Annotated in this window: 53 protein-coding genes and 1 riboswitch (1 of these 54 only partly in view); of the genes, 18 read left to right on the top strand and 35 right to left on the bottom strand. The window is 69.6% G+C overall.

Annotated elements, in window-relative coordinates; genetic code table 11:
• The 3 genes from ACIN94_RS21435 to ACIN94_RS21425 all read right to left on the bottom strand — a co-directional run.
• On the bottom strand, positions 1–39 hold the start of the coding sequence (locus ACIN94_RS21435; RefSeq protein ID WP_400708579.1) for an ABC transporter ATP-binding protein. It extends 1,716 nt beyond the left edge of the window; the window shows 39 of its 1,755 coding nt (coding positions 1–39); its start codon is at positions 37–39; its stop codon lies off the left edge, out of view.
• Positions 36–1,736 carry an ABC transporter ATP-binding protein gene (locus tag ACIN94_RS21430; RefSeq protein WP_400708577.1) on the bottom strand — a complete coding sequence of 567 codons (1,701 nt, stop codon included), beginning with the start codon at positions 1,734–1,736 and terminating at the stop codon, positions 36–38. Before ACIN94_RS21430 ends, ACIN94_RS21435 begins: the two co-directional genes overlap by 4 nt.
• A gap of 171 nt (positions 1,737–1,907) precedes the next feature.
• Entirely contained in the window at positions 1,908–2,438 is a 531-nt protein-coding gene (locus ACIN94_RS21425; protein ID WP_400708575.1) for a GNAT family N-acetyltransferase, read from the bottom strand.
• A gap of 502 nt (positions 2,439–2,940) precedes the next feature.
• Here ACIN94_RS21425 and ACIN94_RS21420 point away from each other — a divergent pair.
• The gene (locus ACIN94_RS21420; RefSeq protein ID WP_400708573.1) at positions 2,941–3,591 is read left to right on the top strand and encodes a lysophospholipid acyltransferase family protein; all 651 of its coding nucleotides are present in this window, start codon (positions 2,941–2,943) and stop codon (positions 3,589–3,591) included.
• A 74-nt stretch (positions 3,592–3,665) separates the two neighbouring features.
• Complete coding sequence (locus ACIN94_RS21415) at positions 3,666–5,297, top strand: penicillin-binding transpeptidase domain-containing protein (RefSeq protein ID WP_400708571.1); 1,632 nt, start codon at positions 3,666–3,668, stop codon at positions 5,295–5,297.
• Between the two features lie 62 nt (positions 5,298–5,359).
• Here ACIN94_RS21415 and ACIN94_RS21410 read toward each other — a convergent pair whose 3' ends face one another.
• Positions 5,360–5,638, bottom strand: coding sequence for a DUF3040 domain-containing protein (locus ACIN94_RS21410; protein WP_400708569.1), 279 nt, complete (start codon positions 5,636–5,638; stop codon positions 5,360–5,362).
• Between the two features lie 299 nt (positions 5,639–5,937).
• A complete protein-coding gene (locus tag ACIN94_RS21405; protein WP_400708567.1) occupies positions 5,938–6,885 on the bottom strand; it encodes a helix-turn-helix transcriptional regulator in 948 nt (315 codons plus the stop codon).
• A 77-nt stretch (positions 6,886–6,962) separates the two neighbouring features.
• Here ACIN94_RS21405 and ACIN94_RS21400 point away from each other — a divergent pair, with 77 nt between their 5' ends.
• A complete protein-coding gene (locus ACIN94_RS21400; protein ID WP_400708565.1) occupies positions 6,963–7,709 on the top strand; it encodes an alpha/beta fold hydrolase in 747 nt (248 codons plus the stop codon).
• Positions 7,710–7,747: 38 nt separating this feature from the next.
• Here the strand turns inward: ACIN94_RS21400 and ACIN94_RS21395 are convergent, their stop codons facing one another.
• Positions 7,748–8,617: a GDSL-type esterase/lipase family protein gene (locus ACIN94_RS21395; RefSeq protein ID WP_400708563.1), complete on the bottom strand. Its 870-nt coding sequence runs from the start codon at positions 8,615–8,617 to the stop codon at positions 7,748–7,750.
• A gap of 164 nt (positions 8,618–8,781) precedes the next feature.
• Between ACIN94_RS21395 and ACIN94_RS21390 the strand changes: the two genes are divergently transcribed.
• Positions 8,782–10,011, top strand: a complete 1,230-nt coding sequence (locus ACIN94_RS21390; RefSeq protein ID WP_400708561.1) for an isochorismate synthase MenF — start codon at positions 8,782–8,784, stop codon at positions 10,009–10,011.
• A gap of 111 nt (positions 10,012–10,122) precedes the next feature.
• On the opposite strand, the gene ACIN94_RS21385 is transcribed toward ACIN94_RS21390, so the two are convergent.
• Together ACIN94_RS21385 and ACIN94_RS21380 are read right to left on the bottom strand one after the other, a co-directional pair.
• The gene (locus ACIN94_RS21385) at positions 10,123–10,752 is read right to left on the bottom strand and encodes a YigZ family protein (RefSeq protein ID WP_400708559.1); all 630 of its coding nucleotides are present in this window, start codon (positions 10,750–10,752) and stop codon (positions 10,123–10,125) included.
• A 55-nt stretch (positions 10,753–10,807) separates the two neighbouring features.
• On the bottom strand, positions 10,808–12,130 hold the full coding sequence (locus tag ACIN94_RS21380; protein WP_400708557.1) for a lanthionine synthetase LanC family protein: 1,323 nt from the start codon (positions 12,128–12,130) through the stop codon (positions 10,808–10,810).
• A gap of 346 nt (positions 12,131–12,476) precedes the next feature.
• Between ACIN94_RS21380 and ACIN94_RS21375 the strand changes: the two genes are divergently transcribed.
• Positions 12,477–14,771, top strand: a complete 2,295-nt coding sequence (locus tag ACIN94_RS21375) for an AAA family ATPase (RefSeq protein WP_400708555.1) — start codon at positions 12,477–12,479, stop codon at positions 14,769–14,771.
• On the opposite strand, the gene ACIN94_RS21370 is transcribed toward ACIN94_RS21375, so the two are convergent.
• From ACIN94_RS21370 to menB, 11 genes are all read right to left on the bottom strand, one after another.
• Positions 14,747–16,369 (bottom strand): FAD-dependent oxidoreductase, encoded by a 1,623-nt coding sequence (locus ACIN94_RS21370; RefSeq protein ID WP_400708553.1) that lies wholly within the window; start codon positions 16,367–16,369, stop codon positions 14,747–14,749. The two genes, ACIN94_RS21375 and ACIN94_RS21370, sit on opposite strands and share 25 nt — an antisense overlap.
• 1 nt (position 16,370) lies before the next feature.
• Positions 16,371–16,817 (bottom strand): thioredoxin, encoded by a 447-nt coding sequence (gene trxA, locus ACIN94_RS21365; protein ID WP_400708551.1) that lies wholly within the window; start codon positions 16,815–16,817, stop codon positions 16,371–16,373.
• A gap of 12 nt (positions 16,818–16,829) precedes the next feature.
• On the bottom strand, positions 16,830–19,436 hold the full coding sequence (gene clpB / locus ACIN94_RS21360; protein WP_400708549.1) for an ATP-dependent chaperone ClpB: 2,607 nt from the start codon (positions 19,434–19,436) through the stop codon (positions 16,830–16,832).
• Complete coding sequence (locus ACIN94_RS21355; protein WP_400708547.1) at positions 19,427–19,741, bottom strand: chaperone modulator CbpM; 315 nt, start codon at positions 19,739–19,741, stop codon at positions 19,427–19,429. The genes clpB and ACIN94_RS21355 overlap by 10 nt, the downstream gene beginning before the upstream one ends.
• A 46-nt stretch (positions 19,742–19,787) precedes the next feature.
• Complete coding sequence (locus tag ACIN94_RS21350) at positions 19,788–20,732, bottom strand: DnaJ C-terminal domain-containing protein (RefSeq protein ID WP_400708545.1); 945 nt, start codon at positions 20,730–20,732, stop codon at positions 19,788–19,790.
• Positions 20,732–21,235, bottom strand: coding sequence for a nucleotide exchange factor GrpE (locus ACIN94_RS21345; RefSeq protein ID WP_400708543.1), 504 nt, complete (start codon positions 21,233–21,235; stop codon positions 20,732–20,734). Before ACIN94_RS21345 ends, ACIN94_RS21350 begins: the two co-directional genes overlap by 1 nt.
• Complete coding sequence (gene dnaK / locus ACIN94_RS21340) at positions 21,228–23,132, bottom strand: molecular chaperone DnaK (RefSeq protein ID WP_400708541.1); 1,905 nt, start codon at positions 23,130–23,132, stop codon at positions 21,228–21,230. The genes ACIN94_RS21345 and dnaK overlap by 8 nt, the downstream gene beginning before the upstream one ends.
• 168 nt (positions 23,133–23,300) lie before the next feature.
• A complete protein-coding gene (locus ACIN94_RS21335; protein ID WP_400708539.1) occupies positions 23,301–23,777 on the bottom strand; it encodes a general stress protein in 477 nt (158 codons plus the stop codon).
• Between the two features lie 78 nt (positions 23,778–23,855).
• A complete protein-coding gene (locus tag ACIN94_RS21330) occupies positions 23,856–24,491 on the bottom strand; it encodes a DedA family protein (RefSeq protein WP_400708537.1) in 636 nt (211 codons plus the stop codon).
• 148 nt (positions 24,492–24,639) lie between these two features.
• Positions 24,640–26,295: a 2-succinyl-5-enolpyruvyl-6-hydroxy-3-cyclohexene-1-carboxylic-acid synthase gene (menD, locus tag ACIN94_RS21325; protein WP_400708535.1), complete on the bottom strand. Its 1,656-nt coding sequence runs from the start codon at positions 26,293–26,295 to the stop codon at positions 24,640–24,642.
• Positions 26,296–26,424: 129 nt separating this feature from the next.
• Entirely contained in the window at positions 26,425–27,252 is an 828-nt protein-coding gene (gene menB / locus ACIN94_RS21320) for a 1,4-dihydroxy-2-naphthoyl-CoA synthase (protein WP_400708826.1), read from the bottom strand.
• A 158-nt stretch (positions 27,253–27,410) separates the two neighbouring features.
• On the opposite strand from menB, the gene ACIN94_RS21315 reads away from it, so the two are divergent.
• The 3 genes from ACIN94_RS21315 (at position 27,411) to ACIN94_RS21305 (ending at position 30,518) form a co-directional block, all read left to right on the top strand.
• Positions 27,411–28,586 carry an AMP-binding protein gene (locus ACIN94_RS21315; RefSeq protein WP_400708824.1) on the top strand — a complete coding sequence of 392 codons (1,176 nt, stop codon included), beginning with the start codon at positions 27,411–27,413 and terminating at the stop codon, positions 28,584–28,586.
• 49 nt (positions 28,587–28,635) lie between these two features.
• On the top strand, positions 28,636–28,989 hold the full coding sequence (locus ACIN94_RS21310) for a hypothetical protein (RefSeq protein WP_400708533.1): 354 nt from the start codon (positions 28,636–28,638) through the stop codon (positions 28,987–28,989).
• Positions 28,990–29,174: 185 nt separating this feature from the next.
• On the top strand, positions 29,175–30,518 hold the full coding sequence (locus tag ACIN94_RS21305) for an RNA polymerase sigma factor (protein WP_400708531.1): 1,344 nt from the start codon (positions 29,175–29,177) through the stop codon (positions 30,516–30,518).
• A 171-nt stretch (positions 30,519–30,689) separates the two neighbouring features.
• Here the strand turns inward: ACIN94_RS21305 and ACIN94_RS21300 are convergent, their stop codons facing one another.
• A complete protein-coding gene (locus ACIN94_RS21300) occupies positions 30,690–31,091 on the bottom strand; it encodes a hypothetical protein (protein WP_400708529.1) in 402 nt (133 codons plus the stop codon).
• A 149-nt stretch (positions 31,092–31,240) separates the two neighbouring features.
• Here ACIN94_RS21300 and ACIN94_RS21295 point away from each other — a divergent pair, with 149 nt between their 5' ends.
• The gene (locus ACIN94_RS21295) at positions 31,241–31,828 is read left to right on the top strand and encodes a TetR/AcrR family transcriptional regulator C-terminal domain-containing protein (RefSeq protein ID WP_400708527.1); all 588 of its coding nucleotides are present in this window, start codon (positions 31,241–31,243) and stop codon (positions 31,826–31,828) included.
• Between the two features lie 409 nt (positions 31,829–32,237).
• Positions 32,238–32,429: a DUF5999 family protein gene (locus tag ACIN94_RS21290; protein WP_012890661.1), complete on the top strand. Its 192-nt coding sequence runs from the start codon at positions 32,238–32,240 to the stop codon at positions 32,427–32,429.
• A 3-nt stretch (positions 32,430–32,432) separates the two neighbouring features.
• On the opposite strand, the gene ACIN94_RS21285 is transcribed toward ACIN94_RS21290, so the two are convergent.
• Entirely contained in the window at positions 32,433–33,038 is a 606-nt protein-coding gene (locus ACIN94_RS21285; RefSeq protein ID WP_400708822.1) for an alpha/beta family hydrolase, read from the bottom strand.
• Between the two features lie 112 nt (positions 33,039–33,150).
• Here ACIN94_RS21285 and ACIN94_RS21280 point away from each other — a divergent pair, with 112 nt between their 5' ends.
• Complete coding sequence (locus tag ACIN94_RS21280) at positions 33,151–33,498, top strand: hypothetical protein (protein ID WP_400708524.1); 348 nt, start codon at positions 33,151–33,153, stop codon at positions 33,496–33,498.
• Between the two features lie 16 nt (positions 33,499–33,514).
• On the opposite strand, the gene ACIN94_RS21275 is transcribed toward ACIN94_RS21280, so the two are convergent.
• From ACIN94_RS21275 to ACIN94_RS21240, 8 genes are all read right to left on the bottom strand, one after another.
• A complete protein-coding gene (locus tag ACIN94_RS21275; protein WP_400708522.1) occupies positions 33,515–34,297 on the bottom strand; it encodes a hypothetical protein in 783 nt (260 codons plus the stop codon).
• Positions 34,298–34,440: 143 nt separating this feature from the next.
• Positions 34,441–37,296, bottom strand: coding sequence for an aminomethyl-transferring glycine dehydrogenase (gene gcvP / locus ACIN94_RS21270; protein WP_400708520.1), 2,856 nt, complete (start codon positions 37,294–37,296; stop codon positions 34,441–34,443).
• A 158-nt stretch (positions 37,297–37,454) separates the two neighbouring features.
• Positions 37,455–37,546: riboswitch (glycine riboswitch) on the bottom strand.
• 15 nt (positions 37,547–37,561) lie between these two features.
• Positions 37,562–38,182: a MerR family transcriptional regulator gene (locus tag ACIN94_RS21265; RefSeq protein ID WP_400708518.1), complete on the bottom strand. Its 621-nt coding sequence runs from the start codon at positions 38,180–38,182 to the stop codon at positions 37,562–37,564.
• Between the two features lie 144 nt (positions 38,183–38,326).
• The gene (locus tag ACIN94_RS21260; protein WP_400708516.1) at positions 38,327–38,797 is read right to left on the bottom strand and encodes a bifunctional nuclease family protein; all 471 of its coding nucleotides are present in this window, start codon (positions 38,795–38,797) and stop codon (positions 38,327–38,329) included.
• Between the two features lie 78 nt (positions 38,798–38,875).
• On the bottom strand, positions 38,876–39,526 hold the full coding sequence (locus tag ACIN94_RS21255) for a MerR family transcriptional regulator (RefSeq protein WP_400708514.1): 651 nt from the start codon (positions 39,524–39,526) through the stop codon (positions 38,876–38,878).
• 26 nt (positions 39,527–39,552) lie between these two features.
• Complete coding sequence (locus tag ACIN94_RS21250) at positions 39,553–40,065, bottom strand: FHA domain-containing protein (protein ID WP_400708512.1); 513 nt, start codon at positions 40,063–40,065, stop codon at positions 39,553–39,555.
• A 319-nt stretch (positions 40,066–40,384) separates the two neighbouring features.
• Positions 40,385–42,883 (bottom strand): sugar phosphate nucleotidyltransferase, encoded by a 2,499-nt coding sequence (locus ACIN94_RS21245; RefSeq protein WP_400708510.1) that lies wholly within the window; start codon positions 42,881–42,883, stop codon positions 40,385–40,387.
• Positions 42,884–42,886: 3 nt separating this feature from the next.
• Positions 42,887–43,405 (bottom strand): CDP-alcohol phosphatidyltransferase family protein, encoded by a 519-nt coding sequence (locus ACIN94_RS21240; RefSeq protein ID WP_400708508.1) that lies wholly within the window; start codon positions 43,403–43,405, stop codon positions 42,887–42,889.
• A 465-nt stretch (positions 43,406–43,870) separates the two neighbouring features.
• On the opposite strand from ACIN94_RS21240, the gene ACIN94_RS21235 reads away from it, so the two are divergent.
• The 3 genes from ACIN94_RS21235 to ACIN94_RS21225 all read left to right on the top strand — a co-directional run bounded on the left by ACIN94_RS21235 (position 43,871) and on the right by ACIN94_RS21225 (position 45,340).
• Complete coding sequence (locus ACIN94_RS21235) at positions 43,871–44,080, top strand: helix-turn-helix domain-containing protein (RefSeq protein WP_400708506.1); 210 nt, start codon at positions 43,871–43,873, stop codon at positions 44,078–44,080.
• Positions 44,081–44,219: 139 nt separating this feature from the next.
• Positions 44,220–44,813, top strand: coding sequence for a class I SAM-dependent methyltransferase (locus ACIN94_RS21230; protein ID WP_400708504.1), 594 nt, complete (start codon positions 44,220–44,222; stop codon positions 44,811–44,813).
• A 104-nt stretch (positions 44,814–44,917) separates the two neighbouring features.
• Positions 44,918–45,340 carry an SRPBCC family protein gene (locus ACIN94_RS21225; protein ID WP_400708502.1) on the top strand — a complete coding sequence of 141 codons (423 nt, stop codon included), beginning with the start codon at positions 44,918–44,920 and terminating at the stop codon, positions 45,338–45,340.
• Positions 45,341–45,395: 55 nt separating this feature from the next.
• Here ACIN94_RS21225 and ACIN94_RS21220 read toward each other — a convergent pair whose 3' ends face one another.
• Genes ACIN94_RS21220 through ACIN94_RS21210 form a run of 3 tightly spaced genes read right to left on the bottom strand, consistent with a single transcriptional unit; the run spans position 45,396 to position 47,800 of the window.
• Positions 45,396–46,178 (bottom strand): enoyl-CoA hydratase/isomerase family protein, encoded by a 783-nt coding sequence (locus tag ACIN94_RS21220; RefSeq protein WP_400708500.1) that lies wholly within the window; start codon positions 46,176–46,178, stop codon positions 45,396–45,398.
• Positions 46,175–47,089, bottom strand: a complete 915-nt coding sequence (locus ACIN94_RS21215) for an alpha/beta hydrolase (RefSeq protein ID WP_400708498.1) — start codon at positions 47,087–47,089, stop codon at positions 46,175–46,177. Before ACIN94_RS21215 ends, ACIN94_RS21220 begins: the two co-directional genes overlap by 4 nt.
• 27 nt (positions 47,090–47,116) lie before the next feature.
• Entirely contained in the window at positions 47,117–47,800 is a 684-nt protein-coding gene (locus ACIN94_RS21210) for a gamma-glutamyl-gamma-aminobutyrate hydrolase family protein (RefSeq protein WP_400708496.1), read from the bottom strand.
• Between the two features lie 501 nt (positions 47,801–48,301).
• Between ACIN94_RS21210 and ACIN94_RS21205 the strand changes: the two genes are divergently transcribed.
• Positions 48,302–49,417: a globin domain-containing protein gene (locus tag ACIN94_RS21205; protein WP_400708494.1), complete on the top strand. Its 1,116-nt coding sequence runs from the start codon at positions 48,302–48,304 to the stop codon at positions 49,415–49,417.
• Positions 49,418–49,531: 114 nt separating this feature from the next.
• Here ACIN94_RS21205 and thyX read toward each other — a convergent pair whose 3' ends face one another.
• From thyX to ACIN94_RS21190, 3 genes are all read right to left on the bottom strand, one after another.
• Positions 49,532–50,257: an FAD-dependent thymidylate synthase gene (thyX, locus tag ACIN94_RS21200; RefSeq protein WP_400708492.1), complete on the bottom strand. Its 726-nt coding sequence runs from the start codon at positions 50,255–50,257 to the stop codon at positions 49,532–49,534.
• A gap of 214 nt (positions 50,258–50,471) precedes the next feature.
• A complete protein-coding gene (locus tag ACIN94_RS21195; protein WP_400708490.1) occupies positions 50,472–52,613 on the bottom strand; it encodes an anthranilate synthase component I in 2,142 nt (713 codons plus the stop codon).
• 241 nt (positions 52,614–52,854) lie between these two features.
• A complete protein-coding gene (locus ACIN94_RS21190) occupies positions 52,855–53,436 on the bottom strand; it encodes a gluconokinase (RefSeq protein ID WP_400708488.1) in 582 nt (193 codons plus the stop codon).
• A gap of 202 nt (positions 53,437–53,638) precedes the next feature.
• On the opposite strand from ACIN94_RS21190, the gene ACIN94_RS21185 reads away from it, so the two are divergent.
• From ACIN94_RS21185 to ACIN94_RS21175, 3 genes are all read left to right on the top strand, one after another.
• On the top strand, positions 53,639–53,854 hold the full coding sequence (locus tag ACIN94_RS21185) for a DUF3311 domain-containing protein (protein ID WP_400708486.1): 216 nt from the start codon (positions 53,639–53,641) through the stop codon (positions 53,852–53,854).
• A 4-nt stretch (positions 53,855–53,858) separates the two neighbouring features.
• On the top strand, positions 53,859–55,454 hold the full coding sequence (gene mctP / locus ACIN94_RS21180) for a monocarboxylate uptake permease MctP (RefSeq protein WP_400708484.1): 1,596 nt from the start codon (positions 53,859–53,861) through the stop codon (positions 55,452–55,454).
• A 151-nt stretch (positions 55,455–55,605) separates the two neighbouring features.
• Positions 55,606–56,385: a S1 family peptidase gene (locus ACIN94_RS21175; RefSeq protein WP_400708482.1), complete on the top strand. Its 780-nt coding sequence runs from the start codon at positions 55,606–55,608 to the stop codon at positions 56,383–56,385.
• Positions 56,386–56,550 lie beyond the last annotated feature (165 nt).

The raw sequence follows: 56,550 nt of genomic DNA, 5'->3' as shown, positions 1-56,550 counted from the left end.
GCGGGCCAGCGCGGTGGCCACCGCCATGACGGGCCTCATCGGCGCACCCCCGAAAGCATCCGGGCGAACCGGCTGGCCGGGTCGGCGAGGAGATCCTGCCGTCTGCCGTACTCAATGATCTTGCCGTCGGACACGACGGCGATCTGGTCCACGCGGGACAGTGACGCGAGCCGGTGCGCGATGAGCACGCCGGTCCTTCCGGACAACAGCCGGGTGAGGCTGCGGTCGATACGGCGTTCGGTGGCCGGATCGAGCCGGCTGGAGGCCTCGTCGAGCACCACGAGCCCGGGGTCGGTGAGGAAGGCCCGCGCGAAGGCCAGCAGCTGCGCCTCCCCTGCCGAGACCTTGCCGAGCTGGGCGTCAAGGTCCCAAGCGGTGAGCCCGACTTCGGTAAGGATGGCCCGCAAGCGGTCGTCATCGGCGAAAGGCCGGAACAGGGTGAGATTGTCCCGGACGCTGGCGGCGAACAGCTGCACGTCCTGGGTGACCACGCCGATCCTCCTGCGGACCGACGCGGCGTCGACCTCACGCAGGTCCAGGCCCCCGACCCGGACGACGCCCGCCGTCGGGTCGTACAGGCGCGCCACCAGGCGAGCGATGGTGGTCTTGCCACTGCCGGTGCGGCCCACCAGGCCGAGCGTCTCGCCCGGCGCCAGACTGAGTGTGACGCCCTTGAGCACCGGCCCGTCGTCGTAGGCGAAGTCGACGGTGTCCAGCTCCAGACGGAGCGGTCCGGTCGCGGGCAGGTCCTTAACCATGGAGGACACAGGCAGCGTGCGCCGTTCGGCCAGCAGGTCACCGATGCGCCCCAGTCCGGCAAGGGCCGTCTGGTAATGGCGCAGCTGGTCGATCAGCCGCTCGAACGGCGTGCGGACCATGAGTGTGTACTGGAACAGCAGCACCGCGGTGCCGAGACTGAGCGTGCCCGACAGAGCCAGCATGAGCGCCGTGCCCGTCGCGAACGCCACGCTCGTCCCAGCCAGGATGGCGCTGCCCACCGCGTCCCGGCGCAGATCGGCCCGCCACAGTGCGGCGCTGACCTGGTGGAAGCGGCGGACGGCGTGCTCACCCGCGCCGTTGGCGCGCAGGTCCTCCGCCCCGGCCAGCCGCTCCTCCAGGTAGCCGGACAGGGCTGCGCCGGCCGCCCGCGCACGCGTGGCGGAGGGTACGGCAAGGCGCTGCGCACGGATCATGCCGAAGCCGATCAATACGCAGTAGGCCAGCAGCACCGCGCCGATGCCCGGGTCGATGGTGAACACCACCACGATCACCCCGCACAGCAGCAGCACGCCGGCCACCACGTCCAGCAGGAACGCCACGACGAAGTCGGCGACGGCGACCACGTCACCGTCCACCCGCTCGATCATCTCGCCGGGCGTGTGCCTGCCGTGGAAGGCCATGTCAAGGCCGAGCGTGTGCTCGGCCAGCCGTTCGCGCAGCCGGTTGGTCCCGTCCCAGGCCACCCTGCTGGCCAGCCAGGCGGTGACCATCCGGGCGGCCTGCCCGGCGACGGCCAGGCCGAGGTAGCCCAGCGCGACAAGGGTGAGCCGGTGGACGCCCGCGCCGCCGGCCGCGTCATCGACGAACCGGCGGGTGAACTGCGGCGCCGCGAGCGGCAGGGCCGTCGCGGCCGCGACGGCAAGAGCCAGGAGTACGGCGGGGCCGGGCCCTGGCAGGAGAGAACGGAGAACGCGCCTACCGGAGGCTGCCCTCCCCAAGGTCGACGAGGTCGACAAGCGTCATGTCCTTTGCATAGGTGACTGGGGCGTGCTGGATGGACATGAACGCGTGCCTCATTTCGCCTCCTTGGCTGAGGGGTCTGTTGATCATGAGTAGAACAGGCGCCCTACCCTGCGGGCAACCGGTTATCTGAGGGCCTTCTCCAGGAAGCCGTCCAGGTTGACCGCTCATCGCCAGGCGTCGCGGCTGATGCGGTAGAGCACCGCCGGAGGGTCCCCGGCGGGGACCCGGGGATGGGTGAAGTCATCGGCCGGATCCCTCACCATGCCGAGACGTTCCATCACCGCCCTGGAACGCAGGTTGGCCGCCGCCGTCATGGAGACGATCTCGGCCTGCCCGGCCGGGCCGAACCCGTAATCGAGTGCCGCCCGGGCTGCCTCGCTCGCGTAGCCGTACCCCCAGGCCGAGCGGGCGAGCCGCCAGCCGACCTCCAGCGCCGGGGTGAAGTGCGCCTCGAACGTCTGCCACGCCAGCCCGGTGAATCCGATGAACTCACCTGTGGCGCGTATTTGGAGCGCCCACAGCCCGTACCCGTGCTCGTCGAACGCCGACTCGATCCGGTCCACCATGGCGTCGGACTGCTCACGGGTGAGCTGCGCGGGGAAGTGCTCCATCACCTCCGGGTCGGCGTTCAGTGCCGCGAACGGCTCCCGGTCGGTCTCCTGCCATCTGCGCATGATCAGACGGTCGGTCTCCATCACGATCTCCTCCCCGGCCGGCGGACAACGGCCTGACAGCATAAGGAATCGGACATTCCGCACCTGCCGAGGCGATCCCGCGGCGGTCCACCGAAGTCGCCCCGGAGGAACATGACCTGGGAGATGGCAGAGGTCGCCCAGCCATATCGGACACGCCGGTGACCCCATGTGGAATAACAACAGGCAGACGTCGGTTACAGTAATCGTGCCGATGTGGTTTGTGTCCCCCGGGCCGCAAATTACCGCCTTCACGGAATACCGTTCGGCTGGAGCCGTGTTGTGCCTCTCGCCGAGGAGGCGACCGCCACATCGGCACTAAAACGTTCCGCCCCGCGAGAGTCCAGGCTCCTGCGGGGCGTTTCTTTTTTAGGTTTCATCCTGAAAAAAGGCCACAGCTTTGGAGGATAGCTACAAAGGTGGAGGCCCTGTTTGTTCGAGTGCGCACACGTGCCGGCTACCGGCCACCACCTAATGTGGTGAACCCGTCTCATGAGGAGAGCCCGTGCTCTATCGCCTGACCAAAATCGTCAGCGCCCCCCTTCTTCACCTGCTGTGGCCGACCGAGGTCACCGGGGTTGAGCACGTACCCGGATCGGGCCCGGCCATCCTGGCCTCCAACCATCTGTCCGTTCTCGACTCGACCTTCCTGCCGCTGGTGCTCCCGCGTCAGGTCCGGTTCGTCGCCAAGTCCGAATACTTCACCGGTAACCCCGTCACCGCGGCGTGGATGCGGGCCACCGGCCAGATCAGCATCGACCGGCAGAGTCCCACCGCCGCACAGGACATGCTGGACGCGGCCGCGCAGGTGCTCAGAGACGGCGAGCTGTTCGGCATCTACCCCGAGGGCACCCGCTCTCCCGACGGCCGTCTCTACCGGGGCAAGGTCGGAGTCTCCTGGCTGGCTCTGGCCACCGGGGCACCGGTGATCCCGGTGGCGATGAGCGGCACCGACAAGGTGCTCCCGATCGGCGCCTCGACGCCCAAGCTGGGCCGGGTGGGGGTACGGATCGGCAAGCCACTGACGTTCACCGGTTCGGAGACCAGCGCGCGCGACCGGCGCCAGGTGACCGACGAGATCATGACGGCGATCCAGGAACTGTCGGGGCAGGAGTACGTGCCGAGCTACGCGCCCAAGCGCGTCCAGAGCAAGTAGCCATTTGTCGTTATATGTCGCATTGACCGCGCTAAGCTGCGGCCCTTGGGGTCCGAGAACTAGGGGGTAGTCGGGTGCAGCGTGGTAAGAAGATCGCGATCACGTCGGTGGCCGTCGTGCTGGTGGCGGGGGCCGCCGGGGGCGGAGCGTGGTGGTTCCTGCACACCCGCGGCACCCCGCAGGAGACCGCCCAGCGCTTCACCCAGGCGTGGCAGAGCGGCAACCTGACCGCCATGCGCACCGAACTCGGGATGGCCGACCCCGCGTTCGGCAAGACATACGAGGACATGCGCAAGAATCTCGCGGTCGAGAGCACCACGGTGCGGCTGGACTCGGTGCGCGAGACCGGCGACGGCGTCGGCCAGGCCGCCTACACCACCACGCTGCGGTTGAAGAACGTCGGTGAGTGGAGCTACTCCGGTGTCCTGGACCTGGCGGTCGTCGACCGCAACTGGCGGGTCAAGTGGTCCCCCCAGGCCGTGCACCCCGACATGGCCGCCGGCGACACCTTCGCCCTGAAGACCCGCTGGCCGGAGCGGGCGAAGATCACCGCTGCGGGCGGCGAGCGCATCGACGGCGGCGATGTGGGGGGCTCGGTGCAGCAGCTCGTCGGCTACCTCGACAAGGCCACCGACAAAGACGTCAAGGCACTGGGCTCCTCCTACAAGAAGGGCGACGCGATCGGCCGGGGCGGGCTGCAGCAGACCTTCCAGCAGCGCCTGGCCGGCACGCCCACCACGGAGATACAGCTCCTCGGCGCGGACAAGAAGACCGTCAAGTCCATCGGCAAGCTCGAGGGCAAGAACGGCGAGGCGGTCGAGAGCAGCCTGGATCTGCGGGTTCAGAGGGCCGCCGTCGACGCGGTCCGCGATCTGAAGCAGACCACGTCGCTGGTCGCGATCAAGCCGTCCTCCGGCGAGATCCTCGCCGTGGTGAACAACCAGGGCGGTTTCAACCGGGCCCTGGACGGCAACTACCCGCCCGGCTCGACCTTCAAGGCGATCACCGCCGTCGGTCTGCTGGCCGGGGGAATGACCCCTGGCGAGCAGGTCACCTGCCCCAAGGACGTCAATGTCGGCGGCCTGCCGATCCGCAACTCCCACCACGCCGGATACGGAGCGGTGACCTTCTCCGACTCCTTCGCCTACTCCTGCAACACCACCTTCGCCCCGCTGGCCAAGGAGCGGCTGGGCGCCGACAGGCTACGGAGCACCGCGGAGCTGTTCGGCTTCAACAGACCGCTCAGCATCGGCGTCCCGGCCACCAAGGGCAGCTTCCCCCGGGCCCAGAGTGATGCCGAACTCGCCGCGGAGTCATTCGGCCAGGGCCGGATCACCGCCAGCCCGCTGCTGATGGCCTCGGCCGCCGCCGCGCTGGCCGACGGCACCTGGCGCCCGCCGACCCTGGTCCCCGCCCTCAAGCAGAAGTCCGAACCGCAGGAGCTTCCCGAGGGTGTCATGTCCCAGATCCACCAGATGATGTCCGCGGTGGTCACCAAGGGCACCGCCAAGGACGCGGGCCTGCCGCCGGGCACCCGGGGTAAGACCGGCACCGCCGAGTACGGCCCGCAGGACGCGCTGAAGACCCACGCCTGGTTCATCGGTTTCCGGGGCGACCTGGCTTTCGCGGTCATCGTGGAGGAGGGCTCGGGCGGCGGCGCGGTCGCCGCCCCGGTGGCCGCGCGGTTCCTGCGCGCCCTCGGCTGAGGCCGTACGAGGAGTTCCGGAGCTCGCCGGCGCGCCAACGTGCTCCTGCCCGGCCCGGACGATTAGAAGGGAAGCGCGGCGGCCTCGTGACGGAGGGCCAGGATGAGCAGCGTGGCGATCAGAGTGGCGATCAGCACCCAGCTGACCATGATGATGATCGTCGATCGGCGAGGGCGGCGGGATCTCCGCCTCTTCTTCCCGTCATTTTTGCGCCGGCCGTGCTCCTTGCGCTGGACACGTTCGTTGAACGACTCCAGTCGCGCCGCCAATCGCGGGTCCTCGTCGGTGAGGTGACGCTCGATCTGCAGCAGTAGTCGCTCCTCGTCTTGCGACCAGGCCATGCCGTACCTCCCCGGAACGCAAGGCGTGTGCGGATTTCCTGCCCAATCGTGAAGATCATTATCCATTCCGAGGCCTGCGATTTACCGTTTCTTTCCGCGCCCGCCATCAGCTCCGTTGGCGGTAGGCGTACAGGTCAGGCCAGAAAGGCGCGACGGACGGCCTACGGGGGCGAGCGGGTCTCGGCCCCACTGAAGGCGCGGCACCCCACCCTCGCTGAGAGCCTTGCCGGGGACGAGACACGGCAGGCGGTCGGAGTCGCGCGGCGCACGGCCGGGGCCGCCGTTCCGAACCCGGACATCTAGGCGCCGGCCGCCTCGACGAGCCGGCCGGCCAGCGCCCGGATCTCCCCGCGGAGCTCGTCCGGGGTGATCACGGTGAACGGCCAGCCGAGCCCGGCCAGCATCTGGGCCATCCCGTGCAGGTGTTCGGCCCGGGTCTCCAGCAGGATCCCGCCGGCGGTCTCGGTGAGCGCCGCCGTCGACGCCGGGATCCTCCGGGCCGCCTCCTCCATGGTGGTGGCCAGGAGCACCTTCACCTCGTGCCGGTACGGCACCGCCGACAGCGACCCGAGCACGTGTGCCACCGAGTCGAACTCGACCGGGGCGTCGAAGGTCCGCTCGGTCCGTGCGGCGCTCACCACCCGGTCCACCCGGAAGGTCCGTATCTCCCCGCTACTGTGATCGAACCCGGCGACGTACCAGCGCCCGGAGTGGAAAACGATGCCGTAGGGGTCCAGGTCGCGTTCGGAGGGCTCCCCCCGCCAGGATCGGTAGGCCAGCCGTACCGTGCTCCTGTTCCGGGCGGCGCCGGCGAGCGCGAGCAGCGGCCCGGCCTTCGGAGCGCTCACCGGCACCGGCGCCCCGGTGTGCCCCAGAGTCGCCGACACCGCGGCGACCCGGTCGCGCAGCGCCTGCGGGAGCACCCGCTGGATCTTGGCCAGCGCGCTCTCGGTCGCCGTCTCCCCCACCGCGAGACCGGTCCGCCGCCCGGCGAGCAGTCCCAGGACCACGGCCGTGGCCTCATCCTCGGTGAGCATCAGCGGCGGCAGCTTGTAGCCGGGCAGGAGCCGGTAGCCGCCGTGGCGTCCCCGTTCGGCCTCCACCGGCACCCCGAGCTCGGAGAGCCTCACCGCGTAGCGGCGCACCGTGCGCTCGTCCACCTCCAGCCGGACAGCGAGCTCGGGACCGGTCAGACCGGGGCTGGCCTGCAGCAACTCCAGCAGCGTGAGCACTCTGATGACAGTCATGGAAGTTCCTCAGAAACAGGACCGATTATGTCCGGATTCGATCCTAGGGTGAGCCGCGAAACGAGGAGGAGAGAAAAATGAGCACATACGTTCTGGTCCCCGGCTTCTGGCTCGGTGCGTGGGCCTGGGAGAAGGTCGTTCCGCCGCTGTGCGAGGCAGGCCACGACGTCCACCCGGTCACCCTCACCGGCCTCGGCGACCGGGCGCACCTGGCCGGTCCCAGGGTCAACCTCGAGACCCACATCCAGGACATCGTCAACACCGTCGTCTTCGCGGACCTGCACGACGTGATCCTCGTCGGCCACAGCGGCGCCGGGGCCCCCGTCACCGGCGCGGCCGACCGGATCCCCGAGCGCGTCGCCCGCGTCGTCTACCTCGACAGCGGCCCGCTGGCCGACGGCATGACGCAGCTGGACGCCAACGAGCCCGAGTGGAACGCGTTCATCGAAAAACGGGTCGCCGAGCAAGGCGACGGGGTGGGCTACCCGCTGATCTCCTGGGAGGAGCAGGAGCGGGCCGGAGCGAGCCTGGAGGGGCTGGGCGAGGCCGAGCGCGGATGGTTCGCCTCCCGCGCGACCGCCCAGCCGTACGGCGCCTTGACTCAGCCGCTGACCCTCAAGGGCGGCGCGGACAAGTTGCCCAAGACGCTCATCGCCTGTTCCTTCCCGCTGGAGCGGGTCCACGCGATGATCGCGGCCGGTCACCCGTTCTTCGCGGCGCTCGCCGGACCGGAGTGGAGCTTCGACGCGGTGCCCACCGGCCACTGGCCGATGTTCTCCAAGCCCGCGGAGACGGCGGCCGCGCTCGCCGCACTGGCGAGCTGAGACCCGCCGGGGAGCGCCCCCTCCGCTCCCCTGCGAGGTCAGGGCTGGACCCCCGGATCCCCCACGGGTTCCTTGGCCCAGTCGCGGACCGCCTCGAAGGTCTTCTCGGCGATCAGCTGCTGGCCTGCGGCATTGGGGTGGAAGAAGTCCCACTTACTGAGGTGGTTCAGCGTGAACCGGGTGGTGAACAGGGCGTTGCCGTCGAACCTGCAGGCCGGCCCGTACTCACCGCAGACCCGGGCCAGGGCGGCGTTGTAGGCGACGATCCTGTCACGCACCCGGTCACGGCGCGCCCGGTCGGCTGCGGCGGTCGAGGCGGCCCTGGCCAGCATGGTGGGGCAGATCCGGCCGACCGCCCAGAATCCGCGTGCCACCACGTTGTCCCTGCCGACCCGCCACAGCCGTTTGAGGTCGGGGATGCTCGCCACGAACACTCTGCCGTCGGGGCGTCCGGCCTGGAACAGCTTCAACGCCTCCGCGACCCGGCTCTGGTAGACCGCCACCGGGGTCATCAGCCGCTCCTCGGGCACGCACGCGTCCTGGGCGCCGACCAGGACCGTCACGTAGTCGGCGCGCTGCGCGACGGCGTCGGCCATCTGCCCGGCGAGGGCGGCGCTGGTCGCGCCGGGGACGGCGAGATTCACATTGTGCCCGGTGATGGTCTCGTCCAGGTTCTGGAATCTGAGGTAGTGGCTCAGGACGGCCTGGCTGTCACCCGAGGCCCAGGAACGCGCGGCGCAGGGGACGTACCAGCCGCAGGCGTTGAACCCGGCGCTGATCGAGTCTCCCGTGGCGGCCATCACCGCGGGCCGCCACGGCTCGGTGGCGTTCACGGCCGCCGAAGGGGTCGTCCAGGCGGCCGTGAACGCCACGACCCCTGTGAATGCGGTCACAGTCCTGCGAGCCATGGCACCTCCGGCTGAGAGATCAGGTCCGCTTCGGATGTATCACCGCAGGACAGCCGGGCGCTCTCCGTTGACCGCGTGTCATGGTTTTCTTGACAGAGTGTGGCGGCTGTGCGGACTAGGCAATAGCCGTCGAACACGTTCAGTTTCCCGCATAGAGTATTCCGGTGAGTGTCGCGCTCGGATTAACCCGCCCCCTCGTGGTGAAAACCACACTCGTCGATGACCCCGGCGACCTGCTCACGCGACTTCCCGAGGCCGCCCCCTACGCCTGGATCAGGCATGGTGAGGGTCTGGTGGCCTGGGGGGAGGCCGCGCGGGTGGACGTGCCACCCGGTCCCCTGCGTTTCGAATGGGCCCGTGCTTGGCTGTCGTCCATCTTCAGCGAGGCCCACGTCGACGACGAGGTGGCTGCCCCCGGCTCGGGTCCGGTGGCCTTCGGCTCGTTCACCTTCGATCCGGACGCCCAGGGCTCGGTCCTCATCGTCCCGCAGGTGGTCCTCGCCCGCCGCGACGGCCGCGCCTGGCTGACCACTCTCGGCGAGGAGCGACTCGATCTGATCACCCCGCTCCGCGATCCCGGCAGGATCCGCTACGGCGACGGCAGCCTGACCGCCCCCGAGTGGGAGCACGCCGTGTCGCGCGCCATACAGCGGATCAGGTCGGGCCGCCTGGAGAAGACCGTGCTCGCCCGCGACCTGACCGCCACGGCCGAGCGGGGGATCGACGTCCGCCTGCTGCTGTCGCGTCTGGCCCGTCGCTATCCGGAGTGCTACACCTTCTCCTGCGCCGGCCTGGTCGGCGCCACTCCCGAACTGCTGGTCCGGCACACCGGCGAGACCATCGAGTCTCTGGTGCTGGCCGGAACGGTCTCCAGGGGCACCGACCGGGCGGACGACGAGGCACGCGGTGCCGCCCTGTTCGCTTCGGAGAAGGACCGCTACGAGCACACCTGCGCGGTGGAGTCGGTCCGGGAGTCTCTGGGCCCGCTCTGCTCGGAGCTGAAGGTGCCCGAGGAGCCCGAGCTTCTGGTCCTGTCCAACGTCCAGCACCTGGCCAGTCCGGTGACCGGGCGGCTGTCGGCCGGCGCCTCGGTCCTCGACGTGGTGGCGGCCATGCATCCGACCGCCGCCGTCGGCGGCACTCCCACGGATACCGCACTTGGTGTCATCCGCGAGCTGGAGGGCATGGACCGCGCCGGTTACGCCGGTCCGGTCGGCTGGATCGACGCCCGGGGTGACGGTGAGTGGGGCATCGCGTTGCGCTGCGCCCAGATCGCGGGCCCGCGGGCCCGGCTGTTCGCCGGCTGCGGCATTATGGGCGACTCCGTGCCGGCCGCGGAGCTCGCCGAAGCCCAGGCCAAGTTCCGCGTGATGCAGTACGCCCTGGAGGGCTGAGACACCTTCATACCGTCGCCGGGGCCGGCCTCCGCAAGGGGGCGGCCCCGGATGCGTCGTTCCGCGGAAGACGGTCTTCCTGCCGTGGGTGCGCACCGTGGCAGGCAGCGGTCAGGTCTTCCTGAGATAGACCGTCTCTCCGGTCTCGACCTCCGCCCGGCCCGCCGTCAACGTGCCGATCCAGTCGGGGAAGGCGGCCAGGTCCGCCTCCCGCACCGCGACCCGGAAGCCGACCTCGGCGCCGTAGACGACCTCCCTGACCTCGTACGGCGAGACACGCAGGTCGTTCTCCAGCCGCCCCGCCTGGACGTGGTCCACGGTCACCGACATGACCCTGGCGGGCACCATCCCGACCAGGGGCGCGAGGTCCAGCGTCTTGCCGACCGACGAGCCGTAGGCCCGGACCAGGCCGCCCGCGCCCAGCTTGACCCCGCCGAAGTAGCGCGTGACCACTGCCACCACGTCGCCGAGCCCGCGGCGCAGCAGCGTCTCCAGCATCGGGGTCCCGGCGGTTCCGCCGGGCTCTCCGTCGTCGTCGGCCTTCTGCACCAGCCGATCCCCACCGATCACGTAGGCGGAGCAGTTGTGCGTGGCGTCGCCGTACAGCCGCCTGCGCCCGGCGACGAACTCCCTGGCCGCCTCCTCCGAGACCGCCGGGGCGAGCGCGCAGATGAACCGTGATCGCTTGATCTCGATCTCGTGCTCGATGACGTCTTCCAACGTGAGGTACGGCGCAGCCATCCCGACAGGTTATCGGCGCGCGCGGATCGGCCGGGCGGGGGACGTCCCGCAGCGCTCACGGCCGGCGGAGCGTCGCGGCGGGCAGTGGGATGGCCGGGAACGGGTTATCCGGCGGCAGGATGAGCCGCCGGGCCTCCTGCGGACGGGTGGCGGCGTCCAGGTGGAGCAGCGCCGCCCCGATCCCCGCCGCGCCGACCATGTATCCCGTGTCGGCGGTGACCTCCCAGGGCCGCAGCCGGCGATAGGCCTGGTACCACCGGGAGCCCTGCCCGTCGTGCCGGGTGGCCCGGCCGATCAGGTCCGCCCCCAGCTCGTGGGCGAAATCCAGGTGGTCCTGATGGCCGGTCGCCGCCCAGAGCCCCACGGACAGTTCCACCAGACCGGCTGCGCCGCAGCACTGGCACGCCACGTTCCAGTGACCCGCCGTCCGGCGGCCGGGGGTGCCGCTACGGACGATCCCCCTGGCCAGCCGCTCCACCCAGTCGAGGTCTCCGGCGTCGCCCGCCACCCGGTACAGCTCGTAGAACATGCGCGCCACCCCCGCGGAGCCGGAGCAGAACCCCAGGTAGTGCAGGTCGCGACCCTGCGGGAGGTGGTGGGGGACCATCGCGCATCGCTTGGTCACGACACTGATCGCCCGGACGAAGTCGGCGCCTCTCCTGGCGGCCTTCAGGAAACCGGCCTGTCCGGTCAGGCCGTAGAGGCGGGCGAGCAGGAAGGCCGTGCCCGCCGTACCGGAGAGGAAGCCGGGTGTGACCGCGTCCAGCGGCAGGTCGGCGCAGGCCCCGTCACCGAACCGGTGGCCGGGTACGGCGAGCGAGGCGATGCGCCTGCCCGCCTCGACGGCGATCTCCTGGTAGGCGGGGACGCCGAGGATCCCGGCGGCGTGCAGGAGCCCCAGAATGATCCCGCCGTCGCCGCGTTGGGCGGGATCACCGGTCCAGCCGAGGCCGCCGTCGATGGGGCGGGCGCTCCGCACGATGTGGTCGGCGACAGTCCCGGCTTCGACCTCGAAGGAGCTCTCGCCGGTGGCCCACCCCGCCTCGGCGAGCACGAACGCCACCCCCGCCAGGCCGTGGTGGAGGGAGAGATCGGCCTGCTCCCGCCAGGTGGCTGCCAGATAGCGGGCTCCGGCGACGGCGTCGTCGAGGTAGCCGTCGTCTCCGGTGGCGGCGGCGAGCTCGAGGAAGAACAGGACGATGCCGGCCGCGCCGGAGTACAGCGACAGAGGCTGACCGGGCAGGGCGGACCGGCCCCGCACGTCGGGATTGGCCTGCCAGTGCCGTCCCCGCTCACCGTCCACGGCCGCGGAGCGGATCCAGCGCGCGGCGTTGACCGCGGTGCGCAGCGGGCTCGCGGCCCCCGGTTCCGGGCTCATGGCGGCTCCTTCGTGTGACCCGACCATCAATTTACCCTAATTTCCTACATGTTCAATAGGTAATCTCGGAGCCCCGGTACCGGTGACGACATCCGAGCACCGGCAGATTACTACGCCGGCCGGCCGTCCACCCGGATAGCGGCTCTGGAGTCCGGACCCGCGGGCAGGCGCCATGCCGGGCGCGGGGACGGACCGGCCCTCTTAATCAACCTTTTGAGGATGAAGTTCATAAAAAGGGCATCAACCTGGGTAGTTCTTCCGATGGAGTGTTCCGCCCCCCGGAACGTGGCGTCAGAAATCATCGGACAGAGAGCTGAACCCATGACCCCAGATCCGGGAGAAGACGATGCGCGGCCGGGGGCCTGAGTGGGCGGCGATCCTCCAGTCGCTGGAGACCGTCGCGGACACGACCGGCAACGTGGTGCTCGTGGAGGGCGAGCCGGGAATAGGTAAAAGCCTGCTGCTCGCGGAGGCGGCGGCCATCGCGGCCTCACGGGGGACGGCGGTGGCGACCGGCCGGGCCGACGAGCTGGGACGGCTGATGCCACTGGGGCCGTTACTCGGGGCCCTGGAGGAGTCGCCGGCCGCGCCGACCGTCGTCAGGAGCAACTTCCCCGACGGTCCGGGGCTGCTGATGTGGCTGGCCGAGCAGGTGCGGACCGCACTGGAGAGGCGGGCGGGGGAAGGACCGCTGCTCGTGACCCTGGACGATCTCCAGTGGGCCGACCCCGCCACACTCATGGCCCTGCGGGCGCTGCCGTCGCGGCTGGCGTCCCGGCCGCTGGCCTGGCTCCTGGCCCGCCGCAGCACTTCGGGCCACGGCGGCTGCGACCGGCTGTTCGATCTCCTGGAGGCGGAGGGGGCCACCCGGATCACGCTGCGCCCGCTCGACGACGACGCCGTGGCCGAGGTCGTCGCCGACGCCCTGAACGCGGCCCCCGGAGAGAGGCTGGCGGCGCTGTCCGCCCAGGCAGGCGGCAACCCGTTCCTGCTCCTCGAACTCCTGACCGGGCTGCGGGAGGAGGGCGCCGTACGGATGGGTTCGGGTCTCGCCGAGCTGACCGGGACGGCGCTCCCCCAGCGAGTCCACAGCGCCGTCCGGCGACGCCTCGGCGAGGTGAGCACCAAGACCCGGTACCTGCTGGAGGCGACCGCGGTGCTCGGGCGCTCGTTCTCCCCGGCGTACGCGGCCGAGATGCTCGGCGAGACCCCGGCCGCGCTGCTCCCCGCCCTGGAGGAGGCGCTGGCGGCCGGCGTGCTCATCGCCACACCCGACGAGCTCGCGTTCCGGCACGAGCTGGTGTGGCGGTCGATCGTCGAGACCGTGCCCGCACCGGTACGGCAGGCGCTGCACCATCAGATCGAACGGAACCCGCCCGGCCGGCCGGCTCCCGGGCAGCAGCACGCGGACGGTGCCGCCGCCGATGCGCTCGTGGCCCTGTCCCTGATCGCGTGGGACGAGGGCATGCTCTCACGCGGACTGGACCTGGCCCGCGAGGCCGCGGAACTGCCGGGCAGCGGGCACCACCCGCAGCCGAAGGCGGTCCTGACCACGATGCTGACCGATCTGTGGCTGCTCGACGAGGCGGAGACGATGCTGGCGAGTGCCGAGGAGGAGGCCGCCGGACAGCCCGTCTGGAGCGCCGAGATCCCCGTCCTGCGCGCCCGCCTGGACCTGGCCGCCGGCCGGTTCGGCAGGGCGATCGAGCAGGCCGAGGCCGGGCTGACCGCCGCCGACACCATGGGCGCCCCCGCCCTCGCCTCCTCGGCGCTGTCGGTGCTGGGCACCGCGTCGCTGCGGGCCGGCGACCTGCCCCGGGCGATCAGGTACCTGGAGAAGGATCAGGCCAGGGGGGCGCGGGGCGCACCGCCGTACGCACGGCTGCGGTCGGAGCTGACGGCCGGGCGGATCAGTGAGGCGCGCGGCGGAGCGGCGAGCGGGATGAGCTCGCTCAGCCGCGTCTACGACGCGCTGCCCCGGCACACCGGGGCGCTGACCAGCGAGCCCACGGCCGCGGCGTGGCTGGTGCGGGTGGCGATGGCCGTACGGGACGAGCGCCGGGCCGACGCCGTGGTGGACGCGGCCGAAGGCATCGCCTGGCGCAATCCCCGGCTGCCCAACCTCTCGGTGGCCGCCGCTCACGCCCGCGGCCTGCGCGACCGCGATCCGGAGGCGCTGGGCCTCGCCGTGGCCGAGCACGCCGACCCGTGGGCCCGGGCCTCCGCGGCGGAGGATCTCGGCGTGCTGCTCAGCGCGGACGCCGACGCCCGCGGCCTGGCCGTCGACAGCCTCAACAGCGCGCTCTCCTGCTACGCGTCGGTGGACGCGATCCGCGACGCGGCGCGCGTACGGGGGCGGCTGCGCCTGCTGGGCGAGCGGCGCCGCCACTGGATCCGGACCGAGCATCCCGTATCGGGGTGGGCCAGCCTCACCGGCACCGAGCGCGCCGTCTGCGACCTCGTCGCCCAGGGGCTGACCAACCGGCAGGCCGCAGAGCAGATGTTCATCAGCGAGCACACCGTCGCCTTCCACCTGCGCCAGGTCTTCCGCAAGCTGTGCATCCACTCGCGTGTCGAGCTGGCCCGGCTCGCCGTACAGGAGAGCATCCACCCGGATCAGCGGGGCTCCGGCTCCGCCTGACGTGCGAAGTGCTCGTGCACCAACCGGACCGCCATGGAGCCCTCTCCCACGGCCGAGGCGACCCGCTTGGTCGACTGGCTTCTGACGTCGCCCACCGCGAAGACGCCCGGCAGGCTGGTCTCCAGGGGCAACCCGTCGGGGAAGCCGGTGCGGACGAATCCCCTGTCGTCGAGGGCGATCTCGGGGGCGAGCCAGGCCGTGCAGGGATCGGCGCCGATGAAGACGAACATGGCCCGCGTGTCCAGGCGGAACCGCTCCCCGGTGTGCGTGTCCTCGGCGACGGCGCCCTTCAGTGAGCGGGTGCCGACGAGCTCACGCACCTCGGTGTGGAGCATCACCTCCACCGTGGGATTACTCTCGATCCGGTCGACGAGATAGCGCGACATGTCCTTGGCGATGTCATCACCGCGGATGAGCAGGCGCACCGACACCGCGTGCTCGGACAGGAAGATCGTCGCCTGCCCCGCCGAGTTCCCGCCGCCCACGACCATGACCGGTTCACCTCGGCAGAGCCCGGCCTCAGCCAGGGTCGCGGCGTAGTAGACGCCGTTGCCCTCGAAGTCCTCCAGCCGCGGCACGTCGAGCTTGCGGTAGCGTGCCCCGGTGGCGACGACGATCGTGCGGCCCTCGATCGGCGGCCCGTCGCGGAGCCCGATGACGTAGTGCTCGGCCTGCCGCTCGATCGAGACGACCTCGGCGGGCATGCCGAAATGCGCGCCGAACTTTCTGGCCTGGATGACGGCCCGCTCGGCGAGCTCTCCGCCGGAGATCCCCGAGGGGAAACCGAGGTAGTTCTCGATGCACGACGAGGTGCCCGCCTGCCCACCGGTCGCGACCGCGTCGAGCACCACGGTGCGCAGCCCCTCCGACGCCCCGTACACCGCGGCCGCCAGGCCCGCCGGTCCGGCTCCCACGATGACGAGATCAAAGACGTCCTCCGGCACCGACGGCACCGGCAGGCCGATGGCCCGGGCCAGTCCGGCGTTGCTGGGATTACGCAGGACCTGGTTCCCGCCCAGGATCACGACCGGCGTCTCGGCCGCCGCTATGCCGAGATTGTGCACCAGCGCCTCGGCCTCCCTGTCCTCCTCCAGGTCGATCCACCGGCACGGCAGCCGGTTACGGGCGACGAACTGCCGCAACCGGCGGGTGTCCGGCGAGTAGCGAGAGCCGATGATCCTCAGCCCGGCCCCGGTGCGGATGAGCATCGACCGGCGGACCATGAAGGCCCGCAGGATCAGATCCCCCAGCTCCGGATCGTGGACGACGATCTGCCGCAGGCGCCAGGCGGGGACCGCCAGAACCTCGCCGGCCTCGCAGACGACCACCGTCGTGAACTCCTTCTGGCCGGTGAGAATCCCAAGTTCACTGAGGAAACGGCCCGGCCCGTGCACCCTCGCGACCCGCTCGTCCTGGATGACGGCCGCCTTCCCCGCCAGGATGACGAAGAAGTCGGAGCTGCTCTCGCCCTCACGGAGCAGGACGTCACCCGTCCGGGCGGGCCGCCGGGCTCCGTGGGTCGCGAGCCTGGCGATCTGCTCGTCGCTCAACCGGGGAAAGGCCCCATGGTGATCGGGTGTCTCCGCGAACGTCTCCATCTCAGCCGCTCCCCGGTCCCGCCGACGCGAGCACGCCGTCCACCCAGGTGCGGAGCTCAGCGGCCGGTGCCGCACCCGCCCTCTCGGCCACGACGCGGCCGCCGCTCATCACCATCAGATAGGGGATGTTGCGGATGGCGAAGCGCTCGGAGAGCTTGGGCGACCGGTCCACGTCGACCTTGACGAGCTTCACCCTGCCCGCGAGGTCCTCGGCGATCCGGTCGAGCGCCGGACCGACCATCCGGCAGGGCCCGCACCACACCGCCCAGAAGTCCACGACCGCCGGGACCGCCGAGCCCTCGGCCACCTCGGCGAAGTCGTCGTCCCCGGCCACCGCGACCCACGGAAGCGGCTGATGGCACTTACCGCAGCGCGGGGTGCTCGGCGCGACCGCCGGCACCCTGTTCTTCTGCCCGCAGTTCCTACATCGCACGATATCTGTCGGCATGCTCGTCTCTCCTCATCCGTAGGTGACCACGAGCTCTCCTTCGGCCAGCTCCACCCGGATCACGCCGCCCTCGTGCACATCGCCGGTGATCAGGGCACGCCCGATACGGGTCTCGACCTCCCTGGCGATGAACCGGCGCAGCGGCCGCGCGCCGTACACCGGGTCGTATCCCCGCTCGGCGATGTACGCGCGCGCCTGGCCGGAGACCTCCAGCCGTATCCCCCGCTCGTCGAGCCGCACCCGCAGCTCGCCGAACATCAGCTCGACGATGCGTTCGATCTCCTGCGGCGTGAGCGGTTTGAAGATCACGATGTCGTCGACGCGGTTGAGAAACTCGGGACGGAAGTGCGAGCGCAGCTCCGCCATGACCTGCTCCTGGGCGTCGTGCTTGATCTCCCCTCCCGGCGTGACCCCCTCCAGGAGGTAGATGGAGCCGAGGTTGGAGGTCATGATGAGGATGGTGTTACGGAAGTCGACGGTCCTGCCCTGCGCGTCGGTGAGCCGCCCGTCGTCCAGAACCTGCAGCAGCGTGTTGAAGACATCGGCGTGCGCCTTCTCCACTTCGTCGAAGAGCACCACCGAGTACGGCTTGCGCCGTACGGCCTCGGTGAGCTGACCGCCCTCGTCGTAGCCGACGTAACCGGGAGGAGCGCCGACGAGACGGCTGACCGTGTGACGCTCCTGGTACTCGCTCATGTCGATGCGGACCATGTTGTCCTCGGTGTCGAACAACGCCGCCGCGAGCGCCTTGGCCAGCTCGGTCTTGCCCACCCCCGTCGGTCCCAGGAAGATGAACGACCCGATCGGACGGCGCGGGTCCTTGATACCGGAGCGGGCCCTGATCACGGCGTCGGCCACCAGCCGCACCGCCTCATCCTGACCGATCACCCGCTCGTGCAGGATCTCGTCCAGATGCAGGAGCTTCTCCCGCTCCCCCTCCTGCAGGCGGTTCACCGGGATGCCCGTCCACCGAGAGACGATCATCGCGATCTCGTCCTCGGTCACGACCTCGCGCAGCAGCCGCCCGGCCCCCTGCTTGGCACGCAGACGTTCCTCCTCGGCCAGCAGGCGCCGTTCCAGCTCCGGCAGCCTGCCGTGGCGCAGCTCGGCGGCACGGTTGAGGTTGTAGTCGCGTTCGGCTCGCTCAGCCTCGGCGCGCACGCGCTCCAGCTCCTCGCGCAGGGACTGGACGTTGCGCAGCACCTGCCGCTCGGCCTCCCACTGCGCCCGCATGGCGTCGGCCTCGGCCCGCAGGTCGACGAGCTCCTTACGCAGCTCCTCCAGACGGGCCACGCTCGACAGGTCCTCCTCCTTGGCCAGCGCCGCCTCCTCGATCTCCAGCCGCATCACCCTGCGGGTGAGTCCGTCCAGCTCGGCGGGCATCGAGTCGATCTCGGTCCGGAGCATCGCGCAGGCCTCATCCACCAGGTCGATGGCCTTGTCCGGCAGGAAGCGGTCGGAGATGTAGCGGTGGCTCAGCACGACGGCGGCCACCAGCGCCCCATCCTGAATGGTCACCCCGTGGAAAACCTCCAGCCGCTCACGCAGGCCGCGCAGGATCGAGACGGCGTCCTCGACCGAGGGCTCGTCGACCATCACCGGCTGGAACCGGCGTTCCAGGGCGGCGTCCTTCTCGATGTGCTTGCGGTACTCCTGCAGGGTCGTCGCCCCGATCATGTGCAGCTCGCCGCGCGCCAGCATGGGCTTGAGCATGTTGCCCGCGTCCATCGCCCCCTCGGCCGCGCCCGCGCCCACGACCGTGTGCAGCTCGTCGACGAAGAGCAGGATCCGCCCCTCCGCCGCCACCACCTCGGTGAGCACGGCCTTGAGACGTTCCTCGAACTCGCCCCGGTACTTCGCCCCTGCCACGAGCGCGCCCATGTCGAGACTGAAGACCGTCTTGTCCTTGAGACCCTCGGGCACGTCACCGTTGTTGATCCGCTGGGCGAGACCCTCGACGATGGCGGTCTTGCCGACCCCGGGGTCGCCGACCAGGACCGGGTTGTTCTTGGACTTGCGCGACAGGATCTGGATGGTGCGGCGGATCTCGCCGTCGCGCCCGATGACCGGGTCGAGCCTGCCCGCGGCGGCGTCGGCGACCAGGTCTCGCCCGTACTTCGCCAGCGCCTCGTAGGCGACCTCGGGCATCGCCGAGGTGACCCGCTGGTGACCGCGGATCGCGGTGAGCTCCCGGAGGAAGGCGTCCCTGGTCAGCCCCTGCTGATGGAGCAGCCGCCCGGCGGCGGTCTCACTGCCCTCCTCCAACAGGGCGATGAGCAGGTGCTCGACCGAGACATACTCGTCCTTGAGCCGGTCGGCCTCCCTTTTGGCCGCCTCAAGCAGGCGCGACAGGCGCTGGGTCACCCGGACCTGACCGGGGTCGACCCCGGGTCCGCTGACCCGGGGCCGGCGGCTCAGCTCGGCCTCCAGATCGGCGACGAGCCGCTCCAGGTCGACATCGGCCCGGACGAACAGGCGAGGGATCAGGCCGTCCGGCTGCTCCAGCAGCGCCAGCAGCAGATGTTCCCCGTCGACATCGTTGTGCCCGAAACGGAGGGCCTTGGTCTGCGCGTCGTGCAGCGCCTCCTGCGACTTCTGGGTCAGCTGGTTCACGTCCATTGCGATCCTCCTGCCGTGCGGGAACGTCCGCGCTGGGCCGCCTCCAGCTGCGCGATGCGGTCGAGCAGATCCATCACGAGGCCGAGCGCGGCGTAGTTGAGCGCGAACCCGGCGCGCAGGCGCTGGATCCGCGCCATGGCGTGCAGCTGGGACGGCGGGAACCACAGGGCCCCGGCCGCGTCGCACTCCGCGTCGAGCACGCCCAGGGCGACAAGGCGCCGCACCAGGTCCGGATGCGTCCCGGTGGCCCGGGCGAACGACTCCAGGTCCAGCCGCCGGGGCCGGGTGAGAGCGTAGATCGTCATCGCCGCCTCCTCGGAACGGGCCACTCATGTCCCCGGGACGGGCGGGTCATCGCCGCCCCCTCGGGTCGAAGGCCGAGACCGACGCGAGCTGCTCGAACAGCCGCCGCTCCTCGTCCGACACCGGGTGCGGAACCATGATCCGCACCTCGGCGAACAGGTCTCCCGGAACGCCCCGCGGATTCGGCATCCCCCGGCCGCGCAGCCGCAGCCTCCGGCCGCTGGAGGTCCCGGGGGGAACCTTGACCTTGGCCTCGCCACCCGGGGTGTCGACGGCGACGGACGCGCCGAGCGCCGCCTCCCAGGGCGCGACCAGAAGCTGGACGTGGATGTCGCGCCCCTCCACCCGGTAGCGGGAGTGCGGCATGATCCTGACGATCAGGTACAGGTCTCCCGCGGCGGCGCCCTCACTTCCCCGGCCGCCCTGCCCGGCCAGCCGGATGCGCTGCCCGTCGGTCACTCCCGCCGGGATGTTGACCTCGATCCGGCGGCCTCCCACGGTGATCGAGCGATGCCCGCCCCGGTAGGCCTCCTCCACGGTCAGCCCGATCTCGGCCTCCTGGTCGGCACCGGGGATCGGCCCCCAGCCCCGGCCCGCCCGGCCCGCCCGGCCGGAGAACAGCCCCTCCAGGAGATCCTCGAAATCGACATTCTCCCCGAAACCCGGCCGGCCACCCGGACTGGCTCCGGCTCCGGCCCGCCTGCCCCGTCCGCCCCGCCCGGCTCTGGCGCGCGCCCAGGTATCCGGGTCCACCCCCTCGGGCACCTGGCGGAAGTCGGCGCCGAACGCATCGTAGCGGCGGCGCGTCTCGGGGTCGGACAGCACGCTGTAGGCCTCCGAAACCTCCTTGAAGCGGTCCTCGGCACCCGGATCCTTGTTGACGTCGGGATGATAGGTCCGCGCGAGCTTGCGGTAGGCACGCTGGACATCCTCCTGGCTCGCGCCTCTCGGCACCCCGAGACTCTCGTAGAAGTCACGGGTCGCGGTGGCCATCATCCCTCCTTGGCCACCACGACCAGCGCCGGCCGCAGCTGCTGTTCGCCGTCTCCGTAGGCCGGCCGTACCACGTGCAGGATCGTCCCCTCGGGCACCCCCTCCTGCGCGAGCGTGGCCACCGCCTCGTGCCTGGCCGGATCGAATGGCGCGCCGGCGTCGTCACGGCGCGCGAACCCCAGCCGGGCGAGCACATCCAGAGCCTGGTCCCGGATCGCCCGAAGCCCCTCGATGATGGAGGACGGATCGCTTCCGGCGTGTTCCAGCGCGCGTTCCAGATTGTCCAGCACGGGCAGCCACTCGGCGGCCGCCCGCGCCCGCTCCTCGGCCCGCACCCGGTCGGCGTCACGGCTGACCCGCTTGCGCAGGTTGTCCGTGTCGGCCAGAGCCCGCCGCCACCGGTCCTCCAGATCGGCGATACGGGCCTCGCACTCGGCCGCGTCCGGAGGAACACCCCCGGTGCCCTCCTGAACGGTTTCCTCTCGCTCGGATGGCTCACTCATCGGTCGTGAACTCCGCGTCGATGACGTCGTCCCCGCCCGCACCGCCACCCGGGGCACCCTGAGCCCCCGGAGCACCCTGGGCGGCCCCCGCGGGCCGGCCAGCGGAGGCGACGGCGAGGCTCTGGTAGATCTGCTGCAGCTCCGAGGCCAGGGACCGGAGCCGGTCGACCGGCGTGTCCTGCCGCTTGACCGCCTCACGGGCATCGTTCACCAGCATCTCGGCCCGCGCCTTCTCATGGACGGGCACCGCGCCCCCCAGCTCGGTCAACCGCCGCTCCACCTGGTAGGCGGCACTGTCAAGCTCGTTCCGCGCGTCGACCACCTGCCGCAGCCGCACATCCTCGTCACGGTGCCGCTCGGCATCGGCGACCATCCGCTCGACCTCGCTCTGGTCAAGGTTGGAGCTCTCGCTGATGGTGATGCGCTGCTCGGCGTTGGTGTCCTTGTCCTTGGCCGAGACGTTCACGATCCCGTTCGCGTCGACATCGAAGGTCACCTCCACCTGGGGTTCACCACGCGGCGCGGACCTGATGTTCTCCAGCCGGAACCGGCCCAGCACCCGGTTGTCGGCCGCGCGCTCACGCTCCCCCTGGAGCACCACGACGTCGACAGCGCTCTGGTTGTCCTCCGCAGTGCTGAACACCTCGGTACGGCGGGCCGGGATCGTCGTGTTGCGCTCGATGACCTTGGTCATGATCCCGCCCAGCGTCTCGATACCGAGCGAGAGCGGCGTCACATCCAGCAGGACGACGTCCTGCACCTCACCCTTGATGACGGCCGCCTGCACCGCGGCACCCAGCGCCACGACCTCGTCGGGGTTGACCGTCATGTTCGGTTCCTTGCCACCGGTCATCCGGCGGATCAGGTTCTGCACGGCGGGCATCCTGGTCGAGCCGCCCACCAGAATCACCTCGTCGATGTCGTCGGAGGTGAGCTTGGCGTCGGCTATCGCCTGCTTGACCGGCCCCTTACAGCGTTCCAGGAGATCGGCGGTGATCTCCTCGAACGTCGCCCGCCTGAGCGTGGTGTTCAGATGTTTGGGGCCCGAGGCGTCCGCCGTGACGAAAGGCAGGCTGATCTGCGTCTGGGCGACCGAGGACAGCTCGACCTTGGCCTTCTCCGCCGCCTCGAACAGCCGCTGCAGCGCCTGGGGGTCGTTGCGCAGGTCGATACCGGTGTCCCGGTGGAACTCATCGGCCAGATAGTCGACGATGCGCCGGTCGAAGTCATCACCGCCCAGGTGGGTGTCGCCCGAGGTCGACCGCACCTCGACGACGCCGTCGCCGATGGTGAGGATGCTGACATCGAACGTTCCGCCACCCAGGTCGAAGACGAGAACTGTCTCGTTCTGCTGACGGTCCAGGCCGTAGGCGAGGGCGGCCGCGGTCGGCTCGTTGATGATCCGCAGCACCTCCAGGCCCGCGATCTTCCCGGCATCCTTGGTCGCCTGCCGCTGGGAGTCGTTGAAATAGGCGGGCACGGTGATGACGGCCTCGGTGACCTTCTCCCCGAGGAACTTCGCCGCATCGTCGACAAGCTTGCGCAGAACCTGCGCGGCGATCTCCTCCGGCGCGTACAGCTTGCCGTGAATCTGGAAACGCACAGCCCCGTCCGGCCCGGACACCACGTCGAACGACACGGCGTTCATCTCACTGGTGACCTCGTCGTAACGGCGCCCGATGAACCGCTTGGCCGAGTAGATCGTCCCCTTGGGATTGAGAATGGCCTGGCGCCGGGCCAGCTGCCCGACCAGGCGCTCTCCCTGCTCGGTGAAGGCCACCACCGACGGCGTCGTCCGCGACCCCTCGGCGTTGGGGATGACCGTGGGCTGGTTGCCCTCCATAGCAGCGATCACCGAGTTGGTGGTACCGAGGTCGATCCCGACAGCTCTAGCCATGCTGACCTCCAGTGTGGGCCGTACCGCCGACACTCGTCCTCCGGCCCGCTCACCACATCCTCAGACCTGGTAGTTCTGTCCCGTCGCAAACCGCGTGTCCGGCGGGTACGGGCCTCCCCGACGACGGCCGGACCGCCGGAGGCCTTCTCCCGTCACCCGGCCGTTCCCCTAGAACGGGGACGTGTGCGGGGTGCCGATGTTGAGGAGTCTGCGCGCCTCGACCGCGTGGTCGGCCGCGACCAGCACCTCATAGCGGTTGGCGACTATCGAACTGGAGGACAGAAAGTCCCGCTTGCCGCCGGTCATCGCGTGACCGATCAGCCCGAAGATCGCTCCGGCGATGGCTCCCCAGATCAGAGCCCACAGGACCAGGAGGAAGGGAAACCGCCCGGGGGTGAAGATGGCCAGGAACAGGCCGATCAGCAGGCCGATCCACGCACCCGTCGCGGCACCCATCCCGGCCGCGCGCAGGTAGGTCAGCCGTCCGAGCACCCTTTCGACGAGCCGGAGATCGACTCCGACGATCATGGTGTGCTCAACCGGGAACCGCTGGTCCGCCAAGCTGTCCACGGCCCTCTGGGCCTCTTCGTAAGTGCTGTAGGACGCCACCGATTCGTGGGCGGTCAGAGTGGGCTCAGGTCGCATGACGCTTCCCTTCACGACGAGTGATACCCCCTCACCGTGACCGCATCGACCCGGGCCGCACATCCCCAGGTCTGGTAGTCACTCCGCGGCGACCTCCTGCTCGGCCTCCTGACCGACCATCCTGCCGGCCCGGCGCTTGACGAACAGCGTGGTCGCGACTCCGAACAGCACCGCGAGCACCAGCCCCACCCAGGAGAAGCCCCGCAGCCACCTCTCCGCGACCATCCCCAGGTAGTAGATGATCGCGGTGGTCCCCCCCGCCCAGGCGATCCCACCGAGCACGTTCGCGATCAGGAACCTCCAGTACGGCATGCGGAGGGCTCCGGCGAGCGGGCCGGCCAGGATGCGCAACAGGGCGATGAACCGGCCGAAGAACACCGTCCACATGCCGTAACGCTCGAAGTAGCGCTCGGCCTTGCCGATGTGGGACGGGCCGAAGTGCTTGGGGAACCTGCGGCCCAGCCGGTCGAACATGGGCTTTCCACCCTTACGGCCGATGGCGTAGCCGATGGAGTCACCGACGATGGCCCCGGCACTGGCGCAGATCCCGACCCACACCGGATTGACCACACCCTGCGCCGCCAGCAGCGCGGAACTGACCAGAACGATCTCCCCGGGCAGTGGGATGCCCAGGCTCTCCAGCCCGATCACCAGCCCGACCAGGGCGCAGATCCACACTGGGGAAATCGCCTGGAGCCATTCATCGACATGCATGACCGCCACCCTATTCCGTCGCTCAGGCTTTTCCCGCCCTGCTGCCAGACCGTGACGGAAGGCACAGGTCACCGCCTGCGCGCGATCCCGCAGCCCAGGCCTTGGCGGACAGGGTGGCCATCTCCCCGGCCACCCCGCGCCGTGAACATCACATGACCTGCCGGGTCGCGGCGTGGGCCGCGTCCCGCATCATGGCGTGCAGCACCGCGTTGGACTCCCGGTCGGTGTGGACCTCGACGATCCGCGGCCCCTCCCCGCGCAGTGCCTTGGACAGCTGGTCGGGGTCGTCGACGAAGGTGTACGGCGTGCCGGTGGAGGCGGCCACGTGAGCCAGGTCCACCCCGTGCCCGGTGCCGAAGACCCTTTCGAACGGGTCGCGCAGCGCGGCCTGGGGCAGCAGTGAGAAGATCCCGCCACCGTCGTTGTTCACGACGACCATGCACAGGTCGGGGCGGGGCTCGCGGGGACCGAGAATCAGGCCGTTCTGGTCGTGCAGGAAGGTCAGGTCACCCATCAAGGCGTAGGCGGGGCCGTTGTGCGCCAGTGCCGCGCCCATCGCGGTGGACACCACTCCGTCGATCCCGGCGACGCCCCGGTTGGCCAGGATCCGCAGGCCCCGGCGGGGGCGCATCGCCTGGTCGAGGTCGCGGATCGGCATGGAGGAGGCCGAGAACAGCAGCGACCCGTTGGGCAGCAGGTCCACCAGGTCGCGGGCCAGGCGCGGCTCACTGAGCCCGGCACCGTCCAGCACCTCGTCGATCGCGGCCCTGGCTGCGCCGTCGGCACGACGCCACGAGTGCAGCCAGGCGTCGTCCCCGGCCGCGACCGGGATCTCCACCGCCTGGGCCACCTGGGTGGCCGAGCGGGTCGGATCGGGCCAGCGGGTCAGGTCGGGAGCGACCACGATGTGCTCGCCGGCATGCCTCAGCCAGTTCAGCAGCGGCCGGGACAGGCCGGGGCGCCCCAGGGTGACCACCAGCTCGGGCCGGTGCCGGTCGGCGAACTCGGGGGTGCCGAGCAGGAAGTGGTAGGCCGACATGGCGTGGTCGCCGTAACGGGCGCCGCCCTGCGGCTCCGACAGCACCGGCCATCCGGCCATGCCCGCCGCCGCGACGTATCTGCGCACGTTGGACGCCCCGTCCCCGACGACCAGCACCCCTCGCCTGGTCGGCGGCAGGTGCAGCGCCGCCGACGGAGGCGCCACCCGCGCCCGGACCCAGGGCCCACCGGCGTCGCCCTCCAGGGACTCGCACCAGGAGACGTCGCCGTCCGGGATCAGCGGCTCACGGAAGGCCACGTTCAGATGGACCGGGCCGGGATCGGACGGCCCCAGCGAGCGCTGGTAGGCACGGCAGGCCAGCGATCGCCAGTAGGCGACCTGACCGGGACGGTCCTCGGGCACACCGACCTCGCTGAACCAGCGGACCGCCGTGCCGTACAGCTTGATCTGGTCGATGGTCTGGCTGGCCCCGGTGTCACGCAGCTCGGGCGGCCGGTCGGCGGTGAGCAGCAGAAGCGGCACCCCCGACTCGTGCGCCTCGATGACCGCCGGGTGGAAGTTCGCCGCCGCGGTGCCGGAGGTGCAGATCAGAACGACCGGGCGCTCGCTGCGCCGGGCCAGGCCCAGCGCGAGAAAGGAGGCCGAGCGCTCGTCAATGCGCACGTGCAGCCGGATCCGGCTGTCGGCGTGCACGGCCAGGGCCAGCGGAGCCGAGCGTGAGCCGGGCGCGAGCACCACGTCCGTAAGGCCGCAGCGCACGAGCTCATCGACCAGTACCGTCGCGAGCGCGGTGGCGGGATTCACCGCACTGCCTCCTCTAGCCGTCGCACCCGGGCGGGTGACTCCGTCTTACGGGGCGCCGAAACCGCCCCGTCCGTCCTGGGACGGCGGGCCTGGGGATCGGCCCCCGTCTGCATCATTACGGCTGGCTCGTCACGGCCTGCGCGGAAACTTGCCGAACTCGGGGGCACGCTTCTCCTTGAAGGCGTCACGGCCCTCCTGCGCCTCCTCGCTCATGTAGTAGAGCAGGGTGGCGTCACCGGCGAACTGCTGCATGCCCGCGGCCCCGTCGGTCACCGCGTTCAGCGCGCCCTTGAGCATGCGCAGCGCCAGCGGTGACTTCTCCAGCATCTCCCGGGCCCAGGAGACCGTCTCCTCCTCGAGCCGTTCGAGGGGGACGACCGTGTTGACCAGGCCCCAGTCCAGGGCGGTCTGCGCGTCGTACTGACGGCACAGATACCAGATCTCGCGGGCCCGCTTCAGGCCGACGGTCTCGGCCAGCAGCCAGGAGCCGTAGCCACCGTCGAAGGAGCCGACCTTGGGACCGGTCTGGCCGAAGACCGCGTTGTCGGCGGCGATGGACAGGTCACAGCAGACGTGCAGCACGTGGCCGCCGCCGATGGCGTAGCCAGCGATCATCGCGATGACCGGCTTGGGACAGCGGCGGATCTGCACCTGCAGATCGAGCACGTTGAGCCGGCCCACGTGCGGGGTGGACTTGTCGACGTAGCCGTCGTTGCCGCGGATCTTCTGGTCGCCCCCGGAGCAGAAGGCCCTGTCCCCCGCCCCGGTGAAGATGATCACACCGATCTCGGAGTCCTCCTGGGCGACGTTGAAGGCGTTCTTGAGCTCGAAGAGCGTCGTCGGGCGGAACGCGTTGTGCCGCTCCGGCCGGTTGATCGTGATCTTCGCGATGCCCTCGGCGGTCTCGTAGACGATGTCCTCGTAGTCGCCCGAGCGCTTCCAGTCCGCGGCGCGCACCTGAACGCTCGCCGGCACGGGGCTCGCCTCGCTCGCCACTCGCTCACTCGTGTCCGGCTCGACCCGCTCCGTGCTCACGATCGTTTCGCCCCTCTCAGCCGCGCCAGGGCCCTTCCCCGGCTGTCATCTGGGTTGTCGGCACTAACCTTACGACTGTGATGACAGGTTCCGCGCACCCGGAGCAGCCTTCCCCTGAGCGGGAACTGAACGCCGTCGTGCTGCCGCCCGGGCCCGGGCTGTTCTCGGCCGTCGCCGCGGCGCTCGACGGCCGAGGCCCCGCCGTGCTGCCTCTCTCCCCCGCCCTGCCCGCGCGGGCTCTGCGCGCCACACTCGACGCGCTGCGCCCCACTCACGTGAACGGGGTACGGCGGGAGCACGGCGTGGGGGTCTCCCCCGAGGTGGCCGTGGTCATCGCCACCAGTGGCACGACCGGCATCCCCAAGGGGGTCCAGCTCTCGGCCGCCGCCCTGCGTGCCTCCGCCGCGGCCTCGCTGAGCCGCCTGGACGCCCGGCCCGGCGAGCGCTGGCTCTGCTGCCTGCCGCCTTCCCACGTCTCGGGGCTGCAGGTGCTGGTCAGATCACTGCTGAGCGAGACCGAGCCGATCGTGCACGACGGTTTCTCCCCGGAGGCGGTGCTCGCCAGCGGCGCCGACCACGTCTCGCTGGTGCCGACCCAGCTCCGCCGGTTGCTCTCCGCGGACCTGTCGGTTTTCAAGACGATCCTGCTCGGCGGCGCAGCCGCTCCCGCGGACCTGCTGACGGCGGCGCGGGCCGCCGGCGCACGGGTGGTCACCACGTACGGCATGAGTGAGACCTGCGGTGGGTGCGTTTACGACGGCCACCCCCTTTACAATGTAGATCTCAAGATTGGTGACGACGGCCGGATCCGCATCGCCGGCCCCATGCTGTTCTCCGGCTACCGGCTCCGCCCCGACCTCACCGGTGCCGCCCGCGACGGTGACTGGTTCCTCACCTCCGACCTCGGCACGCTGACCGACGGACGGCTGAGCATCCTGGGCCGGGCCGACGACGTCATCAACACCGGCGGCGAGAAGGTCGTCGCCGCGGCCGCGGCCGCCATCGTGGCCGAGCATCCCGCGATCGTCGACGCCGTCGTGGTCGGCCGTCCCGACCCCGAATGGGGCGAGCGGGTGGTCGCCGTCGTCGTCTCCCCCTCCCCCCCGTCCCTGGCCGAGCTCCGCGCCTTCACCAAGGAACGGCTGCCCCCCTACGCCGCCCCCGCCGAGCTGATCGTCCTGCCCGAAATACCACTTCTGCCCAACGGTAAGCCGGATCTTGCGGGCCTCCGTTATGGTCTTCAACGGGAACCATGAGGTGCTTCCGCACGTCAAAGAGACAGCCGAAGCAGGAAGGAGGAGCTCGATGCACGTCACCCGCAGGACATGGGTCTCCGCAGGCATCGTCAGCGTGATCCTCGCCGGCGGCATATCCGTCGCGGCGGCGGCCTCGGCGGGCGGGATCAGCAGGGGCCAGGACCCCGTCGTCCCCGCCGTGGAGGGCAACCAGCCCGCCTCCCCGGACACACCGGCCCCCCAGAGCACGCCCGACGCCCAGCCGTCCCCGGAGACGGTCCCGCCGGCGGAGGACTACGTGGTCTCCAGGGAGGTCAACCCCGACCCGCAGAAGGTCACGCACTACTGGACCGAACAGCGCCTGCAGGATGCCGAGCCGTTGCCCATGCCGGCGGTCGAAGGCGCCGTGGACGTCACCGAATAGCCGTATCAGACGTCTGGAGAGGGTGGATCGGGGCTACGACGATCCACCCATCAGGTTTTCCCCGTCAGTCGGGAACAGAAAGTTCTTGGATGGGGTTATTGATACGGGTACGCAGAGCGGCTCCCTTGTCGCCTCACCCCCAACAATCTGTAAACAGACGACTCCGTGTTGGAGGAGGTGTCCTCGTGCCCCAAACCGCCGCTGCGGCCTCACCTGAGGCCCCGACGACCCTTGATCGGCTCATTGACCGAGGGCGAGTCCAGGGTCACCTTTCACTCGCGGAGCTGCGTCTCGCCTTCGCGGAGTCGGGGATCAGCCCGGCCGAGGGCAGGTCGATCCTGCGGGAGCTCACCGAGGCGGGCGTCAATCTGGCAGCAGAGAACGAGCCCGCGCTCGCGAACCCGGCCAAGAAGCCGGCGGCCAAGACCACCGCCCGCAAGCCGAAGGCCACGCCGCGGAAGAAGGCCACGCCCGAGGGAAAGACGGCGACCGCCCGCACCGAGACCACGGTCAAGGACGTCAAGGACGTCAAGCTTGAGGTGGACGACGAGGAGTGGACCGCTCCCGACGAGGCCGAGCTGGATGCCGAACCGATCGTGGACCTGGACGACCAGTCCTCGGTCATGGGCGACTCGGTGCACACCTACCTCAAGTCGATCGGCCGCCGCACGCTGCTGACCGCCGCGCAGGAGGTCGAGCTCGCCAAGCGGATCGAGGCGGGCCTGTACGCCGAGGCCAAGCTGGAGGCCGAGCCGGGCCTGTCCGCCGTCATGCGTGACGACCTGGAGTGGGTGGCCGAGGACGGCCGCCGCGCCAAGGACCACATGCTGGAGGCCAACCTCCGCCTGGTCGTCTCGGTCGCGAAGAAGTACACCGACCGCGGCATGGCCCTGCTCGATGTGGTTCAGGAAGGCAACCTAGGCCTGATCCGCGCGGTGGAGAAGTTCGACTACACCAAGGGCTACAAGTTCTCCACCTACGCCATGTGGTGGATCCGCCAGGCCATCCAGCGCGGCTTCGCCGACTCCGCCCGCACCATCCGCCTGCCCGTCCACGTGCTGGAGATGCTCTCCAAGCTGTCTCGCATCGAGCGCGACATGCACCAGCGTCTCGGACGCGAACCCACGCCCGAGGAGCTGGCGGTCGAGCTGGACAAGACCCCCGACCAGATCGAGGAACTACTCCGCACCAGCCGCCAGCCGATCAGCCTCAACGCCACGATCGGCGAGGATGGCGAGACCACCATCGGCGACCTCATCGAGGACATCGACTCACCCGAGGCCTCGGAGGTGGTGGACCGGCAGCTCCTCGGTGAGCAGCTCCGAGGAGTGCTCGGCAACCTCTCCCCCAGAGAGGCCAAGATCATGGCCCTGCGTTTCGGCCTCGTCGACGGCAAGCCCCACACCCTCGACGAGATCGGCAAGCACCTCGGCCTGACGCGCGAGCGCATCCGCCAGCTGGAGAAGGAGTCCCTCTCCAAGCTGCGTCACCCCAGCAACACCCGCCCGCTGCTCGACTGGGCCAGCTGACAACCTCACGCCCGAGGCGCCGCCGCGGCCTGCCTGTTCACGGCGGCGCCCCGCCCTGTCCCGGTCCGATCAGGCCGGCTGCGGCCGCGAGGGCCGAGGAGAGAAAGAACACCCACCGCGCTGTGGGTGCGCGGTGGGTGCGGGAGGACGCGCTCGGCCCAGGAGGCGTGGTCAGCGCGCGGCAGCGGTGACCGGACGCGGGACGCGGGCGATGCCGGTCAGGCGGTTCTGCTCGCGGAGAGTGCGCAGGCGGTCGACCTCGGCGGTCCACTCGGCGCCCTTCGGGGTGGCCCTGCCCTTGCGGCGGCGGATCCGGTCGTCGTAGGACTTCACGCCGAACGTCGCCCGCTGGCTGGCCTCGGCCGCGCGCAACGCCTCGGTCAGCGCCCTGTCGAAGGCCAGGCCGGCGGCCCGGAGCTCCTCTGGGGAGGTCGAGGTGGCCTGCACCTGGCGCAGCGCGACCTCCCCCGCGCGCGCCTTCTCCAGGAGCTCAGGGAAGCTCTTCCCGACCTCCTGGTCAGCGTGGTAACGGACCTCCGCCTCCCGGCTCACGCTCGGTCGGAAAAACGCCATCGTCTGCCCTCTCTCACCCATCGCCGGGCATTCCCCGGCAGATCACAGCCCGTAGCCTACGCGGTCCGCTCCCACCTCACATACTCAGGTGTCGCCCGCTCCGGCGCGCCCGCCTTTACACAGTAAGGTGCGACTGGCATGATGATCTCATGCCCGCGAAGCGACCGCCCATCCCGCTCTCCCGAGAGCGCATCATCGAGGCCGCCCTGCACATCGCCGACAGCCAGGGGCTGCGGCGGCTGACGATGCGGCGCCTGGGCGACGCACTCCAGGTCGAGGCGATGGCCATCTACCATCATCTGCCGCGCGGCAAGGACGCCCTCATGGACGCCCTCGCCGAGCATGTCACCTCCGTCCACGCCGAGCCCGGCGAGACCTGGCAGGACAGCGCGAGGGCGTGGTGCCGGGCGAGCCGGGCCGCACTGAGAGAGCACCCCGGAGTGCTGGCACTGGCGCTCACCAAGCCGGCCAAGGGCCGCGCGGCGATCGCCGTGCGGGAACAGACCGATCAGCTCGCCGACGCGGGACTTCCCGACGCCGCGCGGGCCGTGCGGGCGATGCGCGCCTACGTCTTCGGCGCGGTGGCGGTGGAGGTGCAGCAGTCCGGCTGGGCCGAACCGATGGGCGAGGACGACGAGCCGTGGCGGCCACCGTCCAGGGGTGGGGGCAGCACGGCGGCCGATGAGGATTTCGAGCTCGGCCTCGACGCGCTTCTGGCGGGCCTGACCAGTCGCTGAGTGGCGTCACGAATATGCAATCGATCGTTTACCGGCCCGACGGCGTGTCGTACTTGGCCTGATATCGGTCTATGAGGCATGCTGTGTCGTAGGTCACACCCCCGCCAAGGCCCAAGAAACTCACCCTTTCCGCGTCCGTAAACAGTCCTAACGGGCTATGTCGCCGGGTGCGACCAGATCCCACACTTGTGCGTGCGGTCAGATCGCACGTTCGAGGGTGCGATCCGATGGCATATTTGATCTGCTTGATGTGCGGGCCTCACCCAGCCCGAGGCGCGCACGGCCCTATGTCAACACAGACGCTCGTCCCCCCGCGCTGGTGGGAATGGAGTCCCATCGGTGACGGTGCCCCGTCGGCTGTCCGATGCCGATTCCAGCGAGCCGCAAACAGAGATCCGGAGGCACGCCGATGTGCCCGCACCAGCCGTCCTGTCCGTCCGCCGAGGCGCTGGACCGCGAAGCCGCCCGCACGATGGCAGCACATCCCGAGCAGGGGTGGAGCCTGCTCTGCAATGGTGTGGTCCTCTTCGAGGACACCGGCGAGCTCCTGCCCGACGGCGCCGTCATCGAGCCGCACCGGCCGCTGGCCGGCGTCGCCTGATCATCACGCTGAGCCTGGCCGCATCCTCGCCTCGAGCCACTCCGCTACGACCTCGCCCACCCGGGCGGGGTCTTTCTTGAGGTCATGGCCCTCTCCCGGCAGCACCACCAGGCGCGCGGCGTCCGCCGCCCCCGGCACGCCGAACGGGTCGCGAGCTCCGTTGACCACCAGCACGTCCACGCCTGCCGCGCGCAGCTCCCCGGCGCGTGACCGATCCGGCCTGCCCGGCGGGTGGAGTGGGAACGCCAGCGCGACGACCGCCTCGGCCCGGACCTCAAGGGCCGTGCGGCAGGCGACCCGGGCTCCGTTGCTCCGGCCGCCCTGCACGAGCGGCAGCCCCGGATAGCGCCTGCGGAGCTCGCCCACCAGCGCCGTCCACGCCTCGTCCTGCTTGGCCGCCGAGCCCGGAGCGCGGGCACCCCTTATCCGGAACGGCTGAAGCACCCGCACGACCACCCCGCCAATCCCCGCCGTGGCCTCCCGTACGGCCAGCAGATCCGGGACGTCCACTCCCCCGCCCGAACCATGGGTGAGCACCAGCAGGAACCGCGGGTCGTCGACCTCGTCGATCTCCGCGACGGCAGGGCCGTGCGGGGTGGTGATCTCCATGAGAGACGCCGTGCTCCGGGTGGGCACAGATCTCCTCCTAACGACTGATGCAGGGAGACACATCTGGGCGGATAATCGGCACGTGCAGGATCATCAAGATATCCGACAGGACATGCGAGCCACCGTCGAGGCCCGCCGCGAACTCGGCCCCGAATACGAGGCCGCGCTGGTGGAGTCGTTCGTGGACCGACTCGACGCGACCATCGCCGCCCGTGTGCGGGCCGAGATAAACCATGCCGGAGCCCGCCCCGACCAGGGGCTCCATCCGGATCAACGGCCCCAGCCGCGCAAGAGCGGCAACTCCTCCGTCCCGATCGCGCTGGGCTCCATGGGCATCGGCATCCCGCTGACCGCCATCGCCGCGAGTCACGCGGGCACGGCGGGGCTGTTGCTGGCCTGGGGCGGCATCGTCGCGATCAACTTCGCTCACGCGCTCAGCCGCTGGCGCAGCCGCGACTGAGCGTGACCGGGGGAGATCAGGCGTCGCGGTTCAGCCGGAGACGGACGTCTTCGGCGAGGTCCTCGTCCGTGCTGTCCAGGCCGTAGCGCCACACCTGTTCGGCGTCCTCGTCGCGGCCTCTCAGGGGGAGCGTGCGGGCCAGCAGTTCGATGGCCAGCGCGCCGGTCTCGACGTCACCGCCCTCCTCGATCGCCCCGGCGAACTCCGCGCACGCCAGCTCCAGGTGCGCGATGCCGAGCAGCACCCGCAGCCTCGGCACATCTGCCACGTCCGGCACCGAGAGCGCCTCCAGGAGCACCTCGGCGGCCCCGGCCGCCTCCTGCTCCTCCAGCAGGAACTCGGCCAGCCGCTGGGCCGCGTGCGAGGCGAACTCCGGGTCGGCGGTGGCCAGGGCGGCCCGCAGCGCCTCCTCTGCCTCTCGCTGGTCCACCGCGAGCCTGGCGAGGGCCAGGTGCGCCAGCGCGACGTAGCCGGGGTTTCCGACGCCGACAGCGGCCTGCCAGGCGGCTCGGGCCTGGTCGAGCAGGTCCTCCTGCTCGAAGCTCCGGGCGAGCAGGCAGGCGGCCTGTCCGGCGAACTCCGGATGGCCGGTCGCCAGCGCGGTGCGCGCGGCAGTCCGGGCGCCCGCCACGTCTCCGCGCTCCTGGAGCACCACGGCCAGTCCCACCGCCGCCTGCGCCCGGCCGGGCTCCGCGGGGTCGGCGGCCAGTCCAGCGAAGATCGTTGCCGCTCCGTCCAGGTCGCCGCTCTCGGCCAGTTTCCGCGCGGTCTCCAAAGGACGCGTGTCCACCTCTGGCATGCAGGGCCCTCCCCCGGGTAAAGGAATGCCCCGAGCCTAACGACTCGGGGCCACGCCCGTCCCCCCTACGTACACGGGGAAATACACACGGGGGGTGCGATACGGCCCGCGCCGCGGAGGACGCGGGCCGCAGAGAGTACGGATCAGTCCTCGTAGGCCTCAAGCGGCGGGCAGGAGCACACGAGGTTGCGGTCGCCGTAGGCCTGGTCGATGCGGCGCACCGGCGACCAGTACTTGTGATCACGCAGGAAGGACAGGGGGTAGGCCGCCTCGGTGCGGGTGTAGGCGTGGGCCCACTCGTCGGCGACCAGGCAGTCGGCCGTGTGCGGGGCGTTGCGCAGCGGGTTGTCCACCGTGTCGTACGCTCCGGAGGCGACCTTCCCGATCTCGCCCCGGATCGCGATCATCGCGTCGCAGAACCGGTCGAGCTCGGCCAGATCCTCACTCTCGGTCGGCTCGATCATCAGCGTGCCGGCCACCGGGAAGGACATGGTCGGCGCGTGGAAACCGTAGTCGACGAGGCGCTTGGCCACGTCCTCGACGGTCACGCCGGTCTCCTTGGTGATCTGGCGCAGGTCGATGATGCACTCGTGGGCGACCAGGCCGCCGCGGCCGGTATAGAGGACCGGGTAGTGGGGGCTGAGCCTGCGGGCCAGGTAGTTGGCCGAGAGGATGGCCTGCTCGGTGGCCGCCTTGAGACCTTCGCCGCCCATCATCCGGATGTAGGCCCAGGAGATGGGCAGGATGCCCGCCGAACCGTACGGGGCGGCCGAGACCGGGCCGACCTGCGAGCCATCGCGCAGCGGATGGCCGGGCAGGTAGTCGGCGAGATGGGCGCGGACCGCGACGGGGCCGACCCCGGGGCCACCGCCGCCGTGCGGGATGCAGAAGGTCTTGTGCAGGTTCAGGTGGGACACGTCCGCCCCGAACTCACCCGGCTTGGCCAGGCCGACCAGCGCGTTGAGGTTGGCGCCGTCGACGTAGACCTGACCGCCGGCCTCGTGCACCCGCTCGCAGATCTGGGTGATGGTCTCCTCGTAGACGCCGTGCGTGGAGGGGTAGGTCACCATGATCGCGGCAAGCTGGTCGCGATGCTTGTCGATCTTGGCGTTGAGGTCGTCGAGGTCCACGTTGCCGTTGTCGTCGCAGGCGACCACGGCGACGCGCATGCCCGCCATGACGGCGCTGGCGGCGTTGGTGCCGTGCGCGGAGGACGGAATCAGGCAGACGTCCCGGCCGGACTCGCCCCGCGCCTTGTGGTAGGCGCGGATCGCCAGGAGACCGGCGAACTCGCCCTGAGAGCCGGCGTTGGGCTGGATCGACACGGCGGCGTAGCCGGTGACCTCGGCCAGCCACCCCTCCAGCTCCTTGATCAACTCAAGGTAGCCCGCAGCCTGGTCCTCCGGGGCGTAAGGGTGCAGTCCGGCGAACTCCGGCCAGGTGATCGGCTCCATCTCGGTGGTCGCGTTGAGCTTCATGGTGCAGGAGCCCAGCGGGATCATCGACCGGTCGAGGGCGATGTCCTTGTCCTGGAGCTTGCGCAGGTAGCGCAGCATGGCCGTCTCGGACCTGTGACTGTGGAAGACCGGGTGGGTCAGGTAGTCGCCGACACGCGCCAGGTGGACGGGCAGCGCGTCGTGGGCGGCCGCGTCCAGGTCGGTCAGGACCGCGCCGCTGACCTCGAAGGCGGCCAGGACCTGCTCCAGGTGGATGAGCTCGGTCCTCTCGTCGCAGGTGACGCCCACATGGTCGGCGTCGACCAGCCGCAGGTTGACCCCGTTGTCACGGGCCACGGCGACGATGTGGGCCGCGCGGCCGGGAACGCGGGCGAGCACGGTGTCGAAGAAATCGTCGTGCACGACCTCGACACCGCCGTGACGGAGGCCCTCGGCCAGTACGACGGCGTGCCGGTGGACACGCCGGCCGATCCGGCGCAGGCCCTCGGGACCGTGATAGACGGCGTACATGCCCGCGATCACCGCGAGGAGGACCTGGGCGGTGCAGATGTTGCTGGTCGCCTTCTCACGGCGGATGTGCTGCTCACGGGTCTGCAGCGCGAGCCGGTAGGCGGGGCGCCCGTCTGCGTCCTGGGAGACGCCCACCAGGCGGCCGGGCATCTGCCGCTGCAGGCCGTCGCGGACGGCCATGTAGGCCGCGTGCGGGCCGCCGAAGCCCATCGGGACGCCGAAACGCTGCGAGGAGCCGACCGCGATGTCGGCGCCGAGCTCGCCGGGGGCGGCGAGCAGGGTGAGGGCGAGCAGGTCGGCGGCGGCGATCACCTGGGCGCCGCGCGCGTGGGCGGCTTCGGCGATGGAACGGAAGTCTCTGATCCGGCCGCTGGCACCCGGGTACTGCACGAGCACGCCGAAACACTCGGGGAGCTCGGCGGTGAAGTCACTCTCGACCAGCTCGATGCCGAGCGGCTCGGACCTGGTGTGCAGCACGGCCTTGGTCTGCGGCAGCGCGTCGGCGTCCACCACGAACACGTTCGACTTGCTGCGGCCGGCCCGGCGGGCCAGGGTCATCGCCTCGGCGGCGGCGGTGGCCTCGTCCAGCAGGGAGGCGCCGGAGACGTCGAGCGCGGTCAGGTCGGAGACGACCGTCTGGAAGTTGATCAGGGCCTCCAGGCGGCCCTGGGAGATCTCAGGCTGGTAGGGCGTGTAGGCGGTGTACCAGCCCGGGTTCTCCAGAAGGTTGCGGCGGATGACCGCCGGAGTGATCGTGTCGTGGTAGCCCAGGCCGATCATCGAGGTGAGCACGGTGTTGCGGGCGGCCAGGGCGCGCAGCTCGGCGATGGCCTCGGGCTCGCTCGCCGCCGGAGGCAGGCGCAGCCGGTCCTTGGCCCGGATCGCCTCCGGTACGGTCGCCGCGACGAGGTCGGCGGTGGAGGCGAATCCGACCGCCTCCAGCATGCGGGTCTGGTCAACATCCGCGGGCCCGATGTGGCGGGTGGCGAACGGAGGGGAAACGAGTTCGCTGAGCGGTGACAGGTCGGTCATGGAAAGCCTCCCGAGGCGGTGGAGACCGGCGCTGGGCGCGGGCGTATGCCGGATCTCCCCCTCTGTCATCTCGACCTGAGAGCTTCACCGCCCCTACCGGGGAGATTTGCACCGTCGGTGAGATACGCCTGGCGGACGCACCTGCTTTCCAGAGTCGCCTCGTCCATGCGGTACAGGGTGCCTGAGAGATTCCGGGGAGGTTGCTCCTTCGGCGCCCCGATCGTGTCGGGGTCTCTCCCGCACAGGGTCAGCAGCGAAACCAACTTTACCCCGTACGGCGAGCTCTACGTCGACGGGCCAGCTCATCGGCGTGATGATCGTCTAAAGGGCCCTGGCCGGACTCCGCGCGCTCGCCGGGAAGGTCGGCGAGGGAGCCCTCCACCTCCTGCCACACCCGGCCGAGCGCGATACCGAAGACACCCTGCCCCCCCTGGAGCAGGTCGATGACCTCGTCGGGCGAGGTGCACTCGTAGACGCTCACCCCATCGCTCATCAGCGTGATCTGGGCGAGGTCGTTGACGCCGCGGTCACGCAGGTGCTGCACGGCGATGCGGATCTGCTGGAGGGATACGCCGGTGTCGAGCAGTCGTTTGACGACTTTGAGGACCAGGATGTCGCGGAAGCCGTACAGTCGCTGGGAACCCGAGCCGTGGGCGGCTCTCACAGTGGGCTCGACCAGTCCGGTGCGCGCCCAGTAGTCCAGTTGCCGATAGGTGATATCGGCCGCCGCACAGGCGGTGGGGCCTCGATATCCGATGTCGGCCGGCGGTTTCACCGGCTGCCCGCCGGGCAGCAGACCCTCTTCACCCGCGCGCTGACGTGCCGACTGGCGCCGTTCTGGGTCATCCTGATCGGCGTTTCTACCCTCGCCGCTGCTGACCGCCACGCGGACCTCCGGCTTTCTCTCATCCCGCGGCCTGATCTGGGGGTTTACGCACGACCACGGGTTTCACTTGCACCGTAGGACTGGGGCCAAGCTCAGTCAACGACCCCACTCGGCGCGTCGTGAAGCGTAAATGCACCGAAATTCCTACCCTGCGCGACCGAAGTCCTCGGGTGTGATTGTGTCAAGAAACTCCCTGAACTTCTCCACCTCGTCCTCCTGATCATCGGGGATGATCACTCCGGCCTCCTGGACCACGTCCTCACTGGCGAAGATACGTGCCCCGGTGCGAAGCGCCAAGGCGATCGAGTCCGAGGGGCGGGCGCTCACCTCGACCCCGTTGGAGAACACGAGATCGGCGAAGAAGATCCCGTCCCGGAGCGCGACGATGTTGACCGTGTTCAGACGGACGCCGAGCCCGTCGAGCACGTCACGGAAGAGGTCATGGGTGAGCGGCCGCGGTGGCGGCTCCTCGGCCTGCGCCATGGCGATCGCCGTCGCCTCTGTCATGCCAATCCAGATTGGCAGATAACGCTCCCCCTGGGCCTCCTTCAGCAGGACAATTGGCTGGTTGGAGGGCATCTCAACCCGAACGCCCACGACCTCCATCTGCAACACGGGCTGCTCCGTCTTCGCTGGATTCCGACCGGTTTGTTCAACGTAACACTCGGGGGATACGAGTGCCCGGCCAGGCTGTCACCGGCCCAGGACCCCACGCACGGCGGAACGCAGCAGCGAGGCGTGTAATTCCAGCAGGAGTCCGGAAATCTCCCTGGCCGTCTCGTCGGTCTGGGAGATGGCACCAGGCCCGCGGCGGCGCAGCAGCGGCGCGATGGCCTGCTCGACGAGGCCGGCCTCACGCTCGGCCGCGACCTTGACCGCCCGCAGGTGGCGGGCATGCAGCCCGAAGGCGGTCAGGGCCCCGACACTGCGGGCCACGGCCAGCGCCTCGGCGTCGTAGTAGCGGGCCACGGCGGCGAGCAGGCCGTAGTCCTCGAGCTCGGCGAGGGTCTCCTCGTTGAGCTCGGCGGCGGCGAGCAGCTCCTCACGGGTGAGACGGACCTCGGAAGGGGCGTCGTCGGGGACGGCACGCGGCCTGCCGGCCGGTCGCTCCTCGCGGTCGGCAGCCTCGAGGTGGTCCTTGATAACGCGTAGCGGCAGGTAGCGGTCACGCTGCTCGCTGAGGATGTAGCGGAGCCGCTCGACATCGGCGTAGGTGAACTTTCGATAGCCGGAGGGACTGCGCTCCGGCTCGATCAACCCCTCGCCCTCCAAAAAACGGATCTTGGAGATGCTCACATCGGGGAACTCGCCCTGCAGGAGAGCGAGCACCTCCCCGATGCTCATGTGCGCACGAGCGGCCTGCGTGCTCATCATCCTCCAGCGGCGCCACGGGTGAGGAAGACCAGTCGGAACTTGCCGATCTGAACCTCGTCGCCGCCGTACAGCGGGACCTCCTCGATCCGCTCGCGGTTCACGTAGGTGCCGTTCAGGCTGCCGACGTCGCGGACGGTGAAAACCCCGCCGCCACGCCGGTAGAACTCCACATGACGGCGCGACACGGTGATGTCGTCAAGGAAGATGTCGCTCTCGGGATGGCGGCCCACCGTGGTGAGGTCGCTGTCCAGCAGGAAGCGGCTACCGGCGTTGGGGCCACGCATGGCCACCAGCAGAGCGCTGCCCGGAGGCAACTGCTCGACGGCTTGCCGCTCGGCGAGAAGCGTCTCTCCGGTCTCCGCCTCGTAGGCCTCGATCCCGGAGAGGGAAATGGTGGAAGTGCTGTCTCCGGGTGAGTCGGACTTGGTCAGCGGCGACCCGCATCGTGAACAGAAACGGGCATCCTCAGGGTTGGCATGACCGCACTGCGTGCAGTAGACGCTCGGCATCGATCGGCTCGGCCTCCTACCGCGAAGACGCGGCAACGGTACTCAGGGATGCGCGCCTCGCTTCTTCGCTTCTCAAGTATTTTCTCAGACTGCGAATGCCGCAACATACACCGTTGAGAAGCAAAGATCAAGGCAGACGCTCGACCGTGGGTTCGGTCGGGACAAAGTTACAGCCGAGCGGTGCCCCCGGTCCATGCCGCCGCGCTGGGTTTGTCGTACCTGATAGCACTGATCGTCCCCGCGCCGGTGCCCCGTCCGCACCGCGGCGCACCGCACGGGCCGTCTCTCCCGCCCGGAGCGGGCCCGCCGGCCCGCTCCGTCACGTGGCCGCCTCCTCCACGACCCGCGCCCAGTGTTCGAGCAGGCTCTGGGCGGAGTCGACGTCGGTCCCCTCGGCCCACAGGTGGGTGACGGCCTCGGCCGGGTCGGGCAGCACCAGCGCCCAGCTCCCGTTTTCGGCCACCACCCGCACTCCATCGGTGGTGTCGATGCGGTAGCGCTCCGCGGCCTCGATCACCGAGCGCATCACCACCCCCTTGGCCGCCCAGGGGGTCGGGACCGTACGGCGCAGGAGCTTGGCCTCGGGGATCCTGGCGTCGATCTGGCTGAGTGACAGCCGTGTCCTGGCGACCAGGCCGAGCAGGCGCAGGAACACCGCCAGGCCGTCCACCGTGGGACCGAACTCCGGCACGATGAAGCCGCCCCGTCCGTCCGCCGCGAAGATCATGTCCTGGCCGCGGGCGGAGGCGGTGAGCGCGTCGATCGCGGTGGAGGTCCACTCGACCTGCACCCCGTGGAAGCGGGAGACCTGCTCAGCCACCCGGGTGGTGGTGACCGGCAGTGCCACCCGGCCGCCGCACCGTTCGGCTGCAACCAGGTCCAGCACCACCAGCAGGGCACGCTCCTCGCTGATCAGCTGGCCCATCTCGTCCACCAGCGCGACCCGCTCCCCCACCGGGTCGAACCGCACTCCGAAGGCCGCCCTGGAGGAGCTGACAAGCTCCGACAGGCGTTGCAGGTCGCGCCGGCGCTCGGCGAGGGTCTCGGTGGGCGAGGCGTCGTCCAGCCTGTTGTTGACGGTGAGCACGTCCACCCCGACCCGGCCGAGGAGACTGGGGAGCACCAGCGAGGAGGTGCCGCCCGCGCAGTCGACCACGACCTTCATGTCGGCGTCGCGGACCCCTGTCATGTCGACGCAGCGCAACAGCTCGTGGGTGTAGTCCTCGACCGCCCGAGGGGGGAAGCCGAGTTCGGCGATCTCCCCGGGGAAGGCGCGGCGGAACTCCTGCCGCGAGAAGACCCGGTCCAGCTTGCGCTGGGCCGCCTGGGACAGGTCGGCGCCGTGCTCGTCCATGAAGACGATGTCCACGCTCTGCGGATCCCCCGGGGTGGTGCGCAGCGCGATGCCGCCGACGACGTTCTCCCTGGCGGTGTGGAAGCGGGAGACCGGCAGCGGGGCGGCCTCCAGGTCGAGCACGTTGATCGCGCTGGCGTTCAGGGCACTGATCACGGCCCGCTTCAGTGCCCGCGCGGCGCGGGAGGAGTCGCGGGAGGTGATCACCGAGGCGCCCTTCCTGAGCGTGGTGGCGTAGGCGCTGGCCAACCGTACGCACAGCTCAGGGGTGATCTCCACGTTGACCAGCCCGGACACCCCCCGGGGACCGAACAGGTTGCGCTGACCGCGCGGCTCCCAGATGACGCTGGTGTTGACCACCGCCCCCGCCTCGACGGTCTTGAACGGGTAGACCTTGACGCCGGAGGAGACGTAGGCCTCGGCCTCGATGATGCACTCGTCGCCGACGACGGCGCTCTCCTCGATCCTGACCCCGGTCATCAGGTCGGTGTTCTTGCCGACGACGCAGCCGCGCAGGTGGGCTCTGGGGCCGACGTAGACGTTGTCGTGGATCACAGCGCGGTGCAGGAAGGCACCCTCCCGGACGACGACGTTGCTGCCCAGGACGGTGTACTCGCGCAGCTCGGCCCCGGCCTCGACCTTGGCGTAGTCGCCGATGTAGAGGGGGCCCTTGAGCACGGCGTCGACGTCCACCGAGGCGCCCTCGGCCACCCAGATGCCGGGTGAGACCTCGAAGGCGTCGACGTCCACCCTGACGCGGCCGGACAGCACGTCGGCCTGGGCTCTGAGGTAGCTCTCGTGGGTGCCGACGTCCTCCCAGTAGCCGTCGGCGACGTAGCCGTACAGGGGGGCGCCGCGCGCCAGCAGGCCGGGGAAGACCTCCGCCGACCAGTCGACCGGCTCGCCGGCCGCGATCTCGTCGAGGACCTCCGGCTCCATCACGTAGATGCCGGTGTTGACGGTGTCGGAGAAGACCTGCCCCCAGGTGGGCTTCTCCAGGAATCGCTCCACCCGGCCCTGGTCGTCGACGATGACGATGCCGAACTCCAGCGGGTTGGGCACCCGCTTGAGCCCGATGGTGACCAGCGCGCCGTTCTCACGGTGGAAACGGATCATGTCGGTCAGGTCGATGTCGGTGAGCGCGTCGCCGGAGATGACCAGGAAGCGGTCGTCACGGAGTTTGTCGGCGGCGTTCTTGACGCTGCCGGCGGTGCCGAGCGGGATGTCCTCGGTGGCGTAGTACAGGCTCATGCCGAGCTCGTCGCCGTCGCCGAAGTAGTTGCGGACCAGAGCTGCCAGGAACTGCACGGTCACCACGGTCTCGGTGAGTCCGTGCCGTTTCAGCAGGCGTAGCACATGCTCCATGATCGGCCGATTGATCACAGGTAGCAGGGGTTTGGGCTGGTTGGCGGTCATCGGCCGGAGCCGCGTACCTTCCCCACCCGCCATCACAACGGCCTTCACAGATCACCTCTTAAGGCGTTTGGCTCCTCTGACGACCTGCCGCACCTGTACCCAATACAGCAGTCCGGACCACCAGTACAGACCCGTGCCCCAGATAGCGAGCGACCAGCCGACGATTCCGGCTACATCCGCGTACCAGGCGTCGTGGTAGGCCAGGAAGAGCAGCGGGAAGGCATAGAGCAGGTTGGCGGTGGCCGCCTTGCCCAGGAAGTGAACCGGCAGTGCCGGGCCGTAACCGAGGCGGTGCAGGATGGGCGGGATGCCCAGCAGCATGACGTCCCGCAGCGGTATCGCCAGCGCCAGCCACCAGGGAATGATGCCCCGCATGGCCAGGCCGAACAGGGTGGCCAGAATGTAGAGCCGGTCGGCCAGCGGGTCGAGCAGACGGCCAAGCCTGCTGGTCTGGTTCCACGCACGGGCGATCTTCCCGTCGAGCCAGTCGGAGAATCCGGCCACCATCAGCAGCGCGATGGCCCAGCCGTCGGCCTTGGGCCCCAGGACCAGCCAGAGGAAGACCGGCACGCCAAGGAGCCTGGCCAGGCTCAACGCGTTAGGAACCGTCCAGATTCGATACTCGGCTCCAGATATTTCCGGATTCATCCGCCTGTCTCCCCTCCCCACACGTGATGCCGACCTTACCGTTGCGAGGCTTTCGCGAACCGTATCCCCTGTTCCGGACCCCTCCGGCCGATCGGGTGCCCGGAGTTTCCGCGACCCTGGACCCCTGAAGGGCGCAGGCCTTGTCCAGACGGGTTGTGAACTACTGATTGTTTCGTCAGTGTTTATCGGTTCTTCTCTGGATTCTTCCGTCCAGTGGGGCGGGTGGGCTGGCTCTTGGAACGGTGGATGGGGGATCGGGGCGGTACGAGGATGTGGCGCCGGGGTGTGGTGCGGGTTTTCCGCCGGTCCGGTGGCTGCCGATCACTTCCCGAAGATAAGCTCACCGTCATCGGTTGACAGCGGTGAGTAAAAGAGCGGGGTGGGGTGGTGCGGGTCCATCAGGCCTACCGCTACGCCCTGGACCCCACCCCCGACCAGGCCGTGGCGCCGGCCTCGCACTGCGGGGCGGCCCGGTACGCGTTCAACTGGGCTCTGGGCCGGGTCAAGGCAGCCCTGGAGCAGCGGCGGGAATCCCGGCAACGGGGAACGCTGCCCCGGCGACGCGGCAGCTCGCCGGCCCTCACCGGGAAACACTGAGAGTCAGCGAACGGGAAAGATATCCGGGCCCGCTCGCGGCTCCGTCATCCTTCAGGAGGGTGCCTTCCTCCTCCAAGCGGCCGGAAAATAGGCCGGATGGCTGGGGCGTGCGCTCTTGTCCAGCCTCTACCCTTCCAATATGACCAATGACACCACGCTGTTCCTGGGGCAGTGGATGCGCTCCCCGGGGACCGTTGGGGCCGTGGCGCCGAGCTCCCGACGGCTTGCGGAGACGGTGACCACGTCGGTCCCCCACCGGGGCGATCCCGTGATCGTCGAGCTCGGTCCCGGGACGGGTGCGTTCACAGGGGAGATCCAGCGGCGGCTGGACGGTCGCGGACACCACATGGCCGTCGAGATCAATCCGAAGCTGGCCGAGTTCCTCTCCGCCCGGCACCCGAATGTGGACGTCGTGGTCGGCGACGCGGCACGGCTGCCGCAACTGCTCAGGGAACGCGGTTTCGACAAGGCCGACGTCATCGTGAGCGGGCTCCCGTGGGCGGCGTTCTCACAGGAGACGCAGACCCACCTGCTGAACGCGGTCACCGCGATCATGAGTCCGAACACCGCTTTCACCACTTTCGCCTACAGTTTCGCCAAGCACCTGCCCCCCGCGCAGCGCTTCCGGCAGCGTCTGATCGACACCTTCGAGGAGGTCGTCGTGGGCCGGACGGTGTGGGGCAATCTTCCCCCCGCCTTCGTCTACCACTCACGCAGGCCGCGAGGGTTGTGAACTGCAGGACGCCAGGCGCACCGGCGGCCTGTCCGGACCGGTTACGGAACCGGCCGTACGGGCAAGACCATGAGCAGATCAGAACGAGTCCGAGGGAGGGGCCGATGGCCGCGTACGCCAGCACCGTGCTCGACGCCCCAGCCGACGAGGTGTGGGGCTACCTGAGAGACTTCGGCAACCTGGCCGAGTGGCTGCCCGGGATCACCCTCTGCGAGATCGAGCAGGGCGACGGGTACGGGTCCGGAACGGTGCGCAGGATCGAGGGCGCCGGCGGGCTGTTCCGCGAACGGCTGCTCACCCTCGACGACGACTCCCGCTCGGCGACCTACGAGATCTTCGAGAGCCCGCTGCCGGTCCGTGACTACCGCGCCGTCTACCGGGTCTCCCCCGTCACCGACAGCGGCCAGGCCTTCGTCGAGTGGTCGGCCACCTTCGAGGCCGACGACGAGGCGCAGATGACCAAGATCTTCGTCCGCGGCGTCTTCGAACCCGGTCTGGCCTCCCTGCACAAGCGTTTCCAGCGCTGAGACCGTACCTCTCCACACGCGGGGGCGTCATCGTCCTTCTCCCGCGGATGACCGGTCAGCCGAACCGGGGCGGGCGCTTCTCGCGGACGGCCCGCACGCCCTCGGCCACGTCCGGGCCGGTGAAGCCGAGGAACTCCATGGCCAGGGAGGCGTCGAAGGAGGGACCGGCGAGACGGAGCCAGTTGTTGAGCGAGTACTTGGTCAGGCGGATCGCCTCGGCGGAGCCGCCGGCCAGCCGGACGGCGATCTCCAGAGCCCTGTCGTGGACCTGGTCGTCGTCGACGCAGAGGCTGACCAGGCCCATCGCCTCCGCCTGTTCGCCGGTGACCGGCTCGCACAGCAGCAGGTGATACTTGGCCTTGGCCAGCCCGCACAGCAGTGGCCAGATGATGGCGGCGTGGTCGCCCGCCGCCACGCCCAGCCGGGTGTGGCCGTCGATGATGCGGGCCGTACGGCCGGCGACGGAGATGTCGGCCAGCAGCGCGACCGCCAGTCCCGCGCCCACCGCCGGGCCCTGGATGGCCGAGACGACGGGCTTGGAACAGTTGAGCACGTTGTAGACGATGTCGCGGGCCTCGGTGAGAACGCGCATGCGCGTGGCGTGGTCACGCGTCATCTCCTCGATCATCGACAGGTCGCCGCCCGCGGAGAACACCTCACCCTCGCCCCGGATGACGACCGCGCGCACGTCGTCGTCGCGGTCGGCGTCCCGCCAGATCTCAGCCAGCTCACGGTGCCCGGCCATGTCCACGGCGTTGAGCCTGCGCGGCTCGCTGATCACGACCCGGAGCACCCCGTCGGCGGCCCAGTCGAGCTTCAGTTTCTCGTAGTCCCTCACCGGAAGGCCTCCCGCAGCCGGGTGGCGGCGTACTCGCGCGCCTCGACCGCCTGGTCGAAGAAGCCGGGCAGGCCGAAGAATCCGTGGACGGCGCCCTCGTAGCGCCTGAGCTCGACGGGGACCCCGGCTGCCGTGAGCTGGGCGGCATAGGCCTCACCCTCGTCGCGGAGCGGGTCATACTCGGCCGTGATCACCGTCGCGGGGGCCAGGCCCGCCTTGTCGGCGAGCCGTACCGGAGCCAGCCGGGGATCGGCCGGGTCTCCGCCGTACTGCTCGACGAACCAGGCCATCTCGTCGGCGCCGAGTCCGAACCCGGTGGCGTAGTCGCGGTAGCTCGGGGTGTCCATCGCGACGTCGGTCACCGGGTAGACCAGCACCTGGTGCGCCAGCCGGAGTCCGGCGTCCCGAGCCCGCCAGGCCGCCACGGCGGCCACGTTGCCCCCGGCGCTGTCGCCACAGACGGCGATCCGCGCCGGGTCGGCCAGGTAGTCCTCCGGGCGGGCGAAGACGTCCTTGACCACGGTCCACGCGTCGTCGGCCGCGGCTGGGAAAGGGTGGTCGGGTGCGAGCCGGTAGTCCACCGAGAGCACGACCGCCCCGTTGCGCACGGCCAGGTCGCGGCCGAGTGCGTCGTTGCGGTCCACGCTGCCGAGCACCCAGCCGCCACCGTGAAAGTAGACGATCGCAGGGAGCGGGTGGTCGTTCTCAGTGGGCCGGTAGATCCGGACCGGCACTCCCTCCACGACCTTGTCCTCGACGACCGGCAGCGGCACGATCGGCCCCCGTTGCTCGGCGAAGCCGTCCAGAGCGCGCAGCTGAGTGATCACCTCGGGGGTGAGCGAGGCGAGGGGGGTGCCCAGATCCGTTGAGAACAGTTTCAGGTAGGCCTCGGCCTGAGGGTGCAGCGGCATGATCGCACATTACCCGGTTGGCCCCGATCAACGGGTGGCAGCCCCTACCAGCGCCTCGACGAGCCGGTTGTCCTCCCCGCGCTCGGGGTGCCACTGGACTCCGACGGCGAAGCGCTGGCCCTGGAGTTCGACCCCCTCGACGATCTGGTCGTCGGCCCAGGCCACGGCGAGCAGGCCGGCACCGAGCCGCTTGACCGCCTGGTGATGCGGCGCGGTCACCTCGGCGCGGTCGCCCAGTGCCTTTCCCAGCTTGCTCGACACACTGATCTGGATGACGTGGGTACGGCCGGTGTGGCGGTCGTGGCCGACCGCATCGGGAAGCCATGGGATCAGGCTGCCGCCCTGGGCGACGTTCAGGACATGCATGCCCCGGCCAATCGCGAGCAGCGGCAGGTCGGCCTGGACGGCGGCGCGGGACAGCGCCAGCTCGAAACGGTCGCGATGGGGCTGGGGCTCCTCGACCCGGTCCTCGCGGGCCGCGCCGTACAACGCCGGGTCGAGTTCGCCTCCGCCGGCGAGGATCACTCCGGACAGGCCGCGCGCGTAGCCGTCGATCCCGCCCAGGTTCAGCGGCGGCAACAGGACCGGCAGGCCACCCGCCTTCTCGACCGCGCGGGCGTAGGCAAGCGGCGACAGGACCGCCTCCCGGACCCCGGTGCCCCAGCGGGCGGCCTCAAGGTAGGCGGTGATACCGATCAAAGGTCGGGACATACGTTCTCCAGGGGCCATGCGGAAGGCGGCACCCCGTTTCGGACGGCACCGATCCCATCTCCGGCAGGACCCCTATCCTGCCGTACACCATTTCGGTTATGTCATGCCTATCAGATATCAGTGTCGTCTCACCCGGCGACCGGAACGGCTGCCGGCACGGGGGCGGAGAGGTCCGCGAGTCCTCACCGCCTCCCCAAGGAGGACCATGACGGAGACCAATGAAACGGACAGAAACCAACCCTTCCATTGAATGTGATTCTTATTCACTTATTCGCCTGAAAGCAAGCGGCGTGGTCACGGAAAATAACCCCTCAATTACAGATGGTTTGAATTAGTGCCATATTATGGAGAAACCGTTGTGACGTCCACATGGTGATGGAAGACTCAAATTCGAGCGACCAGGTGCGCCGGGGCCGCCGAACGCTCGTCACCCGGAGCTGTCACGGAGGTGTTTCTGCATGATCGGTCTTTGATCCGATCAATTAGGGTGGGTTCGGTCATATGTCGTTGAATCCGCGTCTCGTCAAGGAAAGCTTCGCCGTCGTCGAACCCGTCGCGGACAAGGCGGCGGCGTACTTCTACGGCCGCCTGTTCGCCGAGAACCCGCACCTGCGGGGAATGTTCCCACCGGCCATGAACGTCCAGCGCGACCGCCTGTTCAGCGCGCTGACCAGAATCGTCTGGAGTCTCGACAGCCCGGGCAGCCTGTCGTCGTTCCTCGGCCAGCTCGGCCGTGACCATCGCAAGTACGGAGTGATCGCCGAGCACTACACCGCGGTCGGCAACGCGCTGCTCGCCACGATCAGGCGCTTCGCCGCCGAGATCTGGAACCCCGAGATCGAGGCCGCGTGGGTGGCCGCATACACCGCAGCCGCCAATCTCATGATTGACTCAGCCGAGTCCGACGCCGGGGTCTCGCCCGCCTGGTGGCTGGCCGAGGTGATCGACCACGAGCTCCGCACACCGGACATCGCCGTGATCACCCTGCGGCCCGGCCGGCACATGCCCTTCCTTCCGGGCCAGTACGTCAACGTACAGACCGCGCGCTGGCCCCGCGTCTGGCGTGCGTTCTCCATCGCGAACGCGCCGCGGGAGGACAACACCATCCGCCTGCACGTCCGGGCGGTCCGCGGCGGCTGGGTCTCCACCACACTGGTCGAACACACCAAGATCGGCGACACCCTGATGCTCGGCCCGCCGGTCGGCATGATGACCCCCGTCGAGTCCGGCCGCGACATCCTGTGCGTCGCTGGAGGCACCGGGCTCGCCCCGATCAAGGCCATAGTGGAGCACGTGATCGCGTCGGGGCGCCGGCCCAACATCCACCTGCTGTACGGCGCGCGGCACTCACGCGAGCTCTACGATCTGCCGGACCTGATCCGGATGGAGTCGAACTTCCCCTGGCTGAGGGTGGTGCCCGTGGTCTCCGACCAGCCCGGCTACGAAGGCATGCGGGGCCGGCTGCCCGAGGCGATGGAGCGTTTCCGCTCCTGGGCCGACCACGATGTCTACGTCTGCGGGCCGACCACCATGGTCAACGAGACCGCCCACAGGCTCCAGCGGAACGGGATGCCCCTGGCCGACATCAGGAGGGACGTCACCCACAGCGAGCTCTGAGCGGCGTCCGCGATCGCACTTCTCCACCGTCGCGCGACGGTGGAGAAGTGCCTCGGCGGCCTGAACCCGTGCCCTGCCGCCGGGCGTCGTGGTGTGCGTCCCCTCCACCCGCGTCTAGGGGGCGCTCCGGCCGTTGGCGACGAAGGCCGCGTGGGTGAGGGGCATCAGAGCCGACCAGGCGGCCTCCATCTTCTCGGCCACCATCTCGATCTCCCGCTGCGGGAACGAGGGCACCTTGGCCTGCTCGTCCTTGGTGCGCAGGGACAGGAAATGCATCAACGAGCGGGCGTTGCACGTGGCGTACATCGAGGAGAACAGGCCGACGGGCAGGACGGCTCTGGCCACCTCCCGGGCGATCCCGGCCTCCAGCATCTCCTGGTAGGCGGCATAGGACTGCCGGTAGGCCGCCTCCATCGCCTCGTTCACCAGCTTGTGCTGACCCTCGCTGCCCTCGACGAAGACGTACTTCCCGGGGCGGCCCTCCTGGACCAGCTTCCGCTCCGCGCCCGGAATGTAAAAATTGGGCTGAAGCTCGCGATATCTCCCGCTCTCCTCGTTATATGACCATCCGACCCTGTGGCGATGGAATTCGCGGAAGACGAAGATCGGGGCGCTGATGAAGAAGGTCATCGAGTTGTGTTCGAAGGGACTACCGTGCCGGTCCCGCATCAGGTAGTTGATCAACCCCTTGGACCGCTCGGGATCTTTGTGGATCTCCTCCAGGGACTGCTCCCCCGCGGTCGACACCCGCGCCGCCCAGAGCACGTCGGAGTCCGAGGCACTGTGTTTGACCAGCTCGACGGTGACGTCGTCGAGAAAGCGCGGCTGGCTCAGATCCATGCGCAGAACCTTCCGGTGACGGGGATGGGATGGAGGCAAGCCTATCGCCGTCACCGACGGTGCCTGCTGCCGCAACACGAGAGGTCCGCCGGGGGCATCTCCCGCGCCCTCCTACCGGCCCGCCCACGGCCACGGGCGGGCCGGTCCAGCCCGGTCCGCCCGCGGTCCCCTGGCAGGAGAACTCCACGGCCGTAGAGCGTGATCTCGTGCGCTCTCAGGCAGTGGGACGGCAGAGCCGGAGAACGTTAGCGATGATCTTCGCTCCGGCGCCGCCCTCGGCGGTGAGGATCGACTCCGGGTGGAACTGCACCGCGAAACGCCTCCTCTCCACGTCTTCGATCGCCATCACCGCGCCGTCGGGAGTGAGAGCGGTGGCGGCGAAGCCGACGACTCCCGGCTGCTTGGCATGGAGGGAGTGGTAGCGGGCCGCGGTGAACTCCTCCGGGAGCCCCTCCAGCAGCGCGCCGGCGCCGATCCGCCGCACCCGGCCGCGCTTGCCGTGCTCGGGGTAGGACAGCAGGCCGAGCGTGCCCCCCGCCTGCTCGACCATGCCCTGGAGACCGAGACAGACGCCGAACACCGGCAGGTCGCGCTCGTAGAGCGCACCGACCAGCTCCACCAGGCCGAAGTCCGATGGCCAGCCGGGGCCGGGTGACAGCACGACGAGCGACGGCGCGATCTCGTCGATCATCTCCACGGGGAAGCCGTGCCGGAGCGTGACGACTTCCGCGCCCTGCTGGCGGAAGTAGTCAGCCAGGGTGTTGACGAAGGAGTCCTCGTGATCCACGAGCAGCACCTTCATGCCCTCGCCCGGCCGTTCCCGGACCGTCTGCGGCGCGGCCTGCTCCTGCGGGGCGGCGCCGACCGCCGCCAGGGCGCCGAGCAGGGCGCTGGCCTTGAGCTCGGTCTCCCGCTCCTCGGCCGCCGGGTCGGAGTCGAACAGCAGCGTGGCCCCGGCCCTGACCGCGGCGACGCCACCGCGGATCTGCGCGGTGCGCAGAGTCAGTCCGGTGTTCATGGAGCCGTCGAAGCCGATGTAGCCGACCGCTCCGCCGTACCAGCGCCTGGTGGTGGCCTCGTGGTCCTCGATGAACTGCATCGCCCAGGTCTTGGGGGCCCCGGTGACGGTGACGGCCCACATGTGGGTGAGGAAGGCGTCCAGCGCGTCGAACTCCGGCCGCAGGCGACCCTCGATGTGGTCGACGGTGTGGATCAGCCGGGAGTACATCTCGATCTGGCGCCGCCCGATGACCTGAACGGTGCCCGGAACGCAGATGCGGGACTTGTCATTGCGGTCCACGTCGGTGCACATGGTCAGCTCCGACTCCTCCTTGACGCTGGTCAGGAGGGTCCGGATCGCCTCGGCGTCCTCGATCGGGTTGCCGCCGCGGGCGATCGTGCCGGAGATCGGACAGGTCTCGACGCGGTCACCGCTGACCCGGACGTACATCTCCGGGGAGGCGCCGACCAGGTGCTCGCCCTCGCCGAGGTTGAACAGGAACTCGTACGGCGCCGGGTTGACCTTGCGCAGGCCCCGGTAGAAGGCGGCCGGGTCGGTGCAGGGGGCGTGGAAGACCTGACCCGGGACGACCTCGAACAGGTCGCCGCGGACGAACTTCTCCTTGGCCGCGGCGACGACCTGCGCGTAGGTGCCCTTCTCCGGGTCGGCGGGCAGCTCGGCGGGGGCGGCGGGGAGCGGGACGCTCTCCCCCTCGCGGGCGAGCCCATGCGTGGAGGCACCGTCCACGGTGAACTCGTAGCGGTATTCCTTGCTGGTCTCCCGCTTACGGTCGATCACCATCACCCGGTCGGGTAGGTGCAGCACGAGGTCGCGCTGGTCGGCGGCGCGGGTGAGGGCCTGCCGGATCGGCTCGAACTGGAAGGCCAGGTCGTATCCGAAGGAACCGTACAGCCCCAGGTGTCCGTCCTCGCCCTTGAACGCGGCGATGACCTCGCGGATCGCGGTGAAGACGGTGGGGCGGCGGCTGCGCATCTCCTCGGGAAGGATCTCCTCGGACTCGGCGACGTAGACCTCGACGTGGTCGGCGGTCGGCTCCCCGGTGGGCTTGCCCGCGGCGAGCAGGCAGGACGCGACAGCCGGCAGCACCACCCTGCCCCGCGCGTTCAGCGCGCGGGCGGCGATCCTGCGGCCCCTGGCCACGATCTCCAGGCAGGGGTCGACATAGGCCAGGTGCCACCGGCTGTAGCGGCCGGGATATTCCATCCCGGAGGAGAGCACGCCTCCCCGGCGCTCGCCGAGCGTCGTGACGACGTCCTCGAGAACCGTCTCAGGCACATCGGACACCGTGACCTCGACTTCGATGCCACCGGCAGTGGTATATCCGCTTGTCTCCATTACAGCCTCGCCCCTTTTGATCCCTTATGCCCAGAGGGGACGGACACAGAAAAGGCCGCCTGTCTGGGCGGCCGTCTGTCTGCTCGCGAAATGCGAAACCTGCGCCGCTCAGAAGCGGCGCCACCACTGAAGGGCATCCGGGTATCGCATGGTGCAAACACTACCGGCGACAACCGTGATCATGCAACGCGACCGGTGAAGTAGGGGCGTCGATCATTTCATTCCCCTTGGGCCGCCCGGGTTACGGAATCGGGTTCCGGGTCGGTGGGGGTGCGGGGTGGGACCGCGTCCACGGAAGCGGCGCCGCGGCGAGACAGGCCTCCACGAGATCGTCGACCGGTCTGGTGAGGTCGAGGACGATCCCGCGCTCGTCCGGCTCGAGAGGCTCCAGCGCCTTGAACTGCGAAGCGACCAGCGAAGCCGGCATGAAATGCCCGGGCCGGCCGGCTACCCGACGGCGCACGATCTCCTCTGTGCCGTCGAGGTGAACGAAGCTCACCGTCGGCGCCGACTGCCGCAGAACGTCGCGGTAGGCACGCCTGAGCGCGGAGCAGCTCACCACACCACCTGTGGTGGCGTGCCCGGCGAGCCAGGAGCCGACCGTCCGCAGCCAGGGCAGCCGGTCGCTGTCGTCGAGCGGGGTGCCCGCCGACATCTTGGCGACGTTGGCCTCGCTGTGGAAGTCGTCGGCGTCCGCGCACGGCACGCGCAGCCGCTGCGCGAGAGCGGCACCCACGGTGGTCTTGCCTGAACCGGTCACACCCATGACGACGAGCAGCGGGGCGGCAGAGGTCGGTTCTGCCGGGTTCCGAGCGGGATCCACCGGAAAGCCTCCCGTATCTATCGAGCTCTGCGAAATCCTGATACTTCCGATGATTTCCGCGCCGGAGGTCGATCTACCGTTCATCGCGCCAACCGCTCCACTCGGCGCTTGGTGATCGGAATGAGACACTCGCGTAATTACGCTGCCGATCAGCTGAGAGGGACAGCCACAGCCGGCTGTCCCCTCCCCACCCGAGGAGGCCATGTTGACCACTCCCGACAAGGGTCGGAGCGATCGCAGTCCATGGAACTGGCTACTGGTGCTGCCGATCATCCTACCTTTACTGCCTTTTCTCTTCAACTTCGACGGACCGCGGCTCTTCGGCTTCCCCAGGTTCTACTGGCTCCAGCTCGCCTTCATCGCGGTCGGCGTCACGTGCACCACGATCGTCTACCAGATGACCAAGCGGAGGCGATGACCCCGTGAGCGAGCACCTTACCGAGATCATCGTCTTCTCCGCGCTGTTCCTGCTCGTCAGCGGCATGGGGTTCGTGGCCGCACGCTGGCGCCGCCCGGACACCCTGGCCACCCTGGACGAGTGGGGGCTGGGCGGCCGGAGCTTCGGCTCGTGGGTCACCTGGTTCCTCGTCGGCGGCGACCTCTACACCGCCTACACCTTCGTGGCCGTACCCGCCCTGCTCTGGGGCGCGGGCGCGACAGGCTTCTTCGCCGTGCCGTACACGATCGTGGTCTATCCGATCGTGTTCCTGGTGCTGCTGCGGCTCTGGTCCGTCTCGCACGTGCACGGCTTCGTGACCCCGGCCGACTTCGTCCGGGCCCGCTTCGGCTCCCCCACACTGGCCCTGCTGATCGCGATCACCGGCATCGTGGCGACGATGCCCTACATCGCACTTCAGCTCGTCGGCATCGAGGCCGTGCTGAAGTCGATGGGGGTGACCGGCCACCTGCCGATCATCATCGCGTTCGCCATTCTGGCCGCCTACACCTACCAGTCGGGCCTGCGTGCCCCGGCGCTGATCGCCTTCGTCAAGGACACCCTGATCTACATCGTGATCCTGGTCGCGATCATCGTGATCCCGGCCAAGCTGGGCGGGTGGGGCTCGATCTTCGACGCGGCACAGGCCAAGTTCGCCGCCACCCCCGCGCCGGGTGACGGCATCCTGCTCAACGCCGGCAACCAGTTGCAGTACGTCACCCTGGCCCTGGGCTCCGCGCTCGCGCTCTTCCTCTACCCGCACAGCATCACCGGCGTGCTGGCCTCAAGGAACCGTGACGTGATCAAGCGGAACATGTCCGCACTCCCGGCCTACAGCCTGCTGCTCGGCCTGATCGCGCTGCTCGGCTACATGGCCATCGCGGCCGGGGTCAAGCCCATCGGCACGGACAACAACACGATCGTGCCGCAGCTGTTCGACCAGATGTTCCCCGACTGGTTCACCGGTGTCGCCTACGCCGCGATCGGCATCGGCGCACTGGTCCCCGCCGCGATCATGTCGATCGCCGCGGCGAACCTGTTCACCCGCAACATCTACAAGGAGTACCTGAAGCCGGACGCCAGCGACGCCGACGAGGCCCGCGTCTCGAAGATCACCTCGCTGCTCGTCAAGGTCGGCGCCGTGCTGTGCATCCTGTTCCTGGACACCGGCTTCTCCATCGATCTCCAGCTCATCGGCGGCGTCATCATCCTGCAGACGCTCCCCGCGGTGGCACTCGGCCTTTACACCCGCTGGTTCCACCGGGGCGGCCTCATCGCCGGATGGGTCGCGGGCATGGCGGCGGGAGTGCTCCTGCTCTACAACATCGGCAACCCGGCCACTGGCAAACTGCACTTCGCCGGGTCGGCGTTCCCGCTGGAGAAGCTGGGCCTGGACACCAAGATGACCATCTACGCGGGCGTTCTCGCCCTGATCGTCAATCTGACCGTCGCCGCCCTCGGCACGGCCATCGCCCGCGCCGCCAAGCTGACCGACGGCGGCGACGCCACCGAGCCCGACCACTACCTCGCCGACGAGGGCGACCAGCGGATCAAGGACCTCGACCTCGACCTCACCCACTGAGATCAGGTACGGCTCGCACCCGCCGGCGGGTGCGAGCTTCCTTGGGCATCGGACGGGCCGTTGCCCGCGCACACAGGCGACTAACAGCCCTACGAGTAGATCTTTTCCCACTCCGTACCACATGGAGCCCACAGGCACTTAAAGTCGTTGCATGCGCTTTGTCCCTTTTGTCATGATTTCGGCCGCACTGATCGTGGGTGTCGCCTCACCCGCATGGGCCATCACCAACGGCTCCGCCGACCTTAGCGATCACCCGGAGGTAGGGGCGCTCATCGGCGACAAGCCACATCCCGACGGCACATGGTCTAACTGCACCGGCACGCTCATCTCGCCAACCGTCTTCCTCACAGCCGCTCACTGCAAGGAAGGAGGGCAGAAGACCGCCCGGGTCTCGTTCTCCAGCCACTACCAGCCCGGAACCCCGGTCTACACCGGTCGCTTCGTGGCGGACGCGCGATACAGGGACAAGTCCGAGCTCCATGACATGGCCGTCGTCATCTTCGACAAGGCCATCCCGGACATCACGCCCGCCACGCTGCCTCCTGCGGGTCTGCTCGACGAGCTCAAAGCCCAGAACAGCCTGGAGACAGCGCAGTTCACCCCGGTCGGGTACGGCTCGCTCACCCCGACCAAGAAGAAGACGAACGGAAGCCGGTTCAAGTACACCGACACCCGCAACCAGACGTCCATCTCCTTCAAATCTCTCACCCCCAGGTGGCTCAAACTGTCGCCGGACTCCTCCAAGGGCGACGGTGGAACCTGCTTCGGCGACTCGGGCGGCCCGAACTTCCTGGGCGACCGCACCTCACACCTACTCGTGGCCACGACGGTCAGCGGAACCGACAACGTCTGCAAGGCGACCAACTTGGACTACCGTCTGGACACCCCTTCGGCACGGCAGTTCCTTGGCAAGTTCGTCACACTTCCCTGAAGCGGACGTGCCCCACAGGTCGTGATGTGGCCATAGGACACCGGATGTCGATTCGGTGGTAAGTGGTCAAGAAAACAGGAAAGGCCACCCCAAACGGGGTGGCCTTTCCCAAAAGATTGTCCGGCGGCGACCTACTCTCCCACACCGTCCCCGGTGCAGTACCAT

Source organism: Streptosporangium sp. NPDC087985, assembly GCF_044741965.1.
In the GTDB taxonomy this organism is placed as follows: Bacteria; Actinomycetota; Actinomycetes; order Streptosporangiales; family Streptosporangiaceae; genus Streptosporangium.
Note: the sequence above shows the minus strand (reverse complement) of the source record. Positions and strands in the feature narration are given on the sequence as shown.

Bases quoted from the DNA above. Each gene is read 5' to 3' on its own strand.
- ACIN94_RS21185 (WP_400708486.1), top strand. From the start codon at position 53,639: ATGTTGACCACTCCCGACAAGGGTCGGAGCGATCGCAGTCCATGGAAC.
- ACIN94_RS21255 (WP_400708514.1), bottom strand. From the start codon at position 39,526: ATGAGCATCGGGGAGGTGCTCGCTCTCCTGCAGGGCGAGTTCCCCGAT.
- ACIN94_RS21195 (WP_400708490.1), bottom strand. From the start codon at position 52,613: ATGGAGACAAGCGGATATACCACTGCCGGTGGCATCGAAGTCGAGGTC.
- ACIN94_RS21385 (WP_400708559.1), bottom strand. From the start codon at position 10,752: ATGGCTGCGCCGTACCTCACGTTGGAAGACGTCATCGAGCACGAGATC.
- ACIN94_RS21380 (WP_400708557.1), bottom strand. From the start codon at position 12,130: ATGAGCCCGGAACCGGGGGCCGCGAGCCCGCTGCGCACCGCGGTCAAC.
- ACIN94_RS21330 (WP_400708537.1), bottom strand. From the start codon at position 24,491: ATGCATGTCGATGAATGGCTCCAGGCGATTTCCCCAGTGTGGATCTGC.
- ACIN94_RS21375 (WP_400708555.1), top strand. From the start codon at position 12,477: ATGCGCGGCCGGGGGCCTGAGTGGGCGGCGATCCTCCAGTCGCTGGAG.
- trxA (WP_400708551.1), bottom strand. From the start codon at position 16,817: ATGCCGACAGATATCGTGCGATGTAGGAACTGCGGGCAGAAGAACAGG.
- ACIN94_RS21355 (WP_400708547.1), bottom strand. From the start codon at position 19,741: ATGACGATCTACGCTCTCACCCGGCCCCGGCGGCTGGACCTGGAGTCG.
- ACIN94_RS21395 (WP_400708563.1), bottom strand. From the start codon at position 8,617: ATGGCTCGCAGGACTGTGACCGCATTCACAGGGGTCGTGGCGTTCACG.
- ACIN94_RS21405 (WP_400708567.1), bottom strand. From the start codon at position 6,885: ATGACTGTCATCAGAGTGCTCACGCTGCTGGAGTTGCTGCAGGCCAGC.
- ACIN94_RS21175 (WP_400708482.1), top strand. From the start codon at position 55,606: ATGCGCTTTGTCCCTTTTGTCATGATTTCGGCCGCACTGATCGTGGGT.
- ACIN94_RS21215 (WP_400708498.1), bottom strand. From the start codon at position 47,089: ATGCCGCTGCACCCTCAGGCCGAGGCCTACCTGAAACTGTTCTCAACG.
- ACIN94_RS21345 (WP_400708543.1), bottom strand. From the start codon at position 21,235: ATGAGTGAGCCATCCGAGCGAGAGGAAACCGTTCAGGAGGGCACCGGG.
- ACIN94_RS21410 (WP_400708569.1), bottom strand. From the start codon at position 5,638: ATGGCCTGGTCGCAAGACGAGGAGCGACTACTGCTGCAGATCGAGCGT.
- ACIN94_RS21230 (WP_400708504.1), top strand. From the start codon at position 44,220: ATGACCAATGACACCACGCTGTTCCTGGGGCAGTGGATGCGCTCCCCG.
- ACIN94_RS21210 (WP_400708496.1), bottom strand. From the start codon at position 47,800: ATGTCCCGACCTTTGATCGGTATCACCGCCTACCTTGAGGCCGCCCGC.
- ACIN94_RS21400 (WP_400708565.1), top strand. From the start codon at position 6,963: ATGAGCACATACGTTCTGGTCCCCGGCTTCTGGCTCGGTGCGTGGGCC.
- ACIN94_RS21310 (WP_400708533.1), top strand. From the start codon at position 28,636: ATGCACGTCACCCGCAGGACATGGGTCTCCGCAGGCATCGTCAGCGTG.
- ACIN94_RS21250 (WP_400708512.1), bottom strand. From the start codon at position 40,065: ATGCCGAGCGTCTACTGCACGCAGTGCGGTCATGCCAACCCTGAGGAT.
- ACIN94_RS21290 (WP_012890661.1), top strand. From the start codon at position 32,238: ATGTGCCCGCACCAGCCGTCCTGTCCGTCCGCCGAGGCGCTGGACCGC.
- ACIN94_RS21300 (WP_400708529.1), bottom strand. From the start codon at position 31,091: ATGGCGTTTTTCCGACCGAGCGTGAGCCGGGAGGCGGAGGTCCGTTAC.
- ACIN94_RS21205 (WP_400708494.1), top strand. From the start codon at position 48,302: ATGTCGTTGAATCCGCGTCTCGTCAAGGAAAGCTTCGCCGTCGTCGAA.
- ACIN94_RS21335 (WP_400708539.1), bottom strand. From the start codon at position 23,777: ATGCGACCTGAGCCCACTCTGACCGCCCACGAATCGGTGGCGTCCTAC.
- thyX (WP_400708492.1), bottom strand. From the start codon at position 50,257: ATGGATCTGAGCCAGCCGCGCTTTCTCGACGACGTCACCGTCGAGCTG.
- dnaK (WP_400708541.1), bottom strand. From the start codon at position 23,132: ATGGCTAGAGCTGTCGGGATCGACCTCGGTACCACCAACTCGGTGATC.
- ACIN94_RS21295 (WP_400708527.1), top strand. From the start codon at position 31,241: ATGCCCGCGAAGCGACCGCCCATCCCGCTCTCCCGAGAGCGCATCATC.
- ACIN94_RS21350 (WP_400708545.1), bottom strand. From the start codon at position 20,732: ATGGCCACCGCGACCCGTGACTTCTACGAGAGTCTCGGGGTGCCGAGA.
- ACIN94_RS21315 (WP_400708824.1), top strand. From the start codon at position 27,411: ATGACAGGTTCCGCGCACCCGGAGCAGCCTTCCCCTGAGCGGGAACTG.
- ACIN94_RS21285 (WP_400708822.1), bottom strand. From the start codon at position 33,038: ATGGAGATCACCACCCCGCACGGCCCTGCCGTCGCGGAGATCGACGAG.
- ACIN94_RS21425 (WP_400708575.1), bottom strand. From the start codon at position 2,438: ATGGAGACCGACCGTCTGATCATGCGCAGATGGCAGGAGACCGACCGG.
- gcvP (WP_400708520.1), bottom strand. From the start codon at position 37,296: ATGACCGACCTGTCACCGCTCAGCGAACTCGTTTCCCCTCCGTTCGCC.
- ACIN94_RS21275 (WP_400708522.1), bottom strand. From the start codon at position 34,297: ATGCCAGAGGTGGACACGCGTCCTTTGGAGACCGCGCGGAAACTGGCC.
- ACIN94_RS21280 (WP_400708524.1), top strand. From the start codon at position 33,151: ATGCGAGCCACCGTCGAGGCCCGCCGCGAACTCGGCCCCGAATACGAG.
- ACIN94_RS21225 (WP_400708502.1), top strand. From the start codon at position 44,918: ATGGCCGCGTACGCCAGCACCGTGCTCGACGCCCCAGCCGACGAGGTG.
- ACIN94_RS21370 (WP_400708553.1), bottom strand. From the start codon at position 16,369: ATGGAGACGTTCGCGGAGACACCCGATCACCATGGGGCCTTTCCCCGG.
- clpB (WP_400708549.1), bottom strand. From the start codon at position 19,436: ATGGACGTGAACCAGCTGACCCAGAAGTCGCAGGAGGCGCTGCACGAC.